The following is a 56,908-nucleotide window of genomic DNA, read 5'->3' as shown; positions in this document are numbered from 1 at the left end:
GCCGTCGGCCGCGGGCAGGAGCAGTTCGGCGCTGGTGGGGCGCACCGCACCCGCACGACCGGTCGCCGTCACGGTGGCGCGACGCTCGGTCAGGTGCCCGTGGCCCTGACCGATGCCGCTCCACACCGACGACGTGATCCGCAGCGTGACGTCCGCGCCCGGCCAGGACCCGAGCGCGACGAGGGCCCCGCCGCGTTGCCGGAGCCGGGCCGACAGGCGGGCGACGTCGCCCGGTACCACCCGGCCGAGCGGTCGGGTGAGGACGATCTGGGCGACGTCCGCCATCGCCGCGGTCACCGCGAGCCACTGGTCACCCGGATCGGGGACGAGCACGAGCCGCTCGAGGTCGATCCCCGCGGCGGCCGCGGCCTCGATCCCGAAGGACGGCACCCCGACGACCGCGCACCACGCACCGGACGCCGAGGCCGCCTGCAGCATGGTGATCGCGAGCAGCACCGACTCGGGGACGGCGTAGGTGCCGCCGACCCGGATCGCACCGCCGGGCAGCAGGGGTTCGAGAGCGGAGGCGGTCGGGAGCCCAGCGGTGTCGACACGGGTGGACTCCATGTCGGTGACCCGGGACCGCAGGGACGTGATGCGGTCGAGCGCCGCCCGGGCGTCACCGAGGTGGTCCGCAGCGCCCGCGCCGCCCCCACGCGCAGCACCTGCGCCCGCGCGCGCAGCACCCGAACCCCCGCGCGCAGCACCGCCCCGCCCGACCCGGTCCGGGCCGGGCGACCGGAGTGCCGCCGCTGTCTGCATGCCCTCATATTCGAACATGTGTTCGATGATGTCAATCGCGTCCGACATCCGTGGACAATCGGGTCGAACGCGTGTTCGGTCAGCTCACCACGTCGCCACCGCTCCGACCGCGCCGAGCACCGACCGCGTCTTCGTCTCGACCTCGTCCGCCTCGTCCGCCGCCACCGACGACCACGTCACCGCTCCCCCGGCCCCGAGCGTCCGCGACCGGACCTCGACCGGACCCACCCCGCCGCCCGGGGCGTCCACCACCGTCACCAGTGTCCGGATGACCACCGACAGGTCGACCGCCCCGCTCGCCGAGAAGTACCCGATCGTCCCCGAGTACACTCCGCGCGGCGCGCCCTCGAGCCGGTCGGCGATCGCCATCGCGCTGATCTTCGGCGCGCCGGTCATCGACCCCGGTGGGAACGCCGCCCGCACCACGTCCGCCGGCGCCGTCCCCGACGGCAGCACGGCACCGATCGTCGACACCATCTGGTGCACGCTCGCGTAGGTCTCGACCGCGCACAGCCGTTCGACGTGCACCGACCCGGGGATCGCCGTCCGCAGCAGGTCGTTCCGCAGCAGGTCCACGATCATCACGTTCTCGGCACGGTCCTTGGCGCTCGCCGCGAGTTCGTCCCGAACGGCCGCGTCGGCGGCAGCGTCGGCGAGTCGTCGCCGCGTGCCCTTGATCGGTTCCGCCAGCACGGTGCGGTCCGCGGCGATCCGCAGGAACCGCTCCGGCGACCGGCTCGCCACGCGCAGCGGGCCGAGCCGCAGGTACGCACCGAACGGGACGGGGTCCGACGCCCGCATCCGGATGTAGTCGTACAGGTGCGGGTCGTACAGATGCGGGTCGGACAGGTGCGGGTCGGACAGGTGCGGGTCGGACAGGTGCGGGTCCGTGCCGGGGCCGACCCGGGCCTCCCGGCCCCTGCCCGGCACGGAGAAGGAGGTGGTGAGACAGACCTGGAACGCGTTGCCCTCGCGGATCTCGGCGCGGCACGCGTCGACGGCGCGTTCGTGGTCGGCTCGCGACGTGCGTCCGACCGCTGACGACACCCCGGCCGGGAGGCCCGTGGCCGCGTCCGCCACGTCGGCCGGCGACGGCGACCCGGTCACCGTCTCGAGCCACGCCCGGTTCTGCGCGCTGGCCGCCGGTTCCGCGTCGGCGACGAGCGTCAGCGCCCAGGCATCGCCGGTGTGGTCGACGACCACGGCACGGTCCACGAACCGCAGGTCGGCGTCGGCGTGGCCGTCGGCGGTGCGGTCCGGGCCGCCGGACTCGCGACCGAGCTCGTACCCGAGGAACCCGACCCAGCCGAGTGCGAAGCCGCAGCCGGCGATCGGCTCGGGCAGCTGCGGCGTCCGCGCGAGGAGGTCGGCCAGCACGGTGAAGGCCGGACGGTCGTCGGAGGACGACGAGCCGAACCAGCCGGCAGCGGGCGCGGCGACCTCGACGGACGCCTGCCGGTCCTGGTGGCGGAACCGGGCCCCGAACGGCCCATCCGCCCACGTGAGCACCGACCATCGCGCCCGTGGTCGAGCGGCCTCCGGTGCGCCGTCCGGCAGCGCGGAGTCGAGCCACACGAGGTCGCCGTCGGCCGCGGCGGCCAGTGCGCCGAGGTCGGGGACCGGATCGAGCTGGCGGACCTCGATGCGGGCGCCGGCCGACGGACCGGTCAGATCGCGGAGATCGTCCATGCGGCGGCGTGGGACGCACCGGGGGCGAGCACCACGAGACCGCGGTCGACACCGTCGTTGAAGGCGTCCGGGGCGCACGTCATCGGCTCGACCGCCAGGCCGGCGCGGTGGTACTCGGGGACCACGTGGTCGGCCGTGTGCACCTGCACCCACGGGCACACCGGACCGAAGGTCGCGCGGACACCCCGGCCGTCCGCTGCGGTCAGGGCGATGGTCGCGACCCCGTCGGCGTCGCGGTCGAAGCCGGTGAAGGCGTGGTCGATGAACCGGTCGCCGATGCGTGTGGCGGTGCGCAGGTCGAACTCGTCGTGCACGGGGACCAGGTCGGTCGGGATCAGCCGGTCCGGCGTGACCTCGAGCACCTCGGCCGCGGGCAGGGTGAGGGTCCAGTCGTCGACCGTGCCGGCGCCGGCAACCAGGTACGGGTGCGGGCCGGTCCCCCACGGGGCGTCGTCCGCGCCGGAGTTCGTGCCGGTGATCGTCGTGTGCAGCCCGGCGTCGTCCAGCCGGTACTCGACCAGGACCTCGACGCGGTACGGGTAGCCCGCCTGGGCCTGCACGGTGGTGGCGAGCACCACGCGGTCGGACTCCTGCGCCTCGACCCGGAAGTCGGTCCAGGCGACCAGCCCGTGCAGGGCGTGGTGCCGTGCCGGTTCGGTGAGCGCGAGCTCGTGGTCGACACCGCCGAACGAGTACTCGCCGTCGACGACGCGGTTCGGCCACGGAGCGAGGACGGCACCGCGGAACGCCGGCCGGACCTCGTCGGCGGCGAACGGCACGATCAGGTCGCGACCTTCGTGCCGCAGGGTCCGCAGCGTCGCACCGACCGTGGCGATGTCGGCCGTGTACCCGGCGGCGGAGATCGTCAGCGGGGTTCCGGACAGCGGCGCATCGTTGCTCATGCGCTCAGCGTATCGGGCACGTGCGGCCACCCGCACCACGAAGAAACCCCCGCCGTTCCGGGGAACGACGGGGGTTGTTGGTGGATCTGAGGGGACTCGAACCCCTGACCCCCTGCATGCCATGCAGGTGCGCTACCAGCTGCGCCACAGACCCAGATTGTGTTGCTTCCGTGCCGACCAGTTCCCCGGAGGCACCATAGAAGCGTACACCATGCGAACGCCGGGCAACGAAATCGAAGCCGTCACCCGGGCGCGTCGCTGATCAGGCGGTGTGGTCCACCGGGAGCGCGAGCGGGATGGTCGGGCAGTCTGCCCAGAGCCGCTCGAGCGAGTAGTACTGACGGTCCTCGTCGTGGAAGACGTGGACCACGATGTCGCCGACGTCGATGAGGACCCAGCGGCCCTCGCTCCGGCCCTCGCGGCGGAGGGTCTTGGCGCCGAGCTCGAGGAGGCGCTCCTCGACCGCATCGGCGATGGACTGCACGTTGCGCTCGTTCCGACCGGTTGCGAGCAGGAACACGTCCGTGAGCTGCAACGGCCCGGTCACATCGAGCGCGACGAGGTCCTCGGCCTGCTTGGCGTCCGCCGCGAGAGCGGCGGCCTGCACGAGTTCCAGTGCGCGAGTGGAGGCGGTCACGGATTCCTTCCGGTCGTCGACCCGGCAGGGAGCCGGATCGCTTGATGGGTCACGATCATAAGCCACCCCGCCGACGCACGGCCAGGCCGCGGCCGACGCAGGTGTCGGGATCGGTGGTTCGGGTCGGGGCGTCAGCCGCCGAAGGTGTGGGTCGTGACGAGCGCGACGATGATGACCGCGGCAGCAGCGACACCGACGGCGCCGACCGTGACACCGAGGATGAGCGGCGTGCGCGACTCCTTCGGCTTCGCGGCGGCGAGGACGACCTGGCGGGTCGAGGTGTGGCTGGACACCGCGCGGCTGGCGCGCACCGGGCTGGCGTCGGTCTCGGGCTGCTCGTCGTGCTGCTCGAGCAGGCGGTCGACCTCGGCACCGTCGATCGGTCGGTGCGACCCCGTGGAGGACAGCGACGCGGGCAGGTCGATGGACCCGGTGAGGATCACCTCGCCCGTCGCGTTCAGTGCTCCGGTCGGGTCGGCCAGGGCCGAGTTCGGCAGGATGATCGCGTTGGTGTCGGTGACCGCGATCCGGCGGGTGCCGGTCGAGTCGTCGTGCACCTCGGCGTCGTTCGAGCCGTGCGCCTGCTGCGACCAGTGCCCGACGGGCGGCTCGAAGGCCGTCGTCATCGGCTTCGGCTCGGCCGGCCGCTGGAAGGACGCGGGGACCTTCGGAGGGTCGGTCCGTGCGGGCTCCGGGATCGGGACCTCGTTGGTGTCGTCGTCCTCGGGGTCGAGGGACAGCGGGAACACCGCCGGGGTCGACGGTGCGCCGTCCGGGATCCCCGGGAGCGGCGTGGCCGAGGGGTGCTCGGGCGCGGCGACGTCGACCGGTGCGACGGTGTCAGCCGGCGTCTCGTCGGTGCCCGTCTGGTCGGCTCCCGTCTCGTCGGTGCCCGTCTGGTCGGCGCCCGTCTCGTCGGTGCCCGTCTGGTCGCTGGACGTCCCTGCGGGAGCCTCGTCCGCGGCCCCGGCTTCGGGCTGTGCTTCGGAAGCGTCGTCGGCGGGCGGCGACCAGGTCGACCGGTGGCGCCGGGGCTCCTCGGCGTGCGCAGCGGCTTCGTCGAGCGGCTCGAGGGCGTCGGGCGACCCGTCGGCCTCGGTGGCCTGGGCGACCGCTGCCTCGTCGAGCACCGTGGGGGTCTCGGAACCGGACGGCTCGTCCGCGGCGCGCGGCGCCGAAGTCGGTTCGATGGTGTCGACCGAGCCGAGGACGTCCTCGACGGTGCGGTCGGAGGACTGCGGCGTGGGGTTCTGCAGCGGGACCGGCAGGACCGCCTGGTTCTCGGCGGCGCGCTGCTGGCGGATCTGGCGGCGGGTCAGACCACCGCTGCCGGGCACGATCTCGGTCGCCGAGGCGGGCGGGAACGGCGACACCCCGGCTGCAGGGACGGAGGTCACCGGCACGGAGGGCGCCGAGGCCGGCGTGCCCGTCGGTGCCGGCGTGCCCGTCGGTGCCGACGTGCCGGTCGCGGCGGACGCCGGAGCGGAGGACTGGGCCGGACCGCCGGGAGCGGGTGCCACGTGCGAACCGGGCCGAGGACGGGGTTCCGTCGACTCGGCGGGTGCGGCGACGGTCGGCGGCGGCGTCGCGGGCTGCGAACCGGCTGCTGCGGCACGCTCCCGCTCGCGCGCCTGGCGCCGCGACAGGGGCTGCTGCGCGTCGGACGAACTCATGCAACGCTCCGATACAGGTGGTGCTTGGAGATGTACTGGACGACCCCGTCGGGGACCAGGTACCAGACGGGGGAACCACGTCTCACCCGGTCGCGGCAGTCGGTCGACGAGATGGCCAGTGCGGGGACTTCGAGCAAGCTTACGTCTCGCTCGGGGAGTCCGCTGATGCTCAGGTCGTGTCCCGGACGCGTCACGGCGACGAAGTGCGCGAGGTCCCACAGACCATCATGGTCTTTCCAGTCGACAATCTGCTGAACGGCGTCTGCGCCCGAGATGAAGACGAGCTGCGCGTCGGGCCGCTGTTCGTGCAGGTCACGGAGCGTGTCGACCGTGTACGTCGGGCCGGGGCGGTCGATGTCGACGCGGCTCACCGTGAACATCGGGTTCGACGCGGTCGCGATGACCGTCATCAGGTAGCGGTGCTCGGCATCCGTGACGCCGGACTTCATGTACGGCTGACCGGTGGGGACGAACACGACCTCGTCCAGGTCGAACGCCCGAGCGACCTCGGACGCCGCGACGAGGTGACCGTGGTGGATGGGGTCGAACGTGCCGCCCATCACCCCGATGCGCGGTCGTCCGGTGCTCTCGAGCATCGCGTGCAGATCAGCTCTTGGTGTGACCGAACTCGTCGACACCCGTCTCGTGGTGGCGGGTGGCCTCGAACTTCTGCGAGTGGCGGTAGGCCACGTCGCGGAAGCTCCAGGTGACGAAGCCCAGGAAGATGAAGAACAGCGCACCGACGAGCGGGAACACGAACGCCGGGGCGCCGGAGGCGTGCTCCGCAGCTTCTGCGAGGAAGGTCATCGTTCGGTGCTCCGTTCGGTCGGGGAAAGACGCCGTTCAGTCTAGCCGCGGATCTGGCCGTTCCCGCGCACGATCCACTTGGTGCTCGTGAGCTCGGGCAACCCCATCGGACCACGCGCGTGCAGCTTCTGCGTCGAGATGCCCACCTCGGCGCCGAAGCCGAACTCCCCGCCGTCGGTGAAGCGCGTCGACGCGTTCACCATCACGACCGCCGAGTCCACCGTCGCCAGGAACCGCTCGGCCGTGTCGACGTCGTTCGTGACGATCGACTCGGTGTGGTGGGTGGACCAGCGCGCGATGTGCGCCATCGCGGCGTCGACGTCCGGCACGACGCGGATCGACAGGTCGAGGTCCATCGACTCGGTCGCCCAGTCCTCGTCGGTGGCGCGCAGCACGCCCGGCACGATCGCCCGCGTGGCGTCGTCGCCGCGCAGCGTGACACCGGAGGCACGGAGCCGGTCCGCGAGCACGGGCAGCAGCCGCTCGGCCGCCTGCTCGTGCACCAGGAGGGTCTCGAGGGCGTTGCAGACGCTCGGCCGCTGCACCTTGCTGTTGAGGACGATGTCGACGGCGCGCTGCTCGGGGGCCGATGCGTCGAGGAACACGTGCACCACGCCGGCACCGGTCTCGATCACGGGGACCTGCGACTCGGTGACGACGGTCTGGATGAGCGAGGCGCTGCCGCGCGGGATGAGCACGTCGACCAGGCCGCGGGCGCGCATGAGCTCGGTGGCTCCGGCACGGCCGAACTCGTCGATGGTCTGCACGAGCTCGCGCGGCAGGCCGACCGACTCGACGGCGTCCTGGATGCGGGCCACGAGCACGGCGTTCGTCCGCTGGGCCGCCGAACCCCCGCGGAGCACGACCGCGTTGCCGGACTTCAGCGCGAGCGAAGCGATGTCGACCGTGACGTTCGGTCGTGCCTCGTAGATGGCACCGACGACCCCGAACGGCACCCGCACCTGGGTGAGCTGCAGGCCGTTCGGCAGCAGCGAGCCCCGCAGGTGCTCCCCCACCGGGTCCTGCAGGCCGACGACGTCCTCGACGGCCGTGGCCAGCGCCTCGATGCGTGCGGGGTCGAGCCGGAGTCGGTCGACGAGACCGGAGGACAGGCCGCTCTCCTCGCCCGCGACCAGGTCACCGTGGTTCGCGGCGACGATCTCGTCGGTGGCGGCGCGGACCCCGGCGGCGATCGCCACCAGGGCGGCGTCCTTGACCGCCGTCGTCGCGGTCGCCAGGGCCGACGAGGCGGTGCGGGCCGCCACGAGCGTGTCGGTCAGGGTCGGGGCGGGCGCGATCGACGACATGGACCGATTCTAGGTCCGCTCGTCGGCCCGTGACGGGCCTGACGCCGTCTCGCCGGCCGACCGGTCATGACACGTTGCACGACGACCGCCGAGCGGTCGCACCGCGTCGCCTCGCGCCGACCCCGTCGACCGGTCCCGACCGTTCGACGCAGTCCGTCGGTGCGTCGTGACCGCCTGGAGGCCCGGCACCGGTCCCCGGGACCCGCGCCGGGCCTCCAGGCGGTCGCGTTCACCACGCCGACCGGTCACGACACGTCGTCCTGCGCCGAGCGAGCGGTCGCAGACCGTCGCTCCGCGACGCCTGCGCCGACGGTCCCTGACCAGTCGGCGCCGTCCCGACCGCGAGTCGTGACCGCTCCGGGCGCGATCCGACCCGTGTCAGGGACGCGGCGCGGCGTGGAACCAGGTGCCGACGTGCTCGCCCGACAGGGCGCGGTCGACGAGGGCCGTGGCGGTCACCAGGACCGACGTGCCCGCCTCGGCCGCGAGCCGTGCAGCCGCGACCTTGGTGCCTGCTCCCCCGGTCCCCACGCCGGACTTGCCGACGGAGCCGAAGGTGACGCCGGCGAGCTCGTCGCCGAACGGTACCTCGTCGATGCGCTCGGCGCCGGGCTGCTCCGGCGGCTTCGTGTACAGGGCCTCGACGTCGGACAGCAGCACCAGGGCGTCGGCACCGAGCAACCGAGCCACCAGGGCGGCGAGCCGGTCGTTGTCGCCGAAGCGGATCTCGTGCGTGGCGACCGTGTCGTTCTCGTTCACGATCGGCAGCACCCGCAGGGCGAGCAGCCGGTCGATGGCGCGCTGCGCGTTGACCCGGTGCGTGGGGTTCTGCAGGTCGCCGGCGGTCAGCAGGATCTGCGCCGCGACGACCCGGTGCCGGTCGAGTTCCTTCTGGTACCGGAACATCAGGACGTTCTGGCCGGTGGCCGCGGCGGCCTGCTGCGTGGCGAGGTCGTCGGGACGGCCCTCGAGCCCGAGGAACGGGAAGCCGGTCGCGATCGCACCGGACGACACGAGCACGACCTCGGTGCCACGGCCGTAGGCGCTGGCCAGGGCGTCCACCAGCGGACCGATCTGGCCGGCGGCGTCACCGCTGACCGAGGACGAGCCGACCTTGACCACGATCCGCCGCGCACGCGGGATGTCCTCTCGCCGAGTGACGGGTCCGAGGTCGGTGCGGGCGGTCGTGTCGGTCATGCCGCGGTCAGTCCTTCTGGTCGCTGGTCTCGAAGTCGCCGGTCTCGACGCCGGTCTCGACTCCGGCCTCGGGGTCGCCGGTCTCGAGGTCGTCGCTGGTGACGACCTCGTCGTTCACCCAGAGGCCGGACACACGCTCCTGCTCGAGCTCCGCACGGGCGGCCGCCTTGGCGTCCATCCGCTCGAAGTACTCCTCGCGACGCTCGTTGCGGGTCGGACGCGAGGTCGCACCGATGCGGGCGTCGGTCCCGCGTGCGCTCGTGATGAGCTCCGCGGTGGACGTGAGCGTCGGCTCCCAGTCGAAGACCATGCCGCCGTCGCCACCGATCACGACGGTCGAACCGGCGACCGCGCCGGCCTTGAACAGGCCGTCCTCGACACCGAGCTTCGCGAGACGATCAGCCAGGAAGCCGATCGCCTCTTCGTTGGTGAAGTCGGTCTGCTGGATCCAGCGCTCCGGCTTCGCGCCGCGGACGCGGAAGAAGCGGTGCTCCTCACCGCCCTCGGCACGGACCGTGAAGCCCTGGTCGTTGACGGCACGGGGGCGGATGACGATGCGCTCGACGACGGGCTCGGCCGCGCGCTTGGCACGACCCTGCTCGACGACCTCGGCCAACGCGAAGGTCAGCTCACGCAGACCCTTGTGCGACGCCGTGGAGATCGGGAACACGCGGTAGCCACGGCCCTCGAGCTCGGCGGTGACGAACTCGGCGAGCTCGGCGGCGTCCGGCACGTCGATCTTGTTGAGCGCGATGAGCTGCGGACGCTCGAGCAGCGGCACCTGGCCCTCCGGGACCGGGTAACGCTCGAGCTCGCCGAGGATGACGTCGAGGTCGCTGATCGGGTCGCGGCCCGGGTCCATCGTCGCGCAGTCGATGACGTGCAGCAGGGCTTCGCAGCGCTCGACGTGCCGCAGGAACTCGAGGCCGAGGCCCTTGCCCTCCGACGCGCCCTCGATCAGCCCGGGGACGTCCGCGACCGTGAAGCGGCTCTCGCCCGACTCGACGACGCCGAGGTTCGGGGTGAGCGTGGTGAAGGGGTAGTCGGCGATCTTCGGCTTCGCGGCCGAGATCGCGGCGATGAGCGAGGACTTGCCGGCGCTCGGGAACCCGACGAGGGCGACGTCGGCGATGGTCTTCAGCTCGAGGCTGATGTCACCCGCCCAGCCCTCGGTGCCGAGGAGCGCGAAGCCGGGGGCCTTGCGCTTGGTGGTGGAGAGCGCCGCGTTGCCGAGGCCGCCCTGGCCACCGGGGGCCACGACGACGCGCATGCCGGGCTCGGTCAGGTCGGCGATGACCTCGCCGGCCTCGTCGTACACGACGGTGCCGATCGGGAGCGGGAGCTCCTGGACCTCGCCGCTGACGCCGCTGCGGTGGTCGCCCATGCCCGGCTGACCGTTCTTGGACGAACGGTGCGGAGAGCGGTGGTAGCCGAGCAACGTGGTGACCTGCGGGTCGGCCACGAGCACGATGTCGCCGCCGTCACCGCCGTTGCCACCGTCGGGCCCGGCGAGGGGCTTGAACTTCTCACGGCGGACCGAGACGCAACCGTTGCCGCCCTTCCCCGCGCTGAGGTGCAGGGTCACGCGGTCGACGAAGGTCGCCATGGTTCCACTCCTGGAAGATCGTTGCGCCGACGAGATCCGTCAGCGCGTTGTGCCGACGTGATCCGTCAGCGCGTTGTGCCGACGTGATCCGTCGGCGGGAAAAGCGAAGGAGGGGCGGGCACTCGGCCCGCCCCTCCCGCTGAAGCTGATCGTCGCGACTACGCGTTGACGATGTTGATGACCTTGCGGCCACCCTTGGTGCCGAACTCGACCGAACCGGCCGAGAGGGCGAACAGCGTGTCGTCGCCACCGCGGCCGACGTTGGCGCCCGGGTGGAAGTGGGTGCCACGCTGGCGGATGATGATCTCACCGGCGTTGACGACCTCGCCACCGAAGCGCTTCACGCCGAGGCGCTGAGCGTTCGAGTCACGACCGTTGCGAGTGGAACTCGCACCCTTCTTGTGTGCCATGAGCTGACTCCCTTACGCGATCTTGGTGATCTTGACGCGGGTCAGTTCAGCGCGGAAACCCTGGCGCTTCTTGTACCCGGTCTTGTTCTTGAACTTCTGGATGATGACCTTCGGACCGCGCAGGTCGTCGAGCACCTCGGCGGTGACGGTCACGTTGACGAGCTCGGAAGCCGCCGACGTGATCTTGTCACCGTCCACGAGGAGCACGGGGGCGAGGTCGATGTTGCCCTTGTCGTCCGCCTTGACACGGTCGACGGTCAGGATGGTGCCGACCTCGACCTTTTCCTGACGGCCGCCGGCGCGCACTACTGCGTAAACCACGTGGAAATCCTTACGTAACTCTGCTTGAGGGAAGTCTCGGGTGCCCACTTCTGCACGAGCGGCTCCCGGAAGGCCGGGCCCGATCGGCGACGCAGGCAGAACGGCCCGCTGACACCAGGGATCGAGAATACTCGATCCCCATGGGTCCGGTCAAACGGCGACACACGTACGATTGCACGGTGACCGTGTTGATCGACCCACCGACGTGGCCCGCTCACGACACTCTGTGGTCGCACCTCGTCAGTGATGAATCCTACGCGGAACTCCACGCGTTCGCTGCACGCGCCGGTGTGCCGCGTCGTGCGTTCGACCACGACCACTACGACGTGCCGCTCGCGAAGTACGACGAACTGGTCGCCGCGGGGGCCTCTGCGGTGTCCGGCAGGGAGCTCGTGCTGCGGCTCATCCGCAGCGGCCTGCGCGTGGCGCAGCGCGACAAGCGCGCCCACTGACGCGCCGCGCGCGTGCGTCCGGCTCGCACGGTGCGAGGTTCCCGACTCGGTGCGGGGCACGCCGGCTCGCACGGTGCCTGCAACCGCGCACGGTGCGGACGGGAGGCCCGGCGCACCCCGCCACGCCCGTCCTGTCGCACGGTGCGCGGCCGCGTCTCGGGCACGTGCGCACCGTGCGAGGTTGCCCACAGCGTGCGAGGTCGGCAGCACGGTGCGTCGCCAGAGGCTCGCACCGTGCCGCGGCCGCTGCACCGCCCGGTGAACCCCGCACGGTGCGGCGACAGGCGGACGCCGCACCGCGCATGACCTCGCCGGGCCGCCGTCGCGCCTCGGGCACGTGCGCACCGTGCGAGGTTGCCCACATGGTGCGAGGTACGAAGGCCGCACCATGTGGTCAACCTCGCACCGTGCAGCGCCCACACGACCGCCCACACGACCGCACGAGCGACGAAGCGAGGTCAGCGGGGCGCTGGACCGCCCCAGGGGGCTGCCGGCGGCTGCTGCTGGTCCGGACGGGGCTGTGCGCCGTACTGGCCGCCGTACTGCCCGTGGGGGTCCGGCTGGACCAGACCCTGTCCGTACGGGCCCTGCTGCGGCTGCTGCGGCCCCGGCTGCACGGTCGCGGGCGGGACGGCGTCGGCGGGCCGTACCGTCCCCGGCAGGCCGGACGTCGGCGCGGGGCCACGGTTCCGTCGCGGGCGCCCGAGCCACAGCCACGCCGCGGTCGCACTCGCCAGGAGCATCACCGTGAACGGCACGCCGTTGCGGAGCGGGTTCGTGACGACGTCGATCACGAGTCGGGAACCTCCCGAGGTGATCGCCCCGAACGCGCCCGTGAAGACACCGACGAGCGCGAGGGCGATCGTCCCGGCAGCCCCGGCGAGCACGGCGCGGAGCAGCACGGTCGGCAGCGGGCTGCGGCGGGCGATCGGGGTCAGGAACGCCAGCGCCAGGAACGCCCCCGCGTAGAACGGGAACGGCGCCAGGAACACCGAGGCGATGAAGCTGCCGACCAGGCTGGCACCCGCGCCGTAGTGCGCGAACGGGCTGACGACGAGGGACGTCCCGATGAGCCCGACGATGCCGGACACGAACTCGACCAGCACGAGGGACACCACGGCGATGAGCGCCCCGGCGGTGTTGTTCACCGAGGCGCCGGGCGCGAAGGCCCGACGCGGATCGGCCGGCGCACGGGGCGGTCGCGGCGGGGCGTAGGGCACCCCGGCAGTGGGCTGGACGCCGTGCGGCGGCTGCCCAACAGGCTGCCCGCCAGGTTGCCCACCGTACGGCGGCTGCCCACCAGGCTGCCCACCGTACGGCGGCGCGGAACCGCCGGCTCCCCCGGGTCCGGGCGGTGCGGGCTGCTGCCAGCCCGCACCGTAGTACCCACGATCCTGCTGCGGGTCACCGGGGTTCGTCACGCTCAGTTCCCCAGGATGACGGAGCCGTCGGTGTCCTCGCCGGACGCACCCTCGGTCGTGGCCGGCGCACTGATGCTCGGCGACGACACCCGGCGGGACCGCGAACGGCCCTGACCCGGCTGCTTCGGCTCGGGCAGCGCCTGGAGCACGGAGTCCAACAGCGACTCGGCGTCCGGGGCGACCTGACGCGGCTCGCGCTTCGGGGCGGCGTTGAGCGGGATGTCCAGGATCGCGACCGTGTTGTCGGTCGGAGTCACCGTCGCGCTGGAGCTGACCCGACGGCGGGCCGGGGCCTTGGCCTTCGGCTCGACGGCAGGAGCAGCAGCCTCGGCGACCGCCTGCTTCGGCGCAGCCTGCTTCGGCTGGTCGCGCTTCGGCTCGGCCTGCTTCGTCTCGACAGCGGCCTCCGCCTCGACTGCGACGGGCGCCGACTCAGCGACCTCGGTGGCCTCGGTCGCGGCAGCGTTCGACTGCTCACCGCTCCGTCCACCACGGCCGCCACGGCGCCGACGCTTCGACCCGGTGGGCTGTTCGCCCGCTCCGGAGTCCTCGGACGCGGACGTCGCTGCGGGGACGTCGGCCGAGGTCGGTGCCTCCGCCGAGGTCGGCGATGCCGGCGAGTCCTCGTGCGGGATCGTCGAGGCGGCGATCCGCGACAGCGCGCTCTTCACGTCGTCGGTGATCTGGTGCGCCTGGCTCGACTGCCCGTTCGACGAACCGGAACCCGAGCCACCGCCGGAGTTGCCCCCGCCGTTGCCGTGCCCGTTGCCACCGTTGCCGTTGCTGCCGCTGCCGTTGCCGCCGGCACCGCTGCGTCCCTTGCGACGCCCCTTGCTCGGGCCCGGGTCGGCGTTGTTGTCGTTGACCTTCGCGTTGACCTCGTCGAGCGACTCGCGCAGGCCGACGCCGATCTTCTTGCGGGTCATCTGCACGAGGCCGAGCGAGGTGACCTCGGCGACCTGGTGCTTCGTGCGGTCGCGGCTCAGGCACTCGATCAGGCGGCGGAGCACGAGGTCGCGGTTCTCCTCGAGCACCATGTCGATGAAGTCGACGACGATGATGCCGCCGATGTCGCGCAGGCGGAGCTGGCGGACGAGTTCCTCGGCGGCCTCGAGGTTGTTCTTCGTGACCGTCTCCTCGAGGTTGCCCCCGGAGCCGACGAACTTGCCCGTGTTGACGTCGACGACCGTCATGGCCTCGGTACGGTCGATGACGAGCGAACCACCGGAGGGCAGCCAGACCTTGCGGTCGAGCGCCTTGTCGATCTGCTCGTTCAGGCGGTACTCCTCGAAGGAGTCCGGGCCCTCGTAGCGGACGACGCGGTCCTTCAGGTCGGGCGCGACGGCCGACAGGTACTCGTCGATGGTGCCGCCGGCGGCCTCGCCGTCGATGATGAGCTTCGTGAAGTCCTCGTTGAAGACGTCACGCACGATCTTGACGAGCAGGTCCGGCTCCGAGTGCAGCATCACCGGGGCCTGGCCACCGGCGACCTTCTTCTGGATGGCCTCCCACTGGCTGGTCAGGCGCTGCACGTCGCGGGTGAGCTGCTCTTCCGTCGCACCTTCGGCAGCGGTGCGCACGATGACGCCCGCGTGCTCCGGCAGGACCTCCTTGAGGATCTTCTTCAGGCGCGCACGCTCGGTGTCGGGCAGCTTGCGCGAGATCCCGTTCATCGAGCCGTTCGGCACGTAGACCAGGTAGCGACCGGGCAGCGAGACCTGGCTGGTCAGGCGGGCGCCCTTGTGGCCGACGGGGTCCTTCGTGACCTGGACCAGGACCTTGTCGCCCGGCTTGAGCGCGGCCTCGATGCGACGGCCGTGGCTGGTGTCGACCGAGTTCCAGTCGACCTCGCCGGCGTACAGCACGGCGTTGCGGCCGCGGCCGATGTCGACGAAGGCGGCCTCCATCGAGGGCAGGACGTTCTGCACCTTGCCGAGGTAGACGTTGCCGATCAGCGACACGTTCTCGGACTTGGTGATGTAGTGCTCGGCGAGGATGCCGTCCTCGAGCACGCCGATCTCGATGGTCGACGAGCTGGAGCGCACGATCATCTGGCGGTCGACGCTCTCGCGGCGGGCGAGGAACTCGTCCTCGCTCACGACCTGGCGGCGGCGTCCGGCGTCACGGCCGTCGCGGCGACGCTGCTTCTTCGCCTCGAGCCGGGTCGAGCCCTTGATGCGCTGCGGCTCGGTGATGAGCTCGGGCTCGCGGCGGCGGGGCTCCTGGTGGTCGCGCGGCTCGCGGGGCGCACGGGCCTCGCGGTCGGCGCTGCTCCCCCGACGACGCGAGCGCCGGCGGGATCCGCCCTGCTCCTCACGCTCGTCGGTGTCGTACCGGTCATCGCGGTCGAACCGGTCCTCGCGCTCGGATCGCTCGGAGCGGTCGGAGCGGTCGGAGCGCTCGTAGCGGTCGTCTCGGTCGTCCTCGTCGCGCTCGTACCGCGCGGCACGACGCGGCAGCTCCGGCAGGACGGGGGCGTGGAAGATCAGGCTGAGCGTGCTCGTCGCCTTCGGGACGAACGGCTCGGCGGGGGCGGCGGGTTCGCTCGCCCCGGCCGTCGGCTCGGTCTCGGTCGGACGGGAGGCACCACTCGGCTCCGCCACGTCGGCTGCGGGCTCGGTCGGCTCGGCCGTGACCACCGGCAGGTCGCCGGTCAGCGTGCTCACGTCGTCCGGCTCGGCGCTCTGCGCGGAGACGGCTTCGACCGCGACGGACACGGCTTCTGCCGGTGCCCCGTCCGCCGGTGCCCCGTCCGTCAGCGCGAGGGGCTCGTCGACGGCCGGCACCTGCACGGCGTCGGCCGCGACCTGCTGGCCGGATGACCGGGCGCGGCGTCCGCCGAACAGGCGGGTCCGACGCTTCGGGGCGTTCTCGTCGTTGGTCGTGTTGTCGTTGTTCTGCTCCACCATGGACTGGCGCACTCCTCGGCCCCACTCGCACCCTTGTCAGGCGGCGGGAATTCTTTGGTTGTGGCGGTGGCGTCGACGCCCCGCGCTCGCTGTCTTCGTGATCGGTCTGCGTCAACTTCTCGTTGCGTCCGCTGCCGTTCCGGTCCGGGCACCCGGCCCGGGTCGGCTCGGCGTCGGAGTGACGCTGTCCCGACCACGGTGCGCTCTCACCGCACCTGATCGTCCGGACACTGCCCCGTGGGGCACTGCCCGGAAAGCTCTCTTCGGTCTGCGGTTGCCCGCACGACCTCCGGCCAGTATCGCACGCCGCTCCCGGAAAGGACCGGAAGCCGCATGCGATGATGACGGCGTGAGCACGTCAGCGCCTGCCCCCCGTCGTCCGATCGCGATGGCCGTCTTCCTCTTGATCACCGGGTTCGTCGGCCTGTACGGGTCCTTCTCCCTGGTGCTCGACGAGTTCAAGAAGTACGCCGACCCCGACACGGTGCTCTCGTGCGACGTGAACCCGTTCATCAGCTGCTCGGACGTGATGGCGAGCTGGCAGGGCCACCTGTTCGGGTTCCCGAACCCACTGCTCGGCGTGATGGGCTTCGTGGCGCCGATCGCCGTCGCGGTGATGATGCTCGCGGGCTTCCGCAACGGTTCGCGGTGGTTCTGGATCGCGTTCAACGCCGGCGTGTTCCTGGCGTGGGTCTTCGTGACGTGGCTCTTCACCCAGACCGTCTGGTTCATCGGCGCGCTGTGCCCGTGGTGCATGCTCGTGTGGTCGATGACGATCCCGATGTTCTGGGTGTTCACGATCTGGAACGCCGCGCAGGGCCGCTTCGGCGCCCGCATCCAGCGGGTCGGCCGGGCACTGCTCCCGTTCTGCTGGGCGTTCCCGCTGGCGAACTACCTGTTCATCGTCGTGACGATCATCATCAAGTTCCCGACCATCCTGACGGTCTTCTGATCTGCTGCTGGGCGTTCTCGATGCGGCACCGATGACACATCGATGACGCGTCACCGAATTCCTGGGGGCTTCCCAGGCAGGACGCCCGATCGACCTCCGGGCAGCACCTACGCTCGATCTCGATGAGCGAGAACGAGAGCAAGAAGGTCCGTCGCGACGCCGCCCGAGAGCGCGCTCGCGAAGCCCGGGAGCAGGAGCAGGCCCGACGTCGCCGCAACAAGACGCTCGGGATCAGCGGCATCATCGTCGGCAGCCTGGCGGTCGTCGCCGTGGTCGTCCTGGTGATCGCGAACTCGGTGCAACCCGCGGGGCCCGGGCCGCGGAACATGGCGAGCGACGGCATCCTGTTCACCGGCCAGAGCGGCGAGATCGTGCCCGTCGAGACCAAGGCGACACCCGACGGTGGGACCCCGACGGCGACGGAGCAGGACGACTCGGTGGCGAACATCACAGTGTACTCGGACTACATGTGCCCGTACTGCAACCAGTTCGAGACGGCGCAGATGGACCAGATCGAGCAGTGGGTGAAGGCCGGCTCCGCGACGCTCGAACTGCACCCGTTCAACCTGCTCGACCGGGTGTCGCTCGGGTCGAAGTACTCCACGCGCTCAGCCGCCGCGGCCGCCTGTGTCGCGGACTACGACCCCGACGCGTTCCTGTCGTACAACACGTCGCTCTACGAGAACCAGCCGTCCGAGAGCACCAAGGGCCTGACGAACGACGAACTCGCGTCCCTGGCGAAGGACGCCGGCGCGACGAACAGCAAGGTCGCCTCGTGCATCACCGGGCAGCACTTCGCCGGGTGGGTCGCCGACGCCACGAACCGGGTGATGAACGACCCGATCCCGAACTCGTCACTCGACAAGGTGACGAGCACCCCGACGATCATCGTGAACGGCAAGCAGTTCACCGGTTCCCTGACCGACACCGACGCCTTCGCGTCCTTCGTCGAGCAGAACGGCGGCGCCGCGTAGGCACGAGGCAGCGCGACGACGAAGGCCCCCGCTTCCGGATGGAAGCGGGGGCCTTCGCTCGTGCGGGTGGTGCTACTTCGCCGCGGCGTCGATCGCGGTGATGACCGTGCTGAGGTCGTCGAGGCGCTTGCCGTTCACGACCACGGTCGGCGTGCCGAAGCCCTGCGTGCCCTGCAGTGCCTCGTCCGCGGTGACGAGCTTCGTGGACTTCGTCACCCAGCCCTTGAACTGCTCGGTCGACAGGCACTCGGAGACGTTCGACCCGGTCGCGCCGCCCGCCTTCACGAGCTTCGCGATCTCGGCGTTCGTCAGGCCCGAGGTGCCCTCGGTGGGCTGGTTGTCGAAGAACTGCGTCTGGACGTCCAGGAACTTGTCCGGCGCGTAGTTCGCGACGCACATCGCGGCGTTCGCGGCCCGGCTGGCGTAGCGCGAGCTCTGGTAGCTGCGGTCGAGGATGGACACCGGCTGGATGGCCAGCGTCGCGTCGCCCGACTTCACCTTGTCCAGGATCTGGTCGGCGTAGGCGCCCTCGAACTGCTTGCAGACCGGGCAGGCCCAGTCGACGTACTCGGTGACCGCGACCGCACCGTCGGTGTTCGACGTCGGGACCGCCGACGGGGTGCCCTTCGCGGTGACGGCCTTCGTGGTCACCGGGGTGACCTCGCCGCCCTCGCCGGTGAACTGGATCGCGCCGGTGGCCATGTTCTTCGGCCCGGCAGCGGACACGGCGGGTGCGTTGTTCACGTTCACCACGACGAGGGTGATGATCGCGGCGATCGCGATGATGCCCAGGCCGATGCCGCCCTGCAGGAACCACTTGTTGCGGCGCTTGCGACGCTTCTCGGCATCGGCGCGCTGGCGCGAGACCTCACGCGCGTGCTGGCGACGCTCGTTCTTGGTGGGTCGGTCGTTGTTCGTCACGAGTCGTTCCCCCGGCGTCTCAGGCGAACCAGAGCGCGAGCTCGCGCGCCGACGACTCGGTGCTGTCCGACCCGTGCACCAGGTTCTGCTGCACCTTGAGGCCCCAGTCGCGACCGAGGTCGCCACGGATGGTGCCGGGTGCGGCGCTGGTGGGGTCGGTGGTGCCGGCGAGCGACCGGAAGCCGGCGATCACGCCGTTGCCGGCGACGCGCACGGCGACGACCGGACCGGACTGCATGAACTCGACGAGCGGCTCGAAGAACGGCTTGCCCTGGTGCTCCTCGTAGTGCGCGTCCAACAGGTCGCGCGGCGCGGTGAGCATCTTCAGGTCGACGATCTCGTAGCCCTTCGACTCGATGCGGCGGAGGATCTCACCGGTGAGCTGGCGGGCGACGCCGTCGGGCTTGACGAGGACGAGGGTCTCTTCGAGGTCGGACACGCAGTACTCCTAGTGTGTTCGCGGGATCGGAGGGGTGGTCAGTCCTCGCCCATGGCGGCCCGGCGCGCGGCGTTCTGACGGTCGAGTTGACCGCCCTTGACGAAGCAGAAGACCCACAGCGCCAGGAACACCACGGCGACCGCGAACATGAACGGTTCGATGAACCCGGTGGCGAGGATGGCCGCCTGCAGCAGCCACCCGAACCCTACACCGGCGGGGTTGCCGGTCAGACGTGAGGCCAGCGCCAGCACGACCATCGCACCGATGCCGCCGCCGAACGCCAGGGCCGGCGGCAGGGTCCCCTTGCCGAACACGACGAGCATCGGGAAGAAGAACATGATCGCCTCGAGCACGAGCGCGATCGACAGCAGGCTCTCCTGCGCCCCGCGGTCGCGTCGCGGCTTCCGGGTGCGCGGTGCGCGCGTCGGACGGGAGGCCCTGGGTGCGTTCGTCACTTCGTCTCGCCTTCCCGGTGGACCAGGTCCATGACCGCACCCACCATCACGATGGAGCCCGCGACGAGCACGAGGGCGTCCTCGGCGTCCGCCTCGTCCGCCAGGTCGCGTGCCTGCTGCAGCGCGGCGGCGAGTGACGGCTCGACCACGACGCGATCCGCGCCGACCTCGTCCACGACGACCTTGGCGAAGGCGTCCGCGTCGAGGGCACGCTCCCCCGGGGGCTGCGTGACGACGAAGGTCTCGACGGTGCCCTTCAGCGCGCGGACGAACCCTCGGGCGTCCTTGTCGCCGAGGATCCCGACGACGCCGACGACGTGCTCGGACGGGAACGCCACGGGCAGGGCCTCGGCCAGGGCCTTGGCACCGTGCGGGTTGTGCGCCGCGTCGACCACGACGGTCGGGTCGGTGGCGATCGGCTGGAGGCGACCGGGGCTGGTGGCACCGGCGAGGCCCTCGGACAGGACGTCCTCGTCGAGCGCCTGGGTGCCCCGACCGAGGAACGACTCGACCGCGGCGATCGCCACGGCCGCGTTGTGCGCCTGGTGCCGACCGAACAACGGCAGGAACAGGTCGTCGTAGCGGCCGGCGATCCCCTGCACGGTGATGAGCTGTCCGCCCACCGCGGGCGTGACGTCCAGGACACTGAACCCGGTGCCCTCGACCGCGAGGGTCGACTCGGTGAGCTCCGCGGCACGCTCGAGTTCGACGAGTGCCTCGGGGACCTGCTCGCTCGACACCACGGCGGACGACGGCTTGATGATCCCGGACTTGGTCCGCGCGATCTCCGCCACGGTGCTGCCGAGCTGCTTCGCGTGGTCGATGGCGATCGGCGTGAACACCGCGACCTGGCTCTGCACGACGTTGGTGGAGTCCCACTCGCCGCCCATGCCGACCTCGATCACGGCGACGTCGACCGGCGCCTCGGCGAAGCACGCCAGGGCCAGGACGGTCAGTGCCTCGAAGAAGGTGAGCGGGAGCTCGCCCCTGGCGGTGAGCTCCTGGTCGGTCAGTTCGAGGACCGGGGCGATGTCGTCCCAGTTCTCGACGAGCCGGCTCGGCTCGATCGGCTGCCCGTCGATGACGATGCGCTCCCGGATCGACACCAGGTGCGGGCTCGTCATCAGGCCGGTGCGCAGACCGTGGGCGCGGACGATGCTCTCGGTCGTGCGCGCGGTGGACGTCTTGCCGTTCGTGCCGGTGATGTGGATCACCGGGTACGCCAGGTGCGGGTCGCCGAGCAGCTCGACGGCGCGACGGGTCGCGGTCAGGCGGTGCTCGGGCGACTGTTCACCGATCCGGGCGTACAGGGCGGCCTCGACGCGCTTGACCTCGTCGTCGTCACCGCCGTACGGCACGGCCTCGACCGGAGCGTCTCCGGACGGGCCCACCGGGATCCGGATGCCGTCCTCGTCGTGCTGGTCGTGCTGGTCGTGCTCGTCGTACTGGTCGTCGTCGCTCATGCGCGTGACACCTCCACGGTCACCTTCGCGCCGTCACCGACATCGGTGGTGGCGCCTGCCCCGAGGGGCACGATCTCGACGCTCGTCGCCAGGGTCTCCCCCGCGATGAGCTGCTGGTGGGTGCGCACCGACGCGTCGGCGGCCTCGTCGACCCCGAGGGTCAGGACGATGCGGTCGCTGACGTCCAGGTCGGCGTCGCGCCGGGCCTGCTGGACGGCACGGACGACGTCGCGGGCGAGCCCCTCGGCCTCGAGCTCGGGCGTGGTCACGGTGTCGAGCACCACGAAACCGCCCTCGTCGAGGAACGCCACGGCGACCGACGGGTCGGCGACGGTGAGGTCGAGCGTGTACTCGCCCTCGACCAGGTCGACACCGCCGACTGTCACGCCGGACTCGGTCGCGGTCCAGTCGCCCTTCTTCGCGGCCGGGATCACCTGCTGTACGGCCTTGCCGATGCGCGGGCCGGCGACGCGGGCGTTGACGGTGAGCTTCCGCTCGATGCCGTACTGCGCCAGTGACTCCTCGGCCTGGGCCTCGAGCACGACCCGCTTGACGTTCAGCTCGTCGCGCAGGATGTCGGCGAACGGTTCGACCGCCGCCGGGTCCGGCACCACGAGGGTGAGCGTGGCGAGCGGCAGCCGGACGCGCTTGCCGGTCGCCTTGCGGAGCGCGAGGCCCTTCGAGGCGACGTCGCGCACGCGGTCCATCGCCGCGACGAGGGCGTCGTCGGCGGGGAACTCGGCCGCGTCGGGGAAGTCCGTCAGGTGCACGCTCCGACCACCGGTCAGGCCCTTCCAGATCTCCTCGGTGACGAGCGGGGCGAGCGGGGCCGCGACGCGGGTCAGGGTCTCGAGCACCGTGTACAGGGTGTCGAAGGCCGCACGAGCGTCGTCCCCTGCCGCACCGTCGGCCCCGGTCCAGAACTTGTCGCGCGACCGGCGGACGTACCAGTTCGTCAGCACGTCGGCGAAGTCGCGGACGGCCTGGGCCGCGAGCGGGGTGTCGAGCGCGTCGAGGTGCTGCTGCACGTCGGACACGAGCACCCGGGTCTTCGCGAGCAGGTACCGGTCGAGGACGTCGGTGCTGTCCGTTCGACGGGTGGCCTGGTACCCCGACTCCCCCGAGGCGTTCGCGTACAGGGTGAAGAAGTAGTAGGTCGACCACAGCGGGAGCATGAACTCGCGGACGCCCTGGCGGATGCCCTCCTCGGTGACGACGAGGTTGCCACCGCGGATCACCGACGACGACATCAGGAACCAGCGCATGGCGTCGGCGCCGTCGCGGTCGAAGACCTCGGAGACGTCCGGGTAGTTCCGGAGCGACTTCGACATCTTCTGGCCGTCCGAGCCGAGGACGATGCCGTGGCTGATGACGTTCTTGAAGGCCGGTCGGTCGAACAGCGCGGTGGACAGCACGTGCATGACGTAGAACCAGCCGCGGGTCTGCCCGATGTACTCGACGATGAAGTCGGCCGGGTTGTGCGACTCGAACCACTCCCGGTTCTCGAACGGGTAGTGCACCTGGGCGTACGGCATCGACCCGGAGTCGAACCAGACGTCGAACACGTCGGTGATCCGGCGCATCGTCGAGTTCCCCGTGGGGTCGTCGGGGTTCGGGCGGGTCAGGTCGTCGATGAACGGGCGGTGCAGGTCGACCTCGCCGTCGGCGTTCAGCGGCAGGCGGCCGAAGTCGCGCTCGATGTCCTCGAGCGAGCCGTACACGTCGGTGCGCGGGTACTCGGGGTCGTCGGACTGCCACACCGGGATCGGCGTGCCGAAGTAGCGGTTGCGCGACACCGACCAGTCGATGGCGTTGCCGACCCACTTGCCGAACTGGCCGTCCTTGACGTTCTCCGGCACCCAGTTGATGTCCTGGTTGAGCTCGCCCATGCGGTCGCGGAAGTCGGTGACCCGCACGAACCACGACGACACGGCCTTGTAGATGAGGGGCTTCCGGCACCGCCAGCAGTGCGGGTAGCTGTGCTCGTAGGACGCCTGGCGGAACAGACGACCGGCGTCGCGGACGGACTTGGTCAGCGGCTTGTTCGCGTCGGACCAGAGCATGCCGGCGACCTCGCCGAACTGCGAGGTGAAGACACCGCCCTCGTCGAGGGAGAGCACCACGGGGATGCCGGCGGCAGCACAGACCACCTGGTCGTCGGCACCGTAGGCCGGGGCCTGGTGCACGATGCCGGTGCCCTCGCCGGTCTCGACGTAGTCGGCGACCAGGATGCGCCAGGCGTGCTCCATGCCCTCGGCATCGGCGAGGAAGTCGAACAGGCGCTCGTACTCGACGCCGTCGAGCTCCGCACCCGCCAGGGTGCGGACGACCGCGGCAGCGGCGTCCTCGGCCGTCTCGTAGCCGAGGTCCTTCGCGTAGGCGGCCACGGTGTCCGAAGCCAGCAGGTAGTGGACGGAACCGGCGTCGGCGCCGTCAGCCGCGCCTCCCGGCCCCGCAGGGAGCACCACGTACGAGACCGCAGGCCCGACGGCCAACGCGGCGTTCGTGGGCAGGGTCCAGGGGGTCGTCGTCCAGGCGAGCGCACGCACGCCGGCCAGCCCGAGCGACTCGGCGCGCGCACCCTGCAGCGGGAACGACACCGTGACGGACTGGTCCTGGCGCATCTTGTAGACGTCGTCGTCCATGCGCAGCTCGTGGTTCGACAGCGGCGTCTGGTCGTTCCAGCAGTACGGCAGGACCCGGAAGCCCTCGTACGCCAGGCCCTTGTCCCAGAGCTGCTTCCACGCCCACAGCACGCTCTCCATGAACGTCGTGTCGAGCGTCTTGTAGTCGTCCTCGAAGTCGACCCAGCGCGCCTGGCGGGTGACGTACTGCTGCCACTCGTCGGTGTACTGCAGCACGGACTTCTTGGCGGCGGCGTTGAACACGTCGACGCCCATCTCGTCGATCTCGTGCTTCTCGGTGATGCCGAGCTGGCGCATCGCCTCGAGCTCGGCGGGCAGCCCGTGGGTGTCCCAGCCGAAGCGGCGGTGCACCTGCTTGCCGCGCATGGTCTGGTAGCGCGGGAAGACGTCCTTGGCGTACCCGGTCAGCAGGTGACCGTAGTGCGGCAGGCCGTTCGCGAACGGCGGGCCGTCGTAGAAGGTCCACTCGTCGCAGCCCTGGCGCTGGTCGATGGACGCCTGGAACGTGTCGTCGCCCTTCCAGAAGGCGAGGATCCCCCGCTCGACGGCGGGGAAGGACGGCGAGGGGACGACGCCATCGGCATCGGCGTTCAACGGGTACGGCACCGGGACTCCTTGTGGGTTCGCTCGATCTCCACGAGGACGGAGCAGGCTCCGCGGTACCACCTCGCTTGCCACGCCGTGCTGTCCGCACGTCACGACCGCTCGTGTTCGGGTTCGGTGCGGCCCGGTCCGCCCGGTTCTACTGACGAGCCGCTCGCGCGGACCGCGTTCTTCCGGGAGCTCCCCGGTGATGGCCGGATCGACGCTCGTGTGACACGAGTTTAGCGGACGGGAGCATGCTGGAGGGATGCCCGACGACTCTGCCTCCGGCGAACGCCCGGAGTCCTCCCTCACCGTCATCATCGCCTTCGGCGCGAACCTGCTCGTCGCGATCGCGAAGACCATCGCGTCGCTCATCTCGGGTTCGGCCTCGATGGTGGCCGAGGCGGCGCACTCGTGGGCGGACACCGGCAACGAGATCTTCCTGCTCGTCGCCGAACGACGGGGCGCGCGGAAGCGCGACACCGCACACCCGCTCGGGTACGGACGCGAGACCTACATCTGGTCGATGTTCGCCGCGTTCGGGCTGTTCACCGCCGGCGCCATCGTGTCGATCTACCACGGCATCTCCGAGCTCGGCGAGACGGGTCCGGCCGAGGACGTCCTGCTCAACTACATCGTGCTCGCGCTGTCGTTCTGCCTCGAGGGCACGAGCTTCCTGCAGGCCTACCGCCAGGCGCACGGAGCGGCGACGAAGCGCAAGGTGCCGGTGCTGCGCCACGTGCTGCAGTCCTCGAACCCGACGCTGCGGGCCGTGTTCGCCGAGGACGCCGCTGCGCTCATCGGCCTCGTCGTCGCGTTCCTCGGGGTGTTCCTGCACCAGATCACCGGCCTGGCGATCTTCGACGCGATCGGCTCCATCGCGATCGGCCTGCTGCTCGGGGTCGTGGCGATCATCCTCATCGACCGCAACCGCCGCTTCCTGCTCGGCGAGAGCACGTCGCCCGAGCTCGAGAACGCCGTGCTCGTCGAGCTGCTCGGCCGCTCGCAGATCGAACGTGTCACCTACCTGCACCTGGAGTTCGTCGGTCCGTCGCGGGTGTACCTCGTCGCCGCCGTCGACCTGACGGGCAACGAGAACGAGGAGCACGTCGCGGTGCGGTTGCGCGACGTCGAGAAGTCGCTCGAGGACAGCCCGTACATCGAGGAAGCCGTGCTGACGCTGAGCTACCCGGGCGACGCCTCGCTGCGGCCGACGAGCGACGAGGTGCCCGAGGTGGTGCGCGACGGGACGGCCTCGGACGTGGCCGCCGGCGGCGCCGGGACGCTGCGCACCGACTGACGCGCGGGCGGCCGTCACCGGCGTCAGCGGGCGTCGAGGCCGGCGACCACCGGGGTCAGCGCCGCCGCGACGTACTCGACGAGCGGCCGGCGGGCCACCCCGTCGGCGACCCACACCCCGAACGCCGCAGCAGCCGCCCCGAGCACCGCGCCCGACACGGTCTGCGGCCAGAGCGACCCCGGCTGCTCCCCCGTGCGCCCGGCCACGAAGGCGGCGACGGCCCCGTGCTGCGCCATCACCCGGACGGCGACCCCGGCGACGAGCTCGGAGCCGATGCCCATCACCTCGGCCTGCGCGACCGCCCACGGCACCCGCTCGGGGTCGTGGGCCCGGGCCGCGGCGAGCAGGGCCTGCTCCACCGCGCGCACCGCACTGGGTTCGGTCGAGGCCGCCAGGTACCCGGGCAGCCCCGCGACCGCGGCGTCGAGCTCGAGCCACATCACGTCCGACTTCGCCGTGAAGTAGTTGAAGAACGTCGCGCGACTGACCCCCGCACGCACGGCGATCTGGTCGACCGTGGTGCGTGCGTACCCCTGCTCGAGGAACAGCTCGGCAGCGGCGTCCGCGAGGACCTCGGCGCTCGAGCGTCGGGGCCGGCCACCGCGGCGGATCGGTTCGTCCATGGGCCCCAGTAAACCGCTAGACTCGTCCAGCCATGATCTTGGACTCAGTACAGAAAACCGTCGCCGCCGTCGCGAGCGCCACCGCCGTCGTCCTCGTCCTCGCGGGGTGCAGCGGCGCCGGGACGAGCACCACGAGCAGCAAGCCGGTGAGCGGCGGGACCCTGACGTACGCCTCCGGCGACGCCGAGCCCACCTGCCTCGACCCGCACGTCGGCGGCAACTACCCGCAGGCGCTCCTGGCGACGCAGTACATCGAGGAGCTCGTCGGGCTCAAGGACGGCGAGCCGACGCCCGAGCTCGCGACGAAGTGGACCACGAGCGACGACGGCAAGACCCTCACCTTCACGCTGCGCGACGACGTCACCTTCACCGACGGCACCCCGTTCGACGCCGCCGCCGTCGTGGCGAACATCGAGCACGTGCAGGACCCGGCCACCGCGTCGAGCACCGGGTACCTCGCGCTGCAGTCCATCACGAAGGCGACGGCCACCGACGACCACACCGTGACGCTCTCGCTGAGCCGTCCGGACAGCGCGCTGCTCGAGTCCTTCTCGCAGCCGTGGGTCGGCATGGAGTCCCCGAAGGCACTCGAGCGCAAGCAGGCGACGAACTGCGAGTCGCCCGTCGGCACCGGCCCGTTCGAGGTCACCGGGTGGAAGCACGGCGACCGCGTCACCCTGACGAAGAACACCGACCACTGGGGGAAGACGATGCCGCGCCTGTCCGGCATCACGTGGCGGTTCCTGCCCGACTCGACGTCGCGCTACGCGGCGCTGCAGTCCGGCCAGGTCGACGTCATCGACAACGCGCAGCCCGACCAGCTCAAGGCAGCGTCGGCGAAGGGCGCCATCCGCGACCTCGACGCCCCGCGCCCCGGTGCCTCGAACCGCCTCGAGCTGAACTCCGGCCACGGCGTGTTCCGTGACGAGGCCGTGCGGCAGGCGTTCATCGCGGGTGCCGAGATCGACCCCGGCCTGCAGTCGCTGTTCCTCGGCACCGCGAAGCGCTCGTACTCCGTGCTCTCGAGTGCCGAACCGCTGGCGTACTCGGAGAAGAGCCGGTTCGACTACTCCCCGACGAAGGCGAAGCAGCTGCTCGACGACGCCGGCTGGAAGGTCGGGTCGGACGGCATCCGCGTCAAGGACGGCCAGCAGCTCACCGTGACGTTCCCGGTGTCGACGAACCAGTCGGTGCCGGCCGAGCGCAGCCTGTTCCAGCAGATCCAGGCGTCCGAGAAGGCCGTCGGGTTCAAGGTCGTGCTCGACGAACTCGACCTGTCCAGCTGGTACGCGGCCCTCGCGGCGAACGAGTACGACGTGGTCAGCGCCCCGTACACGAAGGTCGGCCCCGACGTCCTGCGCATCCTGTACGACAGCGCGAGCATCGAGCCGGCGCCGTCCGGGTACTTCGCGAACCTCGCGCAGCTCGACGACCCCGCACTCGACACCCTGCTCGAGCAGGCGGCCCGCACCTCGGACGCCGACGAGCGCGCCGACCTGTACGAGCAGGCGCAGAAGACGATCCTGGCGAGCGACACCGTGCTGCCCCTCTACGACCAGCAGAACCACTTCCTGGTGCGCTCGGCCGTGCACGGCATCCAGACGACCTCGGTGTCCACGCCCTGGTTCGGCACGGCCTGGATCGACCGCTGACGCGGATGCCCTGGGTGTGGTGGGCCGTCCGACGGCTCGCGGGCGGGATCGGCGTCCTCTTCGCCGTCGCGACGATCGTGTTCGTCGCGATCCGGCTCATCCCCGGCGACCCCGCACTCGCGATCCTCGGTGGTCCGGGCTCGCAGGCCTCCGCCGACGCCGTCGCCCAGGTCCGGCACGAGTACGGCCTCGACCAGCCGGTGCTCGTGCAGTACGCGGTGTTCCTCGGACGCCTCGCCACCCTGCAGCTCGGTGACTCGTACGCCTTCCGCACCCCGGTCGCGACGCTGCTCGGCCAGCAGCTGCCCGTCACGCTCACCCTGGCGGTGGCCGGCCTCGTCGTCGCCTGGGTCCTGGCGATCGTCGCGGCCTGGTGGTCGACGCAGCGCGGTCGGTTCGCAGCCGGGCTGACGAGCGCGCTGAGCGTCACCGCGAGCGTGATGCCGCACTTCTGGCTCGGCAGCGTGCTCATCGTGGTGTTCGCGAGCGCCCTCGGTTGGGTGCCCGCGGTCAGCGACGGAACCGTGCGCGGCTGGGTGCTCCCGGTGCTGACGGTGGCCGTCCCGGTCGCCGGGTACCTGGCCGAGACCGTGCGCGACGGGGTCGTCGACGCGCAACGGTCCGCCTTCGCCCTCGCCGCACGGGGCCGTGGAGAGACCCGCCTCGGGCTCTTCGCCCGGCACCTGCTCCGCCACGCGGCGTTGCCCGGGATCGCCCTGTCCGCCTGGGCCTTCGGGTCCCTCGTGTCCGGCGCCGTCGTCGTCGAGTCCGTGTTCGCGCTGCCCGGCATCGGTCGCGCCCTGGTGACCGCGGTGACGCAGCGGGACATGCCGCTCGTCGCCGGTATTGCGCTGGTGTCCGCCGCCGCCTACGTCGTGGTGCTCGCGGTCGCGGACCTCGTCGAGCGCGTCGTCGACCCGCGCACCGGAACCCCACGCACAGGACGCGCGCGTGCTCTACGCGCCGCCCGACGCCGTGGACCCGGCCCCGAGGCGGCGGCGCGGTGAGCGGCATCGCCGAGCCGAGCCTCCTGGCCGGTGAACCGGTCGACGGACGACCGGCAGCAGCACGTCGCCGGCGACGGGGCCTCGGCGTCCCCGGCGCCGTCGCGGGTGCCGTGGTCCTGCTCGCCGTCGTGGCGGCCGCGTGGCCGGCGCTGCTCGGCGGCGCGGACCCGCTCGCCGTGCACCCGTCGGAGGCGCTGCTCGCACCGAGCGGCGCCCACCCGTTCGGCACCGACGAATCCGGACGCGACGTCCTGTCGCGGGTCGTCGCCGGCACGCGGGCCTCGCTCGTGGTCGGTGTCGCCGCGACCCTGATCGGCGGCGGGACCGGCGTCGTGCTCGGGGTCGTCGCCGGACTGGGCGCCGGCGCCGGGCGCATCGGCCGACTGCTCGACGCCGTGATCGGACGCGTCACCGAGGTCGCGTTCGCCCTGCCGCTGCTGCTCGTCGCCCTGGTGGTCATCGCCGTCACCGGCCCGGGCCCGGTGCCCGCCATTCTCGCCGTCGGCTTCGCCACCGCCCCCGGCTACGCCCGCATCGTCCGTGGCCTGGTCCGCGCGGCCCGGTCGTCGCAGGTCGTCGAGACCGCCGTGCTGCTCGGCCGCTCCCCCGTCCGCGTCGTGGTCCGGCACGTCCTGCCCACCGCACTCTGGCCCGTCGTCGCGGTCGCCACGCTCGGTGTCGGCCAGGCGATCGTCTGGGCCTCGGCGCTGAGCTACCTCGGCGTCGGCACACCACCCCCGGCTCCGGAGTGGGGCGCGATGCTCGCCGACGGCCGGACCTACCTGCAGACCGCACCGTGGATGAGCACCTTCCCCGGGCTCGCCATCGTGGTGCTCGCGACCGCCGTCACCGTGCTCGGTCGCGCGATCCGCCGAACAGGAGTCGTCCGATGACCACCGTCCTCGAGGTCCAGGCGCTGCACGTCGCCATCGCGGGCACACCGATCGTGCACGACGTCGCGCTGCGGGTCGACGCCGGTGAGTGCGTCGCCCTGGTCGGCGCCTCCGGCTCCGGCAAGACCGTCACCGCCCGCGCCGCACTCGGTCTGTCCGCACCCGGCTCCGCCGTCCGCGCCGACGCCTTCACCGTCGCCGGCCTCGACGTCCGCGCGTTCTCCGATCGTCGGTGGCGCCAGGTGCGCGGGTCGCGGGTCGGCTACGTCGGCCAGGAGGCCCTGGGCGCGTTGGACCCGCTGCGTCCCGTCGGACGAGAGGTCGCCGACAGCCTCCGCCTGCACACCGAGATGGGTGCGGCCGAGCGCGTGGACGCCGTGCGCGATGCCCTGCGAGCGGTGGGCCTCGACCCGGACATCGCGACCGACGGCCGACTCGCCGGCACGCTGTCGGGCGGGATGCGGCAGCGGGCCCTCATCGCCGCGGCCACCATCGGGGCGCCAGCGCTCGTGGTCGCCGACGAGCCCACGACCGCACTGGACGCCGGGGTCGCGGTCACCGTGATGGAGCAGTTGCGGGCGGCGCAGCGGCGCGGGGCGGGGCTGCTCGTCATCACGCACGACCTCGGGCTCGTCGCGGGGTGGGCCGACCGGGTGGCCGTCATGCACGAGGGCCGGATCGTCGAGCAGGGCCCGGTCGCCTCGGTGTTGCAGGATCCGCAGCACGCCGCGACGCAGGCCCTGGTGCGCGCGGCCACTGGCGCTCGGTGCGAGGTTGATCACTCCGTGCGAGCTTCCGACGACGCACGGAGTGATCAACCTCGCACGGGGCACGGCGGGAGGGCTGGCGGAAGGGCTGGCGTCCTCGTCGCCGCGGGGCTCGCGCGCGACTACGAGGGCGTCCGCGCCGTCGACGACGTGTCGTTCGGGCTCGGCCGCGGGCGGGTGCTCGGGGTGATCGGCGCCTCGGGGTCGGGCAAGACCACCCTGGCGCGGATGCTCCTCGGGCTCGAGACGCCCGACGCCGGCACGGTCTCGCTCGACGGAGCCCCCTGGGTACCGCTCCCCGAACACGACCGACGACCCCGCCGCCACCGGGTCGCGGCCGTCGTGCAGGACCCCGGCGCCACGTTCGACGAGCGGTGGTCGGTCGAGCGGGTCCTCGCCGACGCGTTCTCGCGGGGCGACGACCGCCGCGCCCGTGGTTCCCTCGCCGCCCGGGTGGACGCGGCCCTGCGGCAGGTCGACCTGGACCCGGCGCTCCGGACGCGGTCGCCGCTGACCCTGTCCGGTGGGCAACGGCAGCGACTCGCGATCGCCCGGGCGTTGGCCACCGACCCCGAGGTGATCATCCTCGACGAGCCGGTCACCGCCCTCGACGCCACCGTGCAGGACGCCGTGCTGACCCTGCTCGAGCGGCTCCGCGACGACACCGGCGTGGCGATGGTGTTCGTGTCGCACGACCTGCGGGCCGTGCGCCGGATGGCCGACGACGTGCTCGTCGTGCACCGGGGCGCGGTCGTCGAGCACGGCCCCGCCGCGACGGTGTTCGCGCGCCCCGCGCACCCCGTGACCGCGCACCTGCTGCAGGCCGCCGAGCGGCTGGCGGCGGGCCCCGCAGCCGACTTCACGGACTGAGCGACAGTTCGCGCGGTGCCGCGTCCGCGAACTGTCGCTGCGCGCGTGACGTCCCCCACGGCTCTGAACGCGACTGGAGGGTGTGACCGGGGTCAGGAGTCCGCGGACTCCTTCTTCGCCGCGTCGCCCGAGATGATCGGGATCTCACTGGTCGCGAACTCCTTCGCCCAGTCCGACTGCGCGAACTCCGACGTCGGGTCGTTGTAGTCGTCGATCACGCCGGCGACCTCGTCCTCGGAACCGACCGTCGGGCCGGACCCCATGAGCGGAGTGGACGCGGTCTCCTTGGTGAAGTACACCGCGACGAGCCCGATGACCGCTGCGAGCATCAGGTAGAACGCGGGGATGTCCTCGGCCCAGCCGTAGCCGGCGTCCTTCGCGGCGTTGATGAGCGCCGACGTCGCGAGCGGGGTCGTGCCACCGAACAGCGACACCGAGACGTTGAACGCGATCGCCAGGGCGCCGTAGCGGATGATCGTCGGGAACAGCGCGGGCAGCGTCGACGGCATGGTCGAGGTGAACGTGACGAGCACGACACCGAGGATGAGCAGGCCGGAGAACACCCCGACGCCCGTGCCGGTCTGGACGAGCTTGAGGGCCGGCCAGGACAGCAGGATGAAGCCGATGCAGCCGGCGGCGAGCACCGGGCGACGACCGAACTTGTCGGACAGCCGGCCACCGAACGTGATGACGACCATCATGAGCAGCATCACGACGACGATCAGGATGAGGCCGAACGTGGCGTTCTGGCCGAGGTTCTGCTCGAGGTAGGTCGGCATGTACGACAGCAGCATGTAGTCGGTCACGTTGAAGACCAGGACCAGGCCGATGCAGATGATGAGGGCGCGCCAGTTCTCGGCGAAGAGCTTGAGGAACGGGGTCTTCTGCCCCTCGCGCTCGGCGGCCTGCTCCTGCTGCTTCTGGAAGGCCGGGGTCTCCTCGAGCTTGAGGCGCAGGTACAGCCCGATCAGGCCGAGCGGGCCCGCGATGATGAACGGGATGCGCCAGCCCCAGCTGAGCAGGGCGTCCTCGGACAGGCCGAACTGCAGGCCGGTGACGATCGACGCGCCGAGCACGTAGCCGGCCAGGGTGCCGAACTCGAGCCACGAGCCCATGAACCCACGGCGCTTGTCGGGCGAGTACTCGGCGATGAAGGTCGCGGCGCCGCCGTACTCACCGCCGGTCGAGAAGCCCTGCACGAAGCGGGCCACGAGCAGCAGGACCGGGGCCCAGAAGCCGATCGAGTCGTACGACGGGATCAGGCCGATCATCAGCGTGCCGGCGGCCATCAGGATCATCGTCAGCGCGAGGACCTTCTGCCGGCCGATCCGGTCGCCGATCGGACCGAAGACGGCGCCACCGATCGGTCGGACGATGAACGCCGCGGCGAAGAACCCGAAGGTCGCGACGATGTTCGCGGCCGGGTCGCCCTGCGGCAGGAAGACCTGCGAGATCGTGACGGTCAGGTACGCGAAGATGCCGAAGTCGAACCACTCCATCGCGTTGCCGAGAGCGGCGGCCGCCACGGCGCGCTTGAGCAGCGACTCCTCGACGACGGTGACGTCGTCCTTCGTCAGCTTGCGCCGAGCGCGCTTCGCAGCGCCCTTCGAGCGCAGCGGTCGGTCGCCGTGCGGCAACGGCCGATCGCCGTGCGGGTGGGGTGCGTCGTTCGGTGCCAAGTCGTTCCTCCGGTGTGCGGTGCGTCCTTCGGGCGTCCGGCGGACGGCAACGGTGCAGTACCTGCGAACCCGCGCTCGCCGGACAAACTCCGACAGACTACCAGGTCTCCGGCGTGTCCGACAGGTCGGTGTGGTAATTACCGCTCCGACGCGTCACCGATCGGAGCGGAGGAACACCGGGGCCGCCCGGACCCGCACCGACGCCGCACCGCGGACCACGGTCAGCCGGCTCGTCGCCCCGGTCGCCGAGACCAGCGAGGAGCCGCCCGGCACGCCGACCGACGTCGTGCGGACTCCCGACGTCGACCAGACGACGCGGACCACGTCCCCGCCCGAGCCGTACCTGACGATCCAGACCCCGCCCGTGCCGGCCCGTTCGACCGCCACGAACCGGCGATCACCGACGGTGCGCACGAGGACCGCGTAGGCCGCGGCAGCCCGCCGCGCCGTGTACCCACCACTGGCGGAGCCGTACAGGCCGTACCCGGTCGGTGTCGACCCCGCGTCGTTCAGGGTGAACGGCACGACGAGCGTGACACCGAGGTGCGCGGCGAGCGCTCCCCAGCGCACCAGCCAGGCGGACTGCACTGCGGGGGTGACGGTACCCGCCTGCCCCGGCGGACCGGCCTGCCAGCCGCCTTCGGTCCACCAGACCGGGACGGAGCGGTGTTGCGCCGTGAGGGCCGTCCGGAGCTCCCGCATCGCGGGCCCCAGAGTCGTCTCCGGCGGTCGTGTCCCGGTGTACGCGTGGACCGACACCGCGTCGACCGTCGCCGGACCACCTGCGGCGAGCCACTGCCGGAGCCACGGGTGCAGGCCGTCCGCCCCGAGCAGGCTCATGGCGGGACCCGCCACCACGGAGCCCGGCGCCGCGGCGTGGACGGCCGCGGACGCCGCCCGGGTCAGTGCGACGTAGCGTGCAGCGCTGCTGGCCTCCGGCGCGACGGTGTTCGGCCACTCGTTCCAGATCTCGTACCCCGCCACGTCCGGGCCGAACGTCGCGGCGACGAACCCCGCGTACCGCGCGAACGCGGCGATGCCGGCGGCTGTGGTCGGACCACCACCGCCGTCGTGGTGGGGATTGCCGTAGTCGAGGACGATGAGCGGTCGGATCCCCGCCGCGCGGAGACGGTCGACGGACTTCCGGTACGACGCGGGCATGACGAGTTCGTCCCGGGCCTTCTCGACGCCCGTCCACCACAGGTCGACCCGAGCGGTCCCCACGCCGAGCCCCGCCGCGAGGGCCACCTTCGCGCCGTCCGCCGTGGTGTCGATGCCGGAACCGATCCCGAACCGAGCCGAACCGGTCGCGGCCGCGGCCGGCACCGGCGGGGACATCGGCAGGAGCAGCGCGGCCACACCGACGAAGGCGGTCGCGACTTTCTCGAAGGTATTCACGGATTGCACCCTACGAGCATTTCCGATCAATGCAAACAATTGCATTCGTGCGGCATTTGCGTATTTCCGCCGAAAGAATTCCCCATCCAGCATTCCCGCGGTCGACTCCGGGTCTCCGGCACCGGGTAACCTTGGGACACCACGCACCAGGCGTGGACACTCAGGCACCTCATCACGGACTCGGTGCCGCACACACGCACGGAAGGCGCAGCCATGACCAAGCCCATGCCCGAGAAGCCCAGCGTCGACGGACTCGAGCACGTCTGGGGGCCGGTCTGGGAGCAGGACGGCACCTACCGCTTCGACCGTGACGCCGCTGGCCACCGCGACGCCGTCTACTCGATCGACACCCCGCCGCCGACCGCCTCCGGGTCGCTGCACATCGGGCACGTCTTCTCGTACACGCACACCGACCTCAAGGCGCGGTTCGAGCGCATGCGGGGCAAGCACGTCTTCTACCCGATGGGCTGGGACGACAACGGCCTGCCGACCGAGCGCCGCGTGCAGAACTACTACGGCGTCCGCTGCGACCCGACGCTCCCCTACGACCCCGACTTCACGCCGCCGTTCGAGGGCGGCGACGGCAAGTCGTCGAAGGCCGCCGACCAGCTGCCGATCTCGCGCCGCAACTTCATCGCGCTGTGCGACCAGCTCACGGTGCAGGACGAGCAGCAGTTCGAGGAGCTCTTCCGCACCCTCGGCCTGTCGGTGGACTGGACGCAGTCGTACCGCACCATCGACGACACCTCGCGGGCGAGCGCGCAGCGTGCCTTCCTCCGCAACCTCGCGCGCGGCGAGGCCTACCAGGCCGACGCCCCGACCCTGTGGGACGTCACGTTCCGCACCGCGGTCGCGCAGGCCGAGCTCGAGGACAAGGAGATGCCCGGCGCGTACCACGGCATCGCGTTCCACCGTGCGGACGGCGGCGACGACGTCGTGATCCAGACGACCCGTCCCGAGCTGCTGCCGGCGTGCGTCGCCCTCGTCGCACACCCCGACGACGAGCGGTTCCAGGACCTGTTCGGCACCACGGTCCGCTCGCCCCTGTTCGACGTCGAGGTCCCGGTGCTCGCGCACCACCTGGCGCAGAAGGACAAGGGCGCCGGCATCGCGATGGTCTGCACCTTCGGCGACACCACCGACGTGGTCTGGTGGCGCGAGCTGCAGCTGCCGAACCGCGCGATCCTCGGCTTCGACGGCCGTGTCCGTTCCGACGAGCCCGCGTGGATCGAGTCGGCGACCGGCAAGGCGCTCTACGCCGAGATGGCCGGCAAGACCGTGTTCTCGGCGAAGAAGGTCGTCGTGGACGCCCTGACCGAGTCCGGCGAGCTCGTCGGCGATGTCAAGACGATCAACCACCCGGTGAAGTTCTTCGAGAAGGGCGACAAGCCCCTCGAGATCGTCTCGACCCGCCAGTGGTACATCGTCAACGGCGCCCGCGACGAAGCCCTGAAGACGACGCTCCGCGCCCGCGGCGAGGAGATCGCGTTCCACCCGGACTTCATGCGCGTCCGCTACGACAACTGGGTCGGTGGCCTGTCCGGCGACTGGCTCATCTCGCGCCAGCGCTTCTTCGGCGTGCCGATCCCGGTCTGGTACCCGCTCGACGCCGATGGCAACCCGGTGTTCGACCAGCCGATCGTCCCGACCGAGGCGCAGCTGCCCGTCGACCCGTCGTCGGACCCGGCACCCGGCTACTCCGAGGACCAGCGCGGCGTCGCCGGCGGGTTCCAGGGCGAGCTCGACGTCATGGACACCTGGGCCACCTCGTCGCTCACCCCGCAGCTCGCGGGCAAGTGGGAGACCGACCCGGCGCTGTACGACCTGGTGTACCCGTACGACGTCCGCCCGCAGGCACAGGACATCATCCGCACGTGGCTCTTCACGACGGTGCTCCGCAGCCAGCTCGAAGCGGACACCGTGCCGTGGAAGCACGCGAGCATCTCCGGCTTCATCGTCGACCCCGACCGCAAGAAGATGTCGAAGTCGAAGGGCAACGTCGTCACGCCGCTGTCGATCCTCGAGCAGCACGGCGCCGACGCGGTCCGCTACTGGGCGGCCTCGTCCAAGCTCGGCACCGATGCGGCCTTCGACCCGCAGAACCCGAAGCAGATCAAGGTCGGCCGTCGTCTGGCGATCAAGGTCCTGAACGCCGCGAAGTTCGTCTACGGCTTCCCGCTGCCCGAGGGCGCCACGAGCGTGACCGAGGCACTCGACGTCGACATGCTCGCCGAGCTCGGTGCGGTCGTCGAGCAGGCCACCGCCGCGTTCGACGGCTTCGACCACGCCCGCGCGCTCGAGATCACGGAGCGGTTCTTCTGGACCTTCTGCGACGACTACCTCGAGCTCGTGAAGGAACGTGCCTACGGCACGGCGGCCGACGCGACGCACGAGACCCAGGCGAGCGCGGTCCTGGCGCTGCGCGGCGCGATCGACGTGCTGCTCCGACTGCTGGCACCGTTCCTCCCGTACGCGACGGAAGAGGTGTGGGCCTGGACCCACGAGACCAGCGTGCACCGGGCCTCCTGGCCGACCGCTGCTGACCTGCCCACCGACGCGGCCCCCACCGGGCTGCTCGCGGCCGTCGGACAGGCGCTCATCGGGATCCGCGGCGCGAAGACGTCGGCGAAGGCGTCCCAGAAGACGCCCGTCACGCGTGCCGTCGTCGCCGCGCCGGCCGAGACGCGGGCGCTCATCGAGCGCGCGGCGGTCGACCTGGCGGCCGTCGGCCGCATCGAGAACCTGTCGTTCGTCGACGGCGACGAGCTCGCCGTCACCGAGATCGAGCTGGCGGAACAGCAGGCGTAACGTCGGTCGTCCGGGCCGGGTCGCGTCGGCGACCCGGCCCGTCCACCACCGGACAGGAGGCACGGATGCAGTTGGGCACACGATGGAGCGTGGGTGGGGAGCCGCCTGCGCGACTGCCCGAGGCGATGGTCGTCGCCGTGCGCGGGGTCGAGGACGAACTGGCGGCCGAGTCGGTCGACACGGGGACCTGGGGCTGGACCCTGACGTTCCTCGAGGGCAAGCCGATCGTCGAGCTCGACGACGGCACCTCGATCCACCTCGACGATGCAGGGCACGCCCAGGTCACGAACCCCGACGACGCCGCGGAAGAGGACTGACGCAGGGCGCGTTCGCTCGGTGAGCAGAAATGGTCGGGTCCCCGGTGGGAACCCGACCATTTCTGCTCACGATGCGAGCGGCTACTCGGCGAGCCAGGTGAGCAGGACCTCGTTCACCTCGGCGGTGTGCGTGGTGAGCAGGCCGTGCGGGGCGCCCTCGATCTCGACGTACTTCGCGGCCGGCAGCGCCTTGGTGAAGCGTCGACCGGTGGCGTCGATCGGCAAGATGTTGTCCGCCGTGCCGTGCACGATGAGCGCCGGGACGGTCACCTTCGGGATGTCCTGACGGAAGTCGGTCGGCCAGGTCAGCGGTGCTGCGGCGGACGCGATCGCACCCGAGCCGGCGGCGACGTTCCAGGCGTTGCGGACGGCCTCTTCCGAGATGCGCGAGCCGAGGTTCTCCGACAGGTTGAAGAAGTCCTGGTAGAAGTTCGTGAAGTACGCGTACCGGTCCTTCTTGACGTCGGCGGCGATCCCCTCGAAGAACGACATCGGGCCGGCGCCGTCGGGGTTGTCGTCGGTGATGGCCAGGAAGGGCTCGAGCGAGGCGAGGAACGCGACCTTCGCGATGCGGTCCTGTCCGTGGCGGCCGATGTAGCGGGCGATCTCGCCGGTGCCCATCGAGAAGCCGACCAGGATCACGTCGCGCAGGTCGAGGGTCTCGAGAACGGTGTGCAGGTCGTCGGCGAAGGTGTCGTAGTCGTAGCCGGTGCTCGGCTGCGAGGACTGCCCGAAGCCGCGGCGGTCGTACGTGATCACGCGGTAGCCGGCCTCGAGCAGGGCCGGGGTCTGGCCCTCCCACGAGTTGCCGTCGAGGGGGAAGCCGTGGATCAGCACGATCGGCTGACCGGTTCCCTTGTCCTCGTAGTGGAGTTCGATGTCGACGCTGTTCTCGGTTCCGACGGTGATGGCACCCATGATCGTTTCCTTCCCTGAGCCTCGCGGAGAACGTCCGTTCTCCGTCGATGTGCCTTACACTAGAGAACGATCGTTCCCGGCGCAACTCGGGAACGGTGAACACGCAGCGAACGGGGTACGTCATGGCAACCAGCACCATCAGCACGGTCGACGCCGACGTCCGCGCACACATCGTGGACGTCGCCGACCAGCTGTTCTACGCGCGCGGCATCCAGTCCGTCGGCATGGACGAGATCCGCACGGGCGCAGGCGTCTCGCTGAAGAAGCTCTACGCGGCCTTCCCGGGCAAGGAGCAGCTCATCGCGGCCGTCCTGTCCGGGCGCCACGACATCTGGGAGCGCGGCGTGCACGGTGCGGTCGAGGCGGCCACGACCCCGCGCGACAAGCTGCTCGCCGTGTACGACTTCCTCGAGTCGTGGTTCGGCGACGACACGTTCCGCGGCTGCGGGTTCATCAACGCCTTCGGCGAGCTCGGCGCGACCTCGCCCGCGGTCGCCGAGATCGCCCGCGCCCACAAGGACTCGTTCCAGCGATTCGTGCAGGAGCTCACCGCCGAGGTCGTCACCGATCCGGACCGTGCCGAGGAACTCGCCGCACAGCTCGCCCTGCTCGCCGAGGGCGCGCAGACCACTGCTGCCATCGCCGGCACCACGGAGCCCGCGGCGCATGCCCGCCGTGCCGCGTCGACGCTGATCGACGCCGCGACGGGGCCGTCCCGCTGACCTGGTCGTTCCGGGCGTACCTGGTCGTTCCGGGCGTACCTGGTCGTTCCGGGCGTACCTGGTCGGTTCTTTCGACCAGGTACGCCCGATTCCGCTTTCCAAGCCGGTCGCGATGGGAAGGAACGCACCCACAAGGCGGACGGGAGGCGCGGGGCGGGGCCGCCACGGGCCTCCCGTCCGCCCCGTCGCGGCGCGACGTCCGTAGGGTGGTTGCCATGGCAACCCCGTTCGACGTCCCGAGCACCCTCCCCTACGCCCTGCCGCCCTTCGGCGACGTGCGACTCGAGCACTACCGACCGGCCTTCGAGGCCGGCATGGCCGAGCAGCGCGCCGAGGTCGAGGCCATCGCCACCGATCCGCACGCACCGACGGTCGAGAACACCCTCATCGCCCTCGAGCGCTCCGGGCAGCTGCTGACCCGTGTCAGCCACGTGTTCTTCACGCTGTCGTCGGCGGACTCGACGCCGGAGCTGCACGACCTCGAGGCCGAGGTCTCGCCGTTGCTCGCCGCCCACCGCGACGCGATCACGCTGGACTCCCGGCTCTACGCCCGCGTGCAGTCCGTGCTCGACGGCGCCGCAGCCGCCGGGCTGGAGGGCGAAGCGCTCCGCCTGGTCGAGCGCACCCACGCCGAGATGACCCTGGCGGGCGCCGGGCTCGACGACGCCGGCAAGGAGCGCCTGACCGCGATCAACCAGGAGCTGTCCACGCTCACCACCACCTTCGAGCGCAACCTGCTCGAGGACACCAACGACTCCGCCGTGCACGTCACCGACGAAGCCGAGCTCGAGGGGCTCGACGGGGGTGCGAAGTCCGCCGCTGCCGGGTCCGCTGCGGACCGCGGCCTCGAGGGCTGGCTCATCACCCTGCCGCTCTACACCGGCCACCCGTGGCTGCCGTCGCTCGCGAACCGCGACCTGCGCGAGCGCATCATGCACGCCTCGCTCGCTCGCGGCCGCCGCGGCAACCAGTACGACAACCGCGAGGTCCTGCTGCGCATCGTGCGGCTCCGTGCCGAGCGCGCCGAACTGCTCGGGTTCCCGAACCACGCCGCCGTCGTCACCGCCGACGAGACGGCGAAGACCCCCGAAGCTGTCGACGGCCTGCTGTCGTCGCTCGTCGGCGCTGCGGCACGGAACGCCGACGACGAGCGGGCCGTCCGGTCCCGCACGGTCGGGTTCGACATCGAGTCGTGGGACTGGGCGTACGCCACCGAGATCCTGCGCGGCGAGCAGTTCGCCGCGGACAGCTCCGCGCTCCGACCGTACTTCGAGGCCGACCGGGTTCTGCGCGACGGTGTCTTCCACGCCGCGGGTGCCCTCTACGGCCTGACCTTCACCGAGCGCCCGGACCTGCACGGCTACAACGACGAGGTCCGTGTCTTCGAGGTCACCGGCGAGGACGACGAACCGGTCGGGCTCTACCTGCTCGACCTGTACACGCGCGACGGCAAGCGCGGCGGCGCGTGGATGAACCCCGTGGTCGAGCAGTCCGAGCTGCTCGGCACGCTGCCCGTCGTGGTGAACAACCTCAACGTCGCGAAGCCGGCGCCCGGGTCGCCGACGCTGCTCATCCAGGACGAGGTCGAGACGCTCTTCCACGAGTTCGGCCACGCGCTGCACGGCCTGATCGCCCGCACCACCTACCCCCGGTTCTCGGGCACCAACGTCGAGCGCGACTTCGTCGAGTTCCCGAGCCAGGTGAACGAGATGTGGGTGTCGTGGCCGTCGGTCCTGGCGAACTACGCCAAGCACCACGAGACCGGTGCCCCACTGCCGCCCGAGCTCGTCCTGGGCCTGAGCGAGTCTGAGGGCTTCAACGAGGGCTTCGGCACGACCGAGTACCTGGCCGCGGCGCTCCTCGACCAGGCGTGGCACCGGCTGTCCTCCGCTGACGCCGCTGCGGTCACGTCCGTCGAGGACTTCGAGCGGAACGCCCTCGCCGCCGCCGGGATCGCCGCCGAGGCCGTGCCGCCGCGCTACTCGTCGACGTACTTCGCGCACACGTTCTCGGGCGGGTACGACGCCGGGTACTACGGCTACATCTGGTCCGAGGTGCTCGACGCCGACACGGTCGAGTGGTTCCGTGACAACGGCGGGCTGGACCGCGCGGCCGGCCGTCGGTTCGCATCACGGCTGCTGGGTGTCGGCGGCGCGAAGGACCCGCTCGAGGCGTACCGCGACTTCCGCGGGCGCGACGCCGAGGTCGGGCCGCTGCTGCGTCGCCGCGGCCTCGAGTAGGGCGCTGCGGGACCGGGCGCTTCCGGGCGTACCGCGTCGAATCGGGCGTACCTGATCGGAACTTCCGACCAGGTACGCCCGATCTCACTTTCCATCGCAGCCGTCATGGGAAGAACCAGGCGTCGACCCGCGGGCCGTGCCGACCGCCCCACCACGACGAAGCCCCGCACCGATCCGGTGCGGGGCTTCGGAGCGAGCGGAGCGCTACGCCGACTTCTCGACGCGCTTCGCCCGAGGCCGGGGTACGATGGTCGGCGCCGCGTTCTCGAGCACGGACTCGCGGGTGATCACCACGCGCGCCACGTCGTCGTCGGACGGGACGTCGAACATCACCGGGCCGAGCACCTCTTCGAGGATGGCGCGCAGGCCACGGGCACCGGTCTGGCGGAGCACGGCCAGGTCGGCGATCGCCTCGAGCGCACCCTGGTCGAACTCGAGCTCGACGCCGTCGATCTGGAACATCCGCTGGTACTGCTTGATCAGGGCGTTCTTCGGCTCGGTCAGGATCTGCATGAGCGCTGCCTGGTCGAGCTGCGACACCGTGGTGACGACGGGCAGACGACCGATGAACTCGGGGATCAGGCCGAACTTGTGCAGGTCTTCCGGCAGGACCTCGGAGTACAGGTCCTGGTGGTCGGTCGCACTGTGCAGCGGTGCCCCGAAGCCGATCCCCCGCTTGCCGACGCGCGAGGACACGATGTCCTCGAGCCCGGCGAACGCACCGGCCACGATGAACAGGACGTTCGTCGTGTCGATCTGGATGAACTCCTGGTGCGGGTGCTTGCGACCACCCTGCGGCGGGACCGACGCGACGGTGCCCTCGAGGATCTTGAGCAGCGCCTGCTGCACGCCTTCGCCGGAGACGTCGCGCGTGATCGACGGGTTCTCGGCCTTACGGGCGATCTTGTCGACCTCGTCGATGTAGATGATGCCGGTCTCGGCGCGCTTGACGTCGTAGTCGGCGGCCTGGATCAGCTTGAGCAGGATGTTCTCGACGTCTTCACCGACGTAGCCGGCCTCGGTCAGGGCGGTGGCGTCGGCGACGGCGAACGGCACGTTGAGGCGCTTCGCCAGGGTCTGCGCCAGGTAGGTCTTGCCACAGCCGGTCGGGCCGATGAGCAGGATGTTCGACTTCGCGATCTCGATGTCGTCGCGGTCTTCGGCAGCGGTGATCTGCCCCTGCGCACGGATGCGCTTGTAGTGGTTGTAGACGGCCACTGCGAGGGCGCGCTTCGCCGGGTCCTGCCCGATGACGTACTCCTGCAGGAAGTCGAAGATCTCGCGCGGCTTCGGCAGTTCGAAGTCACCGCTCGAGGTGTCCTCGCCGGCTTCCGCCAGACGCTCCTCGATGATCTCGTTGCACAGCTCGACGCACTCGTCGCAGATGTAGACACCCGGACCGGCGATCAACTGCTGGACCTGCTTCTGACTCTTGCCGCAGAAGGAGCACTTGAGGAGGTCCCCGCTCTCTCCGATGCGTGCCATTGCCGTGCCTCCCTGGTTGGACGTGCCGGCCCGCGCACTCGCACCGGCCGCTGGTGCACCGCTGCTGGTGGGCACCTCGTCGTGGACACGAGCCTAACCGCAACCGGTGACACCGACCGTGCGGCGCCGCGGGATTTCGCGCGCGCGTTCGCCCAGGGCGTTCGGGCCTGCTACCGTGATCCAGTCTTCTCTACAAGTTGTAGAAACACCGTCCCGACCATCGAAGGATCCCCATGCAGAAGCGTCTCGCCGCCGGCGGCGCCGTCACCCTCGGCGCCGTGGCCGTCATCGTCCTCGGCACCGCCGGCGCAGCCAGCGCGCACGTGTCCGCGACGGCCACCTCGACCGCCGCGAACTCGTACACCACGGCGACCTTCTCGGTCCCGCACGGCTGCGACGGCTCCCCCACCACGAAGATCGAGTTCCAGGTGCCGGAGTCCGTCATCGAGGTCACCCCCACCGTGAACCCGAACTGGAAGATCACGACGGCGACCGAGCCGTACACGAGCCCCTCCGCCGCGGCCGACGGTGAGCACGCCGAGGACGCCGCCGAACGTGTCACGAGCATCACCTACACCGCCAAGACCCCACTCCCCGCCGACGAGCGCGACACCTTCGCCCTCTCCTTCTCACTGCCGGACGGCAAGGCCGGCGACCTCGTCGAGTTCCCCGCGATCCAGACCTGCGAGAAGGGCTCGGTCGAGTGGAACCAGGAGCAGCAGGCCGGCGAGGCCGAGCCCGAGCACCCGGCCCCCTCGATCACGCTGACCGCGGCCGAGGCCACGGACGACGACGGTGACCCGGTCGCCACCACCCCGACCGCCGAGGCCGCAGCCGGCTCGACGACCCCCGCGGACCCCGACCTGGTCGGCCGCTTCCTCGGCCTGGGCGGTCTGGTGCTCGGCGCCGTCGCCCTGGTCGTCGCCGTCGCCGGCACGCGTCGTCGGAGCTCCGCCAAGTGACACAGCGCGGCTCGCGTCGGACTCGGCTGCGGTCCTCTGCCTGGAGGCTCGTGGCCGGGTCCGCCGCGGCCGTCGCGATCGCGGGCGGTGCGGTCCTCGGGCTCGCGGGTCCCGCCAGCGCGCACAACTACCTGATCGCATCCACCCCGGAGGTCGGCGGCACGCTCACGAGCCTGCCGAAGGCGTTCGAGATCACCACGAACGACAAGCTGCTCGACATCGGCGACTCCGGTTCGGGCTTCGCCTTCCGGGTCGTGGGTCCGGACGGGAAGTACTACGAGGACGGCTGCGTCGACATCGACGGCCCCTCGATGACCACGCCAGCCGCGCTCGGCGACTCGGGGAAGTACACCGTCGAGTGGCAGATCGTCTCCGCCGACGGCCACACCGTCTCCGACGAGTACGCCTTCACGTGGAAGGCCCCGTCCGGCTTCTCCGCAGCCTCGGGATCGGCCACGCCGCCGACCTGCGCCACCGCGGGAGACGACTCCACCGAGGCCGCCACCACCGGCACCGCCTCGGGTGACACCGACTCCGCCGCGACCGACGCGCTCTGGATCGGCGCCGGAGGCGTCGTCCTCGTCGCCGCGGTGGTCGCGGTCCTGCTGCTCCTGCGGCGCCGCCCCGCGCCCGAGACGGACGACACCGAAGACTGACACCGCCGCACGACGAAGGCCCCACACCGATCGGTGCGGGGCCTTCGTCGTTCCTGCTGGTGCTACTTGACGAGCGCCGGCAGGTTCTTGCGGCTGGTGAGGACCTGGTCGATCAGGCCGTACTCCACGGCTTCCTGCGCGGACATGATCTTGTCGCGCTCGATGTCGTGGTTGATCTCCGCCGGCGTCTTGTTGGAGTGCTTCGACAGCGTCTCCTCGAGCCAGGTGCGCATGCGGAGGATCTCCGCCGCCTGGATCTCGATGTCCGACGCCTGACCGCCACCCTGCTGGACAGCGGGCTGGTGGATGAGCACGCGGGCGTTCGGCAGAGCCAGACGCTTGCCCGGCGTGCCACCGGCGAGGAGCACCGACGCGGCCGAGGCAGCCTGACCGAGGCAGACCGTCTGGATCTGCGGACGGATGTACTGCATCGTGTCGTAGATCGCCGTCATCGCGGTGAACGAGCCACCGGGCGAGTTGATGTACATGACGATGTCGCGGTCGGGGTCCATCGACTCGAGCACGAGCAGCTGGGCCATGACGTCGTCAGCCGACGCGTCGTCGACCTGGACACCGAGGAACACGATGCGGTCCTCGAAGAGCTTCGCGTACGGGTCCTGGCGCTTGTAGCCGTAGGCCGTGCGCTCCTCGAAGCTCGGCAGGATGTACCGATCGGAGGGAGCCGGGACGTTCTGCGCGCCACCGAGCATTGGGAGATGCATTCTCGTTTCCTTTTCTTCGGTGGGGGTCAGGACTGGGCGTCGGGGTCGGCAGCCGCGGTCGGCGTCGCGCCGTCACCGACGGTGCCACCACCGCCGACGACCTCGGCCGACGAGGCACGCAGGTGGTCGACGAAGCCGTACTCGAGGGCTTCCTGCGCGCTGAACCAGTTGTCGCGGTCGTTGTCCTTGAGGACCTGCTCGATCGACTTGCCGGTCTGCTCGGCCGTGAGCTCCGCCATGCGCTGCTTCATGTCGAGGATGACCTTGGCCTGCGTCTGGATGTCGGCAGCGGTGCCGCCGAACCCGCCGGACGGCTGGTGCAGCAGGACGCGGGCGTTCGGCGTGATGTAGCGCTTGCCCGGCGTGCCGGAGGACAGCAGGAACTGTCCCATCGACGCGGCCAGGCCGATGCCCACGGTGACGATGTCGTTCGGGACGAACTGCATCGTGTCGTAGATCGCCATGCCGGCGGTGATCGAACCACCGGGCGAGTTGATGTAGAGGTAGATGTCCTTCTCAGGGTCCTCGGCGGCGAGCAGCAGCAGCTTGGCTGCGATCTCGTTCGAGTTGTCGTCGCGGACCTCGGAGCCGAGCCACACGATCCGGTCTCTCAGAAGGCGGTCAAAAACACTGGGGTTCAGTGTTGCTTCGGCCATGGAAAAGCTCCCGTTCAGTTGTCGCTTGTTGTCGAACTTATCGGTTGCAACGCACCACTTCGCGTGTGTTCGCCGACAGCAATGCGGTGGTGCGGAAAACACGAGACGGGAGGCACGGTGCCAGCTGGCACCGTGCCTCCCGTCTGTATCGCTGGTGGCGTCGAGTTCGTTACTCGGCGTCCTCAGCAGGGGCCTGCGCGACGCCCGCCGTGAAGGCGGACAGGTCGACTGCGTCGCCGTTGGTGTCCTTGACGGTCACCTTCGACAGGACGGTCGCGACCGCCTTCGAGCGGGCGACCTCGCCGACCATGCCCGGGATCTGGCCGTTCTGGTCGATGACCTTGATGAACTCGGCCGGCTCCATGCCGTACTGCGCAGCAGCCTGGATGAGGTACTGGGTCAGTTCCTCCTGGGAGACCTGGATCTCCTCCTTCTCGGCGATGGAGTCGAGGAGGATCTGCGAACGGAAGGCCTTCTCGCTGGACTCGGAGACCTCCTTGCGGTGCTCGTCGTCCTCGAGGCGGTTCTCCTGCTCGAGGTGACGGTGCACCTCGTCCTCGATGAGCTGCTCCGAGATCGGGATGTTCACGTCCTCGATGAGCTTCTCGACGAGCTTGTCGCGAGCCGCGGCGCCCTGACCGAAGGTCTTGGACTTCGCGATCTGCTCCTTCAGGTCCGCCTTGAGCTCGTCGATCGTGTCGAACTGGCTGGCGATCTGGGCGAACTCGTCGTCGGCCTCGGGGAGCTCGCGCTCCTTGACGGCTGTGACGGTGACGGCGATCTGGGCGGTCTCGCCCTCGCGGTCGCCACCGACGAGCTTCGACTCGAAGTTCGTCGACTCGCCGGCGGTCAGGGACTCGAGCGCCTCGTCGATGCCCTCGAGCAGGTCGCCGGAGCCGATCTCGTAGGAGACGCCGGTGGCCGAGTCGACCTCGTCGTCGCCGATGCTGGCGGTCAGGTCGATCTGCGCGAAGTCGCCGGTCTTCGCCGGACGGTCGACGGTCACGAGCGTGCCGAAGCGGGTGCGCAGGTTCTGCAGCTCCTCTTCGATCTCGTCGTCCGACACCTCGACGGCGTCGACGGTGAGCTCGTACGCGGAGTAGTCCGGCAGGTCGAACTCGGGGCGGACGTCGACCTCGAAGGTGAGGACGAGGTCGCCCGCGAAGTCGGCGAGGTTCGGCAGCTCGGCGACGTCGGCCTCGGCACGGCCGAGGATGCGCAGCTCCTGCTCTTCGACCGCCTGGCGGTAGAAGTTGTCGATGGCGTCACCGACGGCGTGGTTCAGGACCTCGCCACGGCCGACGCGCTGGTCGACGATCGCCGGCGGGACCTTGCCCTTGCGGAAGCCGGGGATGTTGATCTGCTCGGCGATGTGCTTGTACGCGTGGTCGATGCTCGGCTTGAGATCTTCCGGCGTCACGTTCACGGTGAGCTTGACGCGGGTGTCGCTCACCTTGTCGACGGTGCTGGTGGCCACGGGATGTTCTCCTGTTGGTTGACGTTCGTGTGGTCGATGGTTCTCGAGGACCTGGTCGGGGCGACAGGAGTTGAACCTGCGACCTCCCGCTCCCAAAGCGGGCGCTCTACCAAGCTGAGCTACGCCCCGTTTGACTGGGCCAGGGTGTCCGCGCGCGCCGAAGGGCGCATGCGACGCCGATGAGTCTAGCGGTCCCCCGGTGCGCGGTTCCCGGGAGGGACGTCACTCGTCCGCTGCGGCGCGTCGCAGGCCGTTGCGCCACCGCACGCCGACCACCACCTGGACCCCGAGCGCCGCGACAGCGAGCACGATGCCGACGACGATCCGCCACACGTGCAGCAGGGCGTGCGCGGGCTGCGACTGCGGATCGCCGAACAGCTCCGGGCGCATCGAGAACACGATCGCGGCGAGGACCACCAGCGCGTACGAGACCACGCGCGACCAGCGGATCGTGCGCTCGGCGCCGGCGTCCGGCTTGGGGATGACGCGCCCTGGCATGTCGTGCTCGTTCGTCCGGTACTCGTTCGTCCGCTACGATGGTCGGGCTGCGCCTGGTGCGCACGCGCGGGGATGTAGCTCAATGGTAGAGCCCCAGTCTTCCAAACTGGCCACGCGGGTTCGATTCCCGTCATCCCCTCCACAACATCCCGCTTCTGATCAGCGGTTTCTGCACCTGGACGGTCCCGGCCTGGGATCGAGCCAGACCGCCGTGCCCACCGCGTGCCCAGAGTTGTTTCTGGAAACGATGGTCTGAGCCGCTCGCTCCCTCGTAGCAACCCCCATGGGACGAGACAACATGAGCAGTGGCATCGAGGAGCCGAGGCAACTGCCTTCGGGCAAGTGGCAAGCACGCTTCACTACAGACCAGGGAGAGCGACGCTCCCTCGGGACCTTCCGCACCAAGGCCGAGGCCTACCAAGCGGTCATCCCAGTCACGGCCGACATCGGGCGAGGGACCTGGCACGACCCCAAGAAGGGCCACGTCCTGTTCCGGGACTACGCCGAGGAGGTCCACCAGCAGCGGAAGGCGACCCTCACCCCGGCCACCTGGAAGAACCAGTCGAGCCTGCTCCGGAGGCATCTGCTCCCGGCGTTCGGGCACCGGAACCTGGGCGACATCACCCGGGCGCAGGTGCGCACCTGGTGGGCAGCCAAGGCGGACATGCCGGTCACCCGCCGCAACGCCTTCTTCCTGCTCCGGGTGATCCTCAACACGGCAATGGAGGACGAGCTGATCCTGGCCACCCCAGCCGTCATCAAGAACGCGGGAGCCGACGTGGCGAAGCGTCGGCCGACGTTCACGGTCGCCGACTTCAAGGCCGTGCTCGGGCACTTGCCCCTGGACCTCGGGGCGGCGTGCTGGACGCTGTTCGGCGCGCACCTCCGGCTCGGCGAACTCTGTGGACTCCATCGAGGCGACTACTCCCCCAGCGCCGGGACGCTCCTCGTCGAGCGGCAGATCGCCGCGGGTGATGGGAAGGTCCGCGAGCGCAAGACGAAGACGGGGCAGGTCAAGACCGTGGCGCTGCCCACCGCCGCTGTCGCGGCCCTGGAGGCCTACATCGGCGAGCACCCCGCCCGGCCTGGGGACCCGATGTTCTACGGCCCACGCGGGCGGCTCACGGCGAACTGGCTCCGCAAGGCGTGGGAGGAAGCACGGGACGCTGCTGGCCTCCCCGAGTTCCATCTCCACGATGTCCGGCACGTCAGCCTCACCACGCTGGCGCAGAAGGGCGCGACGCTGAAGGAGATCCAACGCCGGGGCGGACACGCCTCCGTGACCGCTGCCCTGCGGTACCAGCACGCCACAGATGAGCGGGACCGGCAGAACGCGAACGCGCTGAGCGAGGCCCTGGGCTGATGCGCCGACAGACCTTCACCAAGGGACAGACCGTCGGCGCAGGCTTCACCGTCGTGGACCCCACCCGGCTCCCAATGAAGACCAACACGTACGGCGGGATCATCTGGGGCATCCGAGTGCGCTGCCCGCTCTGTGGCGACGAGTTCGACTCGACCATCTCGAAACTCCGGACGCGGCTGGCATGCACGCTCCAGTGCGCGGCCCGCAACGGCCTGATGGGAGCGCAGGGCGGCAGGCAGGACGCGCTGAGGGCAACCGCCGAGGAGGACGCTGAGCGCCGCCTCGACCCAGCCCGAAGGAAGATGCGCCCCGACCACGCTGCATACCTTCAGGAGGCCCTCAGGGCCTTCGCGCAGGACTTCCGGTACGCCGAGGCGATGGCCCACGACGCCGTGATGATCGCGGAGGCCAAGGCCGCAGGGAGGGGCAATTTCGTCTGGCGACGATGAGGCCTCAGCCGAAGTCTGATCGGGATCTGCCGATGGTTCCAGTGAGAGCAACTGACCGTGCTCTCTCACTCACTGCGACAGAGGAGCCTCTGGTGTCACTTAATGTGTCCTTCCCCCCGGTACTGGGAGATCTCGATCCCTCACTCCAGCAACTGCTGGATGAGACCTCTATGGAGAGCATGTCCTCTCCTGCTCACACTGAATCGCGACCGCGCAAGCAGTTCGTGATGGACCCGAGCGAGCAGGCCAGCCGTGAGCGCCGGGGGCGCGTCGGGCTGACTCGCTCCGAAGGTCTCCGACGCAAGCACTTCCGATCGGCCGATGACCTCACGTGGCCGGTCCCGTGGAACGGGCAGCCCTGGGAGCAGGTCCTCGACGGACGGTTCCTCCCGGTCGCCCGAGCACCCAAGTCCTACTCGTCCGAGATCCTCGGGTTCCTCAACGGTCTCGCGTTCCGAGCCATGCGGGAGCACGGGGTGGCCCCGACCGAGCCGACCACGCTCCGGGACATCCGATCATCGGCTCCTCAGATCGAGACCATCAGCGAGATCATCTGGGCTGCTGCACGGAAGGCCGGTGAGGCCTATCTCACAGATGAGATGACACCCAAGCGCGGGACCTCAAGGCAGCGAGGCCTCTCGTGGCCGACGGCTACTGGGTACGTGACGTACGCGTGGCTGGAGCAGGCCTGCGACGCCGCCGCCGAGTGGGCCTGGCTGCACTACGAGGCCGACTACATGTCCAAGCGCTCGGCAGCGGGGCGCAAGGGCGGGCAGATCTCGAAACGAGGCCCGAAGTACACCTGGGACCTGGTGGAGCCGTACCAGCACCTGACGTGGACGCAGCAGGCGATGAAGACGGGACTGGACCGGAGCACGATCGCGAGGATCCACCGCCGCCACAGGGCAGAAACCGGTGTCAACTAAGCAGGATGTACTACCGCTTGTACCAGGTGCGTCGTAGGCTGATCTCGCTCCCGTCGCAGGGAACATGTTCGGCACCCGGGGATCTCCGCCAACAGGTGCCGTCGGTCACTGGGCCGGACTTCCGCAAGGGGGTCCGGCCCTCCACATTCCCGGGGCGGCTCGTACTCCTACCCCCGCAGCGCTCGAGCCGCCTCGACCACACTGGTACAAGGTCTAGTACAACGGTCGATAGTCCCAAGTGGACGCCCCCGGCTCGCTTCTCGTCCTCGTCTCGCCGGGGGCGTTCCTGCATCCGTTCGCGAACGGTCGATAGTCCACATCAGAGGGAAGGACGAACCCCATGAGCAATCACTCGTATCCGAAAACGAGCAGGCCGACCTGGGACGAGGTGCTCGCCGAGAGCGCCCGCCTGATCGACGACTTCATCACGCAGCGCCAGCAGTGGCCGCTGACCCAGAAGGGACAGAACCGATGAGCGACATCGACATCGACGTCGAGTGCGACGTCTCCAAGGTACTCAACGACCCGGAGGTCCAGGACATGCTCCGGCCCCTCGCTGAGGCGTGGCACAGCCGCAACCCGATCGAGGAGGGCTAACCGTGGCCATCCTCAGCAAGGCCTACGAGGTTCTCGTCGAGGAACGACTGGGCTACATCCCCGAGGCCCTCAGCGCCATCGTCAGCCCCCTGTCCGCAGCCCAGCGGGACCGGTTCACCCTGGCATGGGTCAACGCCTCAGATGAACAGCGGGAGCAGCCCGCTGACCAGTGGGTCCTCCTCGTCGAGGACCGTGACGCCTTCGAGAAGTTCCGCATCGGGATCAACCAAGCCGTAGCCGTGCCGTGAGCCAGCACCACCGCACCTCCTCCTGGGCGAAGGTCACTCGTATCCAGAAACCCAGGATCCAGGCCACCCTGCCTGCACCCTGCATCGAGCCGGGCTGCCACCACCTGATCGACCCCGATGACCCATGGGATCTCGGACACATCATCAGCGTGGACCAGGCCCTCGCCATGGGCTGGACAGCCCAGATGATCGACGACCCCAGCAACCTCGGTCCTGCCTGCCGCCGAGGCAACCGGAGCAACGGGGGCAAGGCAGGGCGGGCCAAGCAGGTAGCCGCCAGCAAGCAGAGACGGAGACTCCCATCATGGTGACACGCAAGATCCTCACCACCCTCGCCATCATCGTCGGCGCAGCCGTGCTCGCCGCCATCGTGGTCGTCACCATCGCCACGCATGCAGGTCAGCCAGCAGAGGAGACCAGCAGCACGGTCGAGCAGTGCGTCGCCGTACTCCAGCAGCAGTACCCGGACGAGGAACTCGCCGACCTGTGGTCCGCCTGCGAGGAGACGAGCAAGTGACGACCGCCGAGTCTTTGACAGAGCCACCGCTACCCCCTGCCTTGGCAGCAGAGGTTTTCTATCCAGAACACTGGAACATCACCCGCGACTCTGGCATCCCCCCGCTCCATCAGTCAGAACTCAGTGAGGATCAGACGCTTCGGGAGGAGTTCCTGGAGGGCACCCGGCTCCTGGGGGTGACGGGTGGACGCAAGGAGGTCAAGCCGCAGCAACTCAGGCTGGCCGACGTCTGCAACGCCGGTCACAGCACAATCGGGGTGCTTCTGCCGCGCCGCTCGACCAAGACCACGACGCTCCTCGCGCTCGCCCTCGGCCGGTGCGTTTCCCGGGAGGACTACCTCGTCGGCTACACCACGTGCACGACCGGCCAGAAGGCTCGGGACCGTTTCCGGAAGGACATCGTGCCGGTCCTGGAGCGCCTGTTCCCTGACCCCGCCAGCCGGGCCTTCAAGATCCGGAAGGCGGGCGGCTCCGAGCGCATCGAGTTCGACAACGGGAGCATCTTCCAGGTCCTCCCACCGCAGGGTGAGTCCTTCCGCTCCGACGCGTTCGACTTGATCATCTTCGACGAGGCCGGTGAGGCGTCTCCCGAGATGACGGAGGACCTGCTCGCTGGGGCACTGCCGACCTTCGACACCCGCCCGGACGCCCAATTGCTCGTGGCAGGGACCGCAGCCAAGTTCCGCGAGGGCAATCTCTTGTGGGACACCCTCGCCGACGGCCGGGCGGGCAACAACAGCACCGGGATCCTGGAGTACGCGGCCGCGGACACCACGGACATGGCCGACCTCGACGACTGGGACAAAGTGGAGGCCCTCGTGGCAGCCGCTCACCCAGGCGTGGGCGTGCTCACCACCATGGATGTCGTGAAGCAGCGCTGGGGCAAGTTGTCGCGCCGCCAGTTCGCCGAGGAGTACCTCTCGATCTTCGGCACTGCCGGAGCCGTCCAGTCCTTCCTCAACGTCGAGGAGTGGATGGCGCACGGCGACTCCGGCGCGCTCCCTCCGATGCCTACCGATCGCACCGTCGGCCTCGCCGTCACGGTCCACCCAGACCAGTCCTGCGCAGCCATCACCGCGGCATGGAGGGATGACCAGGGCCGGGCCTGCCTGCTCGTCGTGGACTACCGCTCGGGATCCAAGTGGCTCGCCAAGCGGGCGAAGGAACTGGCAGGCAAGATGCGCACGCCAGTCATCCACGACAGCACCGGGACCGTGGTCGTCGAGGTCGAGGTCATGCAGCGCATGAAGCCGCGCCCGCGCATGGCCCCGCAGACATGGCTGGACGTGTCCACCTCGGCCGCACTGCTGGCCAAGGAGATCGATGACGGCAACGTCCTGCACTGGAACCAGGACGAACTGACCACGGCGATTCAACTAGTCACCAAGCGCGGGACGCCGACGTCCAACCGCTGGGCCTTCGGTCGCCGGGAGCCGGGTCACTCGATCATCACGGCGGAGGGCGCATCGATGGCGCTCCGGTACGCCGACGCCAACCCGAAGCGGGCCAGAGTGCGCCCGAAGATTGCTTCCTGAAACACGCCACTTGTACTAGTACATTGCTACATCGATTGGTACAATCTAGGTGTGGGATTCCTGGACTGGCTCGGCCTCAGCACGCGACAGTCTGACGCGTTCGCTGCCGCCCGGGCCACCAGCATCGGGGTGCTGTCGCAGTACGCCGACTCCTCCTCGATCAAGCCCCTCGTGATCTCCGAGAGTCTCGGGATCGAGATCGACTCAGTGCCGATGGACCGCGGGATCGCCATGAGCATCCCGTCCGTGTCCAAGGGCCAGCACCTGCTGACCTCGATGATCGCCCGTTTCCCGCTCCGAGCACTCGACGAGAACGGCGCGATTCCGGATCAGCCCACGTGGCTGTACCGGACCAACGGCGACGTCTCGCCGTACGCGCGCATGGTCGCCACCATCGACGACCTCATCTTCCATGGCCGCAGCCTCTGGCTGACCAGCCGCGGGGCTGCCGGTCAGATCCTGGAAGCCGAGTGGGTGCCCATCCACCTCTGGCGACTCCAGGACGGCCAGTTCTACATCGAGGGCCGCAAGGAGCCGCTGGATCGCACGGAGATGATCCTCCACACGGTCCCGCTCTGGGACGGCCTGCTCTCGGTCGCGGCATCCAACCTCCGGGGCGCTCGGGACGTGGAGCGTGCGTGGCAGGGCCGCGCTCGCAACCCGATCCCGGTGATGGTCCTCAAGGAGACGCAGGACAACGACCTGGAGCAAGACGAGATCGACGAGTACGTCGAGGCCTGGTCCACCGCCCGGAAGTCCGAGAACGGCGCTGTGGGGTACCTGCCGCGGTCGCTGGAGATGGAAGTCCACGGCGAGGTGAGCGCCGACCTCATGGAGGAGGGGCGCAACGCCGTCAAGTCCGACGTCGGGAACTTCCTCAACATCCCGACCTCGCTCCTCGACGGCACCGTGTCGCAAGCGTCCCTGACGTACACGACCAAGGAAGGCGATCGGAACCTGTTCTTCGATCTCAGCCTCCCGTTCTGGACCGACCCGATCGCGCAGCGCCTCAGCCAGGACGACTGCGTGCCCCGGGGCCAGCGCGTCCGCTTCGACATGTACGACCTGTACACCCCGACGCCCTCCGCCACGGGGCCTCTGGAGGAGGACTGACCATGACCGAGATCGTCATCGATGCCGGGACGCTCGTCGCGTCCGAGGAGGAGCGCACCGTCACTGGTCTCCTCGTGCCCTACGGCGAGGACTGCCGGTCCAACCTCGGCCGCTTCTCGGTCGAGCCGGGCGCGTTCAAGATCCCGGACCCCTCCGTGGTCGGCTTCAACGTCGAGCACGCCCGCGAAGACTCCGTGGGGCGCGCCACCGCGCTCCGCGACACCCCGGAAGGCGTGGTCGCCACGTTCTCCGTGGCCCCTGGCGAGGACGGCGACGCCGCTCTCGCTGACATCCGTTCGGGTCGCCGCAAGCACCTGTCCGCCGAGGTCGCGAACGTCGTGATCAAGGCAGGCAAGGCCGTCGGTGGCCGTCTCTTTGGAGGAGCCCTCGTGCAGACCCCCGCATTCCCCTCCGCGACGCTCCTCGCAGCCGCCGCGGACACCGAAGTCGAGCCGGTCCAGCCGGACGACCCCAAGGCCGAGACCGAGACCAAGACGGTCACGAACGCCGACGGCTCCCAGACCGTCACCGTGACGTCCACGCTCACCGAGACCGCCGCTGACGGGACCACCACGGTCACCAAGTCGGTCACCACCGAGACCATCGCCAAGCCGGAGGAGCAGCCCGCTCCCGAGGACCAGCCCAAGGAGGAGGCCATCGTGCCGACTGCAACCGCTCCGAGCACGCTCCAGGCCTCTGCTCCCAAGGTCGAGGAGACCGGCGCACGCTCGGTCTTCGACGCCATCCGCAACGCCCGCGTGGGCCGCGCCTCCACCGACCAGGAGACGCTGCTCGCCGCGCTCTCGGACATCAAGACCTCCGGCACCGGGGCACTCCCGGCCGACGGCGTGATCCAGCCCGCGTGGCTCGGCGAGATCTGGTCGGCACGTGCCTACGAGCGCAAGTTCTGGACCCTCGTCAAGAACGGCCCGCTGACCAACCAGGCCGAGAAGGGCTTCACCGTGGACCAGGGCACCGCCCTCGTCCAGAAGTACTCCGGCAACAAGGCGCAGGTCCCGTCGGGCACCGGCTCCACCTCGATCGTGGACAGCGTGTTCCAGCGCTGGGCCGTCGCCGTGGACATCGCTCGCGAGTTCTACGACATCCCGGGCAACCAGGAGGTCATCGAGGCCTTCGTCAAGGGGTTCTTCAACTCCTACGCCAAGGAGACCGACCGCTGGGCGCTGGAGCAGTTCCTCACCGCTGCCGGGACGCAGGTGGACGCGGACACGTTCCCCACGACCTACAACACCTCGATCGGCAAGGTCCTCCAGGTCCTCGACGTCATCAACGACAGCGACACCGACGCCACGTCGATCGTCGTGGCCCGCGACGTCTTCAAGGAACTCATGTACACGCCGAAGGACCTGATCCCGGAGTACATCTCGCTCTCCTTCGGGACCAAGGGTGAGGGCACCGGCGACGGCGTGACGATCCTCCGCGACAAGTTCGACGTCCTCGGCGAGGGCCAGGTCCTGGGTCTTGCCAGCGAGGCCGCGCACCTCAACGAACTCGCTGGGGGCAGCCCGCTCACGGTGGACGCGCTCGACATCGCCCGCGGCGGCATCGACAAGGGCGTCCACGGCTACACGCAGTTCATGGCCGAGTACCCGGACGGCATCGTCCTGGTCGGCGACAAGGCCTCGGCCTAGCCATCCAGGGGGGGGCCGGTCACTTCGGCCGGCCCCTTCACCCCGACCACTGAGAGGAGGCAGCCATGGCCGCGTTCATCGCAGGTGACCAGCCGGTTGCCGACTTCGACTTCGACGCCCCTGAGGTGGCCGACATCGAGGGTGCGTCCACTGTCGTGAGCGTCGCGGGCCAGACCCTGCCGACGGCCCACGACGGCGAGGCCCTCACCGGGACCTGGTTCGACCTCACGCTCCCGCTCGTCGGCGAGTACCCCGTCTACGCCGTCACCACCCTCGGGGGGCGTCAGCAGCGCACACTCCTGGACACGCTCGTCGTGGTCCCGGCCTACGA

The 56,908-nt window shown here is 70.3% G+C and carries 53 protein-coding genes and 3 tRNA genes (2 of these 56 only partly in view); 26 read left to right on the top strand and 30 right to left on the bottom strand.

Annotated features, from left to right (window positions below):
- From EDF47_RS08945 to rplU, 13 genes are all read right to left on the bottom strand, one after another.
- Positions 1–810 carry the 5' portion of a hypothetical protein gene (locus EDF47_RS08945; RefSeq protein WP_133936705.1) on the bottom strand. Its footprint begins 78 nt before the window's first position, so the window shows 810 of its 888 coding nt (coding positions 1–810); it begins with the start codon at positions 808–810; the stop codon falls past the left edge of the window.
- Between the two features lie 36 nt (positions 811–846).
- Entirely contained in the window at positions 847–2,451 is a 1,605-nt protein-coding gene (locus EDF47_RS08940; protein WP_131921681.1) for an anthranilate synthase component I family protein, read from the bottom strand.
- Positions 2,430–3,353 carry an aldose 1-epimerase family protein gene (locus EDF47_RS08935; protein WP_131921680.1) on the bottom strand — a complete coding sequence of 308 codons (924 nt, stop codon included), beginning with the start codon at positions 3,351–3,353 and terminating at the stop codon, positions 2,430–2,432. Before EDF47_RS08935 ends, EDF47_RS08940 begins: the two co-directional genes overlap by 22 nt.
- Before the next feature lie 78 nt (positions 3,354–3,431).
- Positions 3,432–3,507 (bottom strand) — tRNA-Ala (locus EDF47_RS08930).
- Positions 3,508–3,615: 108 nt separating this feature from the next.
- Positions 3,616–3,990 (bottom strand): ribosome silencing factor, encoded by a 375-nt coding sequence (gene rsfS, locus EDF47_RS08925; protein WP_131921679.1) that lies wholly within the window; start codon positions 3,988–3,990, stop codon positions 3,616–3,618.
- Positions 3,991–4,121: 131 nt separating this feature from the next.
- A complete protein-coding gene (locus EDF47_RS08920) occupies positions 4,122–5,663 on the bottom strand; it encodes a hypothetical protein (protein ID WP_133936706.1) in 1,542 nt (513 codons plus the stop codon).
- A complete protein-coding gene (nadD, locus tag EDF47_RS08915; RefSeq protein ID WP_111084540.1) occupies positions 5,660–6,259 on the bottom strand; it encodes a nicotinate-nucleotide adenylyltransferase in 600 nt (199 codons plus the stop codon). Before nadD ends, EDF47_RS08920 begins: the two co-directional genes overlap by 4 nt.
- A gap of 10 nt (positions 6,260–6,269) precedes the next feature.
- Positions 6,270–6,470 carry a hypothetical protein gene (locus tag EDF47_RS08910; protein ID WP_123293955.1) on the bottom strand — a complete coding sequence of 67 codons (201 nt, stop codon included), beginning with the start codon at positions 6,468–6,470 and terminating at the stop codon, positions 6,270–6,272.
- Positions 6,471–6,511: 41 nt separating this feature from the next.
- Positions 6,512–7,777 carry a glutamate-5-semialdehyde dehydrogenase gene (locus EDF47_RS08905; protein WP_133936707.1) on the bottom strand — a complete coding sequence of 422 codons (1,266 nt, stop codon included), beginning with the start codon at positions 7,775–7,777 and terminating at the stop codon, positions 6,512–6,514.
- A gap of 378 nt (positions 7,778–8,155) precedes the next feature.
- On the bottom strand, positions 8,156–8,974 hold the full coding sequence (gene proB, locus EDF47_RS08900) for a glutamate 5-kinase (RefSeq protein WP_228505024.1): 819 nt from the start codon (positions 8,972–8,974) through the stop codon (positions 8,156–8,158).
- 7 nt (positions 8,975–8,981) lie between these two features.
- Positions 8,982–10,580, bottom strand: a complete 1,599-nt coding sequence (gene obgE, locus EDF47_RS08895) for a GTPase ObgE (RefSeq protein WP_123673375.1) — start codon at positions 10,578–10,580, stop codon at positions 8,982–8,984.
- 158 nt (positions 10,581–10,738) lie between these two features.
- The gene (gene rpmA / locus EDF47_RS08890) at positions 10,739–10,990 is read right to left on the bottom strand and encodes a 50S ribosomal protein L27 (protein ID WP_071257351.1); all 252 of its coding nucleotides are present in this window, start codon (positions 10,988–10,990) and stop codon (positions 10,739–10,741) included.
- Positions 10,991–11,002: 12 nt separating this feature from the next.
- Positions 11,003–11,311, bottom strand: a complete 309-nt coding sequence (rplU, locus tag EDF47_RS08885; RefSeq protein ID WP_111084536.1) for a 50S ribosomal protein L21 — start codon at positions 11,309–11,311, stop codon at positions 11,003–11,005.
- Positions 11,312–11,490: 179 nt separating this feature from the next.
- Between rplU and EDF47_RS08880 the strand changes: the two genes are divergently transcribed.
- Complete coding sequence (locus tag EDF47_RS08880) at positions 11,491–11,763, top strand: DUF4031 domain-containing protein (protein ID WP_123313478.1); 273 nt, start codon at positions 11,491–11,493, stop codon at positions 11,761–11,763.
- Between the two features lie 458 nt (positions 11,764–12,221).
- On the opposite strand, the gene EDF47_RS08875 is transcribed toward EDF47_RS08880, so the two are convergent.
- The gene (locus EDF47_RS08875; protein ID WP_131921676.1) at positions 12,222–13,184 is read right to left on the bottom strand and encodes a hypothetical protein; all 963 of its coding nucleotides are present in this window, start codon (positions 13,182–13,184) and stop codon (positions 12,222–12,224) included.
- A gap of 2 nt (positions 13,185–13,186) precedes the next feature.
- Positions 13,187–16,093 (bottom strand): Rne/Rng family ribonuclease, encoded by a 2,907-nt coding sequence (locus tag EDF47_RS08870; RefSeq protein WP_133936708.1) that lies wholly within the window; start codon positions 16,091–16,093, stop codon positions 13,187–13,189.
- Positions 16,094–16,442: 349 nt separating this feature from the next.
- Here EDF47_RS08870 and EDF47_RS08865 point away from each other — a divergent pair, with 349 nt between their 5' ends.
- Positions 16,443–17,045, top strand: coding sequence for a vitamin K epoxide reductase family protein (locus tag EDF47_RS08865; protein ID WP_243834032.1), 603 nt, complete (start codon positions 16,443–16,445; stop codon positions 17,043–17,045).
- 122 nt (positions 17,046–17,167) lie between these two features.
- Positions 17,168–18,019: a thioredoxin domain-containing protein gene (locus tag EDF47_RS08860; RefSeq protein WP_133936709.1), complete on the top strand. Its 852-nt coding sequence runs from the start codon at positions 17,168–17,170 to the stop codon at positions 18,017–18,019.
- A gap of 72 nt (positions 18,020–18,091) precedes the next feature.
- On the opposite strand, the gene EDF47_RS08855 is transcribed toward EDF47_RS08860, so the two are convergent.
- The 5 genes from EDF47_RS08855 to ileS are packed head-to-tail and all read right to left on the bottom strand — an operon-like array spanning position 18,092 to position 24,548.
- The gene (locus tag EDF47_RS08855; protein ID WP_133936711.1) at positions 18,092–18,940 is read right to left on the bottom strand and encodes a thioredoxin domain-containing protein; all 849 of its coding nucleotides are present in this window, start codon (positions 18,938–18,940) and stop codon (positions 18,092–18,094) included.
- A 19-nt stretch (positions 18,941–18,959) separates the two neighbouring features.
- Positions 18,960–19,379 (bottom strand): nucleoside-diphosphate kinase, encoded by a 420-nt coding sequence (gene ndk, locus EDF47_RS08850; protein ID WP_111084529.1) that lies wholly within the window; start codon positions 19,377–19,379, stop codon positions 18,960–18,962.
- Positions 19,380–19,417: 38 nt separating this feature from the next.
- Positions 19,418–19,834 carry a DUF4233 domain-containing protein gene (locus tag EDF47_RS08845; RefSeq protein ID WP_133936713.1) on the bottom strand — a complete coding sequence of 139 codons (417 nt, stop codon included), beginning with the start codon at positions 19,832–19,834 and terminating at the stop codon, positions 19,418–19,420.
- A complete protein-coding gene (locus tag EDF47_RS08840; RefSeq protein ID WP_208320937.1) occupies positions 19,831–21,297 on the bottom strand; it encodes a folylpolyglutamate synthase/dihydrofolate synthase family protein in 1,467 nt (488 codons plus the stop codon). Before EDF47_RS08840 ends, EDF47_RS08845 begins: the two co-directional genes overlap by 4 nt.
- Positions 21,294–24,548: an isoleucine--tRNA ligase gene (gene ileS / locus EDF47_RS08835; RefSeq protein WP_133936715.1), complete on the bottom strand. Its 3,255-nt coding sequence runs from the start codon at positions 24,546–24,548 to the stop codon at positions 21,294–21,296. The genes EDF47_RS08840 and ileS overlap by 4 nt, the downstream gene beginning before the upstream one ends.
- Before the next feature lie 244 nt (positions 24,549–24,792).
- Here ileS and EDF47_RS08830 point away from each other — a divergent pair, with 244 nt between their 5' ends.
- The gene (locus tag EDF47_RS08830) at positions 24,793–25,827 is read left to right on the top strand and encodes a cation diffusion facilitator family transporter (protein WP_123938848.1); all 1,035 of its coding nucleotides are present in this window, start codon (positions 24,793–24,795) and stop codon (positions 25,825–25,827) included.
- A 23-nt stretch (positions 25,828–25,850) separates the two neighbouring features.
- Here the strand turns inward: EDF47_RS08830 and EDF47_RS19795 are convergent, their stop codons facing one another.
- The gene (locus EDF47_RS19795; RefSeq protein WP_123938849.1) at positions 25,851–26,450 is read right to left on the bottom strand and encodes a TetR/AcrR family transcriptional regulator; all 600 of its coding nucleotides are present in this window, start codon (positions 26,448–26,450) and stop codon (positions 25,851–25,853) included.
- A gap of 32 nt (positions 26,451–26,482) precedes the next feature.
- Between EDF47_RS19795 and EDF47_RS08820 the strand changes: the two genes are divergently transcribed.
- The 4 genes from EDF47_RS08820 to EDF47_RS08805 are packed head-to-tail and all read left to right on the top strand — an operon-like array spanning position 26,483 to position 31,639.
- Positions 26,483–28,102, top strand: a complete 1,620-nt coding sequence (locus tag EDF47_RS08820; protein ID WP_133936717.1) for an ABC transporter substrate-binding protein — start codon at positions 26,483–26,485, stop codon at positions 28,100–28,102.
- A gap of 5 nt (positions 28,103–28,107) precedes the next feature.
- Entirely contained in the window at positions 28,108–29,109 is a 1,002-nt protein-coding gene (locus EDF47_RS08815; protein WP_133936719.1) for an ABC transporter permease, read from the top strand.
- Positions 29,106–30,002, top strand: coding sequence for an ABC transporter permease (locus tag EDF47_RS08810; RefSeq protein ID WP_243834031.1), 897 nt, complete (start codon positions 29,106–29,108; stop codon positions 30,000–30,002). The genes EDF47_RS08815 and EDF47_RS08810 overlap by 4 nt, the downstream gene beginning before the upstream one ends.
- Positions 29,999–31,639 carry an ABC transporter ATP-binding protein gene (locus tag EDF47_RS08805; protein ID WP_133936721.1) on the top strand — a complete coding sequence of 547 codons (1,641 nt, stop codon included), beginning with the start codon at positions 29,999–30,001 and terminating at the stop codon, positions 31,637–31,639. The genes EDF47_RS08810 and EDF47_RS08805 overlap by 4 nt, the downstream gene beginning before the upstream one ends.
- 92 nt (positions 31,640–31,731) lie before the next feature.
- Here the strand turns inward: EDF47_RS08805 and proP are convergent, their stop codons facing one another.
- Together proP and EDF47_RS08795 are read right to left on the bottom strand one after the other, a co-directional pair.
- Positions 31,732–33,318 carry a glycine betaine/L-proline transporter ProP gene (gene proP / locus EDF47_RS08800; RefSeq protein WP_243834030.1) on the bottom strand — a complete coding sequence of 529 codons (1,587 nt, stop codon included), beginning with the start codon at positions 33,316–33,318 and terminating at the stop codon, positions 31,732–31,734.
- A 153-nt stretch (positions 33,319–33,471) separates the two neighbouring features.
- Positions 33,472–34,716 carry a glycosyl hydrolase gene (locus EDF47_RS08795; protein WP_133936723.1) on the bottom strand — a complete coding sequence of 415 codons (1,245 nt, stop codon included), beginning with the start codon at positions 34,714–34,716 and terminating at the stop codon, positions 33,472–33,474.
- 213 nt (positions 34,717–34,929) lie between these two features.
- Here EDF47_RS08795 and valS point away from each other — a divergent pair, with 213 nt between their 5' ends.
- The gene (gene valS, locus EDF47_RS08790) at positions 34,930–37,524 is read left to right on the top strand and encodes a valine--tRNA ligase (protein ID WP_166673210.1); all 2,595 of its coding nucleotides are present in this window, start codon (positions 34,930–34,932) and stop codon (positions 37,522–37,524) included.
- A 65-nt stretch (positions 37,525–37,589) separates the two neighbouring features.
- Positions 37,590–37,841, top strand: a complete 252-nt coding sequence (locus tag EDF47_RS08785; RefSeq protein WP_123293970.1) for a hypothetical protein — start codon at positions 37,590–37,592, stop codon at positions 37,839–37,841.
- Between the two features lie 81 nt (positions 37,842–37,922).
- On the opposite strand, the gene EDF47_RS08780 is transcribed toward EDF47_RS08785, so the two are convergent.
- Positions 37,923–38,759 carry an alpha/beta hydrolase gene (locus EDF47_RS08780; RefSeq protein ID WP_133936725.1) on the bottom strand — a complete coding sequence of 279 codons (837 nt, stop codon included), beginning with the start codon at positions 38,757–38,759 and terminating at the stop codon, positions 37,923–37,925.
- 122 nt (positions 38,760–38,881) lie between these two features.
- On the opposite strand from EDF47_RS08780, the gene EDF47_RS08775 reads away from it, so the two are divergent.
- Both EDF47_RS08775 and EDF47_RS08770 read left to right on the top strand, forming a co-directional pair.
- Positions 38,882–39,481, top strand: coding sequence for a TetR family transcriptional regulator (locus EDF47_RS08775; RefSeq protein WP_133936727.1), 600 nt, complete (start codon positions 38,882–38,884; stop codon positions 39,479–39,481).
- A 215-nt stretch (positions 39,482–39,696) separates the two neighbouring features.
- Complete coding sequence (locus tag EDF47_RS08770) at positions 39,697–41,721, top strand: M3 family metallopeptidase (protein ID WP_133936729.1); 2,025 nt, start codon at positions 39,697–39,699, stop codon at positions 41,719–41,721.
- A gap of 204 nt (positions 41,722–41,925) precedes the next feature.
- Here EDF47_RS08770 and clpX read toward each other — a convergent pair whose 3' ends face one another.
- Entirely contained in the window at positions 41,926–43,206 is a 1,281-nt protein-coding gene (clpX, locus tag EDF47_RS08765; protein ID WP_111084519.1) for an ATP-dependent Clp protease ATP-binding subunit ClpX, read from the bottom strand.
- A gap of 233 nt (positions 43,207–43,439) precedes the next feature.
- Here clpX and EDF47_RS08760 point away from each other — a divergent pair, with 233 nt between their 5' ends.
- Together EDF47_RS08760 and EDF47_RS08755 are read left to right on the top strand one after the other, a co-directional pair.
- Entirely contained in the window at positions 43,440–44,168 is a 729-nt protein-coding gene (locus EDF47_RS08760; RefSeq protein ID WP_133936731.1) for a YcnI family protein, read from the top strand.
- A 50-nt stretch (positions 44,169–44,218) separates the two neighbouring features.
- Positions 44,219–44,824 carry a copper resistance CopC family protein gene (locus EDF47_RS08755; protein ID WP_166673209.1) on the top strand — a complete coding sequence of 202 codons (606 nt, stop codon included), beginning with the start codon at positions 44,219–44,221 and terminating at the stop codon, positions 44,822–44,824.
- Positions 44,825–44,886: 62 nt separating this feature from the next.
- Here the strand turns inward: EDF47_RS08755 and EDF47_RS08750 are convergent, their stop codons facing one another.
- From EDF47_RS08750 to EDF47_RS08730, 5 genes are all read right to left on the bottom strand, one after another.
- Positions 44,887–45,546, bottom strand: a complete 660-nt coding sequence (locus EDF47_RS08750; protein ID WP_111075987.1) for an ATP-dependent Clp protease proteolytic subunit — start codon at positions 45,544–45,546, stop codon at positions 44,887–44,889.
- Positions 45,547–45,572: 26 nt separating this feature from the next.
- On the bottom strand, positions 45,573–46,202 hold the full coding sequence (locus EDF47_RS08745) for an ATP-dependent Clp protease proteolytic subunit (RefSeq protein ID WP_111084515.1): 630 nt from the start codon (positions 46,200–46,202) through the stop codon (positions 45,573–45,575).
- A gap of 169 nt (positions 46,203–46,371) precedes the next feature.
- A complete protein-coding gene (tig, locus tag EDF47_RS08740) occupies positions 46,372–47,679 on the bottom strand; it encodes a trigger factor (RefSeq protein WP_159572754.1) in 1,308 nt (435 codons plus the stop codon).
- Between the two features lie 52 nt (positions 47,680–47,731).
- Positions 47,732–47,808, bottom strand: a tRNA-Pro gene (locus EDF47_RS08735).
- 93 nt (positions 47,809–47,901) lie between these two features.
- Positions 47,902–48,177 (bottom strand): hypothetical protein, encoded by a 276-nt coding sequence (locus tag EDF47_RS08730; RefSeq protein WP_123293976.1) that lies wholly within the window; start codon positions 48,175–48,177, stop codon positions 47,902–47,904.
- 68 nt (positions 48,178–48,245) lie between these two features.
- Here EDF47_RS08730 and EDF47_RS08725 point away from each other — a divergent pair.
- From EDF47_RS08725 to EDF47_RS08680, 12 genes are all read left to right on the top strand, one after another.
- Positions 48,246–48,319: transfer RNA gene (locus EDF47_RS08725), tRNA-Gly, on the top strand.
- Between the two features lie 156 nt (positions 48,320–48,475).
- Positions 48,476–49,540, top strand: coding sequence for a site-specific integrase (locus EDF47_RS08720; protein ID WP_166673208.1), 1,065 nt, complete (start codon positions 48,476–48,478; stop codon positions 49,538–49,540).
- Positions 49,540–49,989: a hypothetical protein gene (locus tag EDF47_RS08715; protein WP_133936737.1), complete on the top strand. Its 450-nt coding sequence runs from the start codon at positions 49,540–49,542 to the stop codon at positions 49,987–49,989. The genes EDF47_RS08720 and EDF47_RS08715 overlap by 1 nt, the downstream gene beginning before the upstream one ends.
- Positions 49,990–50,216: 227 nt before the next feature.
- Positions 50,217–50,915, top strand: coding sequence for a hypothetical protein (locus EDF47_RS08710; RefSeq protein ID WP_133936739.1), 699 nt, complete (start codon positions 50,217–50,219; stop codon positions 50,913–50,915).
- A gap of 340 nt (positions 50,916–51,255) precedes the next feature.
- Entirely contained in the window at positions 51,256–51,390 is a 135-nt protein-coding gene (locus EDF47_RS20335) for a hypothetical protein (protein WP_279586381.1), read from the top strand.
- Entirely contained in the window at positions 51,387–51,512 is a 126-nt protein-coding gene (locus EDF47_RS20330) for a hypothetical protein (RefSeq protein ID WP_279586382.1), read from the top strand. Before EDF47_RS20335 ends, EDF47_RS20330 begins: the two co-directional genes overlap by 4 nt.
- A gap of 2 nt (positions 51,513–51,514) precedes the next feature.
- The gene (locus tag EDF47_RS08705; RefSeq protein WP_133936740.1) at positions 51,515–51,760 is read left to right on the top strand and encodes a hypothetical protein; all 246 of its coding nucleotides are present in this window, start codon (positions 51,515–51,517) and stop codon (positions 51,758–51,760) included.
- A gap of 304 nt (positions 51,761–52,064) precedes the next feature.
- On the top strand, positions 52,065–52,277 hold the full coding sequence (locus EDF47_RS08700; protein WP_133936742.1) for a hypothetical protein: 213 nt from the start codon (positions 52,065–52,067) through the stop codon (positions 52,275–52,277).
- On the top strand, positions 52,274–53,812 hold the full coding sequence (locus EDF47_RS08695; protein ID WP_133936744.1) for a hypothetical protein: 1,539 nt from the start codon (positions 52,274–52,276) through the stop codon (positions 53,810–53,812). The genes EDF47_RS08700 and EDF47_RS08695 overlap by 4 nt, the downstream gene beginning before the upstream one ends.
- 51 nt (positions 53,813–53,863) lie before the next feature.
- On the top strand, positions 53,864–54,925 hold the full coding sequence (locus EDF47_RS08690) for a phage portal protein (RefSeq protein ID WP_133936746.1): 1,062 nt from the start codon (positions 53,864–53,866) through the stop codon (positions 54,923–54,925).
- Between the two features lie 2 nt (positions 54,926–54,927).
- A complete protein-coding gene (locus EDF47_RS08685; RefSeq protein ID WP_133936748.1) occupies positions 54,928–56,577 on the top strand; it encodes a hypothetical protein in 1,650 nt (549 codons plus the stop codon).
- Between the two features lie 65 nt (positions 56,578–56,642).
- A protein-coding gene (locus tag EDF47_RS08680; RefSeq protein ID WP_133936749.1) for a hypothetical protein crosses the window boundary here: on the top strand, positions 56,643–56,908 show its 5' end (the start). It continues 313 nt past the right edge of the window; the window shows 266 of its 579 coding nt (coding positions 1–266); the start codon lies at positions 56,643–56,645; the stop codon falls past the right edge of the window.

It is taken from the genome of Curtobacterium sp. PhB190 (assembly GCF_004365385.1).
Taxonomy (GTDB): domain Bacteria; phylum Actinomycetota; class Actinomycetes; order Actinomycetales; family Microbacteriaceae; genus Curtobacterium.
This window is presented reverse-complemented; position numbering and strand designations above follow the sequence as displayed.

Excerpts from the sequence above, each read along its gene's own strand:
- valS (WP_166673210.1), top strand. The coding sequence starts at position 34,930 with ATGACCAAGCCCATGCCCGAGAAGCCCAGCGTCGACGGACTCGAGCAC.
- EDF47_RS08940 (WP_131921681.1), bottom strand. The coding sequence starts at position 2,451 with ATGGACGATCTCCGCGATCTGACCGGTCCGTCGGCCGGCGCCCGCATC.
- EDF47_RS08775 (WP_133936727.1), top strand. The coding sequence starts at position 38,882 with ATGGCAACCAGCACCATCAGCACGGTCGACGCCGACGTCCGCGCACAC.
- obgE (WP_123673375.1), bottom strand. The coding sequence starts at position 10,580 with ATGGCGACCTTCGTCGACCGCGTGACCCTGCACCTCAGCGCGGGGAAG.
- EDF47_RS08720 (WP_166673208.1), top strand. The coding sequence starts at position 48,476 with ATGAGCAGTGGCATCGAGGAGCCGAGGCAACTGCCTTCGGGCAAGTGG.
- EDF47_RS08780 (WP_133936725.1), bottom strand. The coding sequence starts at position 38,759 with ATGGGTGCCATCACCGTCGGAACCGAGAACAGCGTCGACATCGAACTC.
- EDF47_RS08745 (WP_111084515.1), bottom strand. The coding sequence starts at position 46,202 with ATGGCCGAAGCAACACTGAACCCCAGTGTTTTTGACCGCCTTCTGAGA.
- EDF47_RS20335 (WP_279586381.1), top strand. The coding sequence starts at position 51,256 with ATGAGCAATCACTCGTATCCGAAAACGAGCAGGCCGACCTGGGACGAG.
- EDF47_RS08685 (WP_133936748.1), top strand. The coding sequence starts at position 54,928 with ATGACCGAGATCGTCATCGATGCCGGGACGCTCGTCGCGTCCGAGGAG.
- EDF47_RS20330 (WP_279586382.1), top strand. The coding sequence starts at position 51,387 with ATGAGCGACATCGACATCGACGTCGAGTGCGACGTCTCCAAGGTACTC.
- EDF47_RS08805 (WP_133936721.1), top strand. The coding sequence starts at position 29,999 with ATGACCACCGTCCTCGAGGTCCAGGCGCTGCACGTCGCCATCGCGGGC.
- EDF47_RS08920 (WP_133936706.1), bottom strand. The coding sequence starts at position 5,663 with ATGAGTTCGTCCGACGCGCAGCAGCCCCTGTCGCGGCGCCAGGCGCGC.
- EDF47_RS08905 (WP_133936707.1), bottom strand. The coding sequence starts at position 7,777 with ATGTCGTCGATCGCGCCCGCCCCGACCCTGACCGACACGCTCGTGGCG.
- proB (WP_228505024.1), bottom strand. The coding sequence starts at position 8,974 with ATGACCGACACGACCGCCCGCACCGACCTCGGACCCGTCACTCGGCGA.
- clpX (WP_111084519.1), bottom strand. The coding sequence starts at position 43,206 with ATGGCACGCATCGGAGAGAGCGGGGACCTCCTCAAGTGCTCCTTCTGC.
- EDF47_RS08715 (WP_133936737.1), top strand. The coding sequence starts at position 49,540 with ATGCGCCGACAGACCTTCACCAAGGGACAGACCGTCGGCGCAGGCTTC.
- EDF47_RS19795 (WP_123938849.1), bottom strand. The coding sequence starts at position 26,450 with ATGGACGAACCGATCCGCCGCGGTGGCCGGCCCCGACGCTCGAGCGCC.
- EDF47_RS08935 (WP_131921680.1), bottom strand. The coding sequence starts at position 3,353 with ATGAGCAACGATGCGCCGCTGTCCGGAACCCCGCTGACGATCTCCGCC.
- EDF47_RS08840 (WP_208320937.1), bottom strand. The coding sequence starts at position 21,297 with ATGAGCGACGACGACCAGTACGACGAGCACGACCAGCACGACCAGCAC.
- nadD (WP_111084540.1), bottom strand. The coding sequence starts at position 6,259 with ATGCTCGAGAGCACCGGACGACCGCGCATCGGGGTGATGGGCGGCACG.
- EDF47_RS08760 (WP_133936731.1), top strand. The coding sequence starts at position 43,440 with ATGCAGAAGCGTCTCGCCGCCGGCGGCGCCGTCACCCTCGGCGCCGTG.
- EDF47_RS08750 (WP_111075987.1), bottom strand. The coding sequence starts at position 45,546 with ATGCATCTCCCAATGCTCGGTGGCGCGCAGAACGTCCCGGCTCCCTCC.
- EDF47_RS08860 (WP_133936709.1), top strand. The coding sequence starts at position 17,168 with ATGAGCGAGAACGAGAGCAAGAAGGTCCGTCGCGACGCCGCCCGAGAG.
- EDF47_RS08770 (WP_133936729.1), top strand. The coding sequence starts at position 39,697 with ATGGCAACCCCGTTCGACGTCCCGAGCACCCTCCCCTACGCCCTGCCG.
- EDF47_RS08710 (WP_133936739.1), top strand. The coding sequence starts at position 50,217 with ATGGACCCGAGCGAGCAGGCCAGCCGTGAGCGCCGGGGGCGCGTCGGG.
- EDF47_RS08870 (WP_133936708.1), bottom strand. The coding sequence starts at position 16,093 with ATGGTGGAGCAGAACAACGACAACACGACCAACGACGAGAACGCCCCG.
- EDF47_RS08730 (WP_123293976.1), bottom strand. The coding sequence starts at position 48,177 with ATGCCAGGGCGCGTCATCCCCAAGCCGGACGCCGGCGCCGAGCGCACG.
- EDF47_RS08820 (WP_133936717.1), top strand. The coding sequence starts at position 26,483 with ATGATCTTGGACTCAGTACAGAAAACCGTCGCCGCCGTCGCGAGCGCC.
- EDF47_RS08785 (WP_123293970.1), top strand. The coding sequence starts at position 37,590 with ATGCAGTTGGGCACACGATGGAGCGTGGGTGGGGAGCCGCCTGCGCGA.
- EDF47_RS08815 (WP_133936719.1), top strand. The coding sequence starts at position 28,108 with ATGCCCTGGGTGTGGTGGGCCGTCCGACGGCTCGCGGGCGGGATCGGC.
- rpmA (WP_071257351.1), bottom strand. The coding sequence starts at position 10,990 with ATGGCACACAAGAAGGGTGCGAGTTCCACTCGCAACGGTCGTGACTCG.
- EDF47_RS08830 (WP_123938848.1), top strand. The coding sequence starts at position 24,793 with ATGCCCGACGACTCTGCCTCCGGCGAACGCCCGGAGTCCTCCCTCACC.
- EDF47_RS08700 (WP_133936742.1), top strand. The coding sequence starts at position 52,065 with ATGGTGACACGCAAGATCCTCACCACCCTCGCCATCATCGTCGGCGCA.
- EDF47_RS08910 (WP_123293955.1), bottom strand. The coding sequence starts at position 6,470 with ATGACCTTCCTCGCAGAAGCTGCGGAGCACGCCTCCGGCGCCCCGGCG.